The sequence below is a fragment of the Veillonellaceae bacterium genome (genome assembly GCA_025992895.1).
In the GTDB taxonomy this organism is placed as follows: domain Bacteria; phylum Bacillota; class Negativicutes; order Veillonellales; family Dialisteraceae; genus Dialister.
Map to the genome: position 1 here is coordinate 791,029 of DAJPGA010000001.1, position 57,671 is coordinate 848,699.

The window sequence follows — 57,671 nt, forward strand, 5'->3', positions numbered from 1 at the left end:
GCCATGCCAAAGCTGCGCGAGAAGTACCCGAATGCCCTTGGCGTCGAGCAGGACATGGGATACAAGGACGATGACGGCGAAAGAAGGATCCGCTTCGAATCCATGAGCGACGAAGACATTTTCCGCGCCTTTGTCAGCCATTTCCGTGAGCAGGAACTGACAGAAGAAGAAGAAAAGCTTTCTCAGGAGGTCTGGGAAGAGGTATACAGGAAGGAAAACGCAAAATGAAACCTTTGAAACTGACGATGCGTGCCTTCGGTCCCTATGCGGGCGAGACCGTCATCGACTTCGAAAAACTGCAGGGACGCCATCTCTTCCTCATCTGCGGCCCGACCGGAGCAGGAAAGACGACGATCCTGGATGCCATGTGCTATGCCCTTTACGGCAAGACGAGCGGCGACAGGACAGGCGAGAAAATGAGAAGCGACTATGCCGATTCCTCAGAAAGGACAGAAGTCATCTTCGATTTCATGCTGGGGGACAAGACATACCGCGCAACGAGAAGCCCGGCGCAGATGGTCGATAAGAAACGCGGCAGCGGACAGACACTGGCCGCCATGCAGGCGTCCCTTTCCGAACTTCAGGACGGCAAGGAAATCAATACCCTCCGTACAGGCATTGAAGAGGCCGCAGGGAAACTCATCGGGCTCAATGCTGACCAGTTCTGCCAGGTCATCCTCCTTCCGCAGGGCGATTTCAGAAAACTCCTCGTAGCAAAGGCCGATGAAAGAGAAGCCATCTTAAAGCAGCTCTTCAAGACGCAGCGCTTCTCCGAATTCAAGGACAGGCTGAAAGACAGGCTCGATGCGAAAGTCCGCGAGAAAATGGAAAAGCAGACAAGAGAAGACCAGATCCTCAGCACCGCCGGCGCCGCAGACGAAAAGCAGCTCGCCTCGATCGTGGAAGAAGCGGAGAAATCACTGCAGGAAGCTGTGGAAACGACCCGGAAGCAGGAAAAGGAAAGCAATGAATTCCGCGAAGTCTACCAGAAGGAAACCGCCCTTATGGGCCATTTCACGGAGCTTGACAAAGCATTGAAGCAGGATGCAGCCCTTAAGAATGAAGAAGGACGCATGAAGGAAATGGAAGCATCCCTTTCCCTGATCCGGAGCGCCCGGGAGCTTGCGCCTTACTTCGACCAGCTGGATGGCATCACCCGGGAAGGCAGGCAGGAGGCACAGAAACTCAAGACAGCCAAGGCGGATATGGAAACGTATGCAAGGCTGAATGAAACGCTTGAAAAACGCATCCAAGAGCTGGACGCCATGAAAGAAAAGTGCGAAGAAGAGCGTAAAACGGCCCTTAAAATGCAGGACTTGGTGCCCAAGGCAAAGTTGTACGGGGCAGCCGTCCAGGCGCTTAAAAACGCGAAAAACGCATTAGCCAGAGCAGAAGAGGAAACAAAGCGCCTCCAGGCTTCTGCCGAAGCGGCGAGGAAGGCAAGGGATGAGCAGAAGGAGAAGGCAGATGCTGTCAGGAAATCCTATATCGATGGACAGGCATTCCTTCTAGCGGAAGGACTCGCAGACGGAGTGCCATGCCCTGTCTGCGGTGCCGTCCACCATCCGGCCCCGGCCCGTGGCGGAGACAATGTAGCAAAGGCAGAAGACGTCGAACGTGCGCAGAAGGAATACGAAAGAGCATCAGCCGCTTATGACAGAGCCAATGATGCCAAGGAAAAGCACAGCACAGGCGCCTATGCGAAAGCCGTGAGCGATCACGCGAAAGCCGATGCCCAGATGAAGACTCTTGAAGAAATCCCAGAAGCATACAGGGATCCCAAATATCTTGAAATGGAAAGTACGCGCCTTCTGGCGGGTATCAGAAAATGGGAACAGGACAAGGAAACAGCGGCCGCTCAGCTGAGGAAAGCAGGAGCTGACCTCTCTGCCAGCGAGGCAGCATGCAGGAATGCCGAAGAGCGCAGAGAAGAGCTCGTGAAAAAATATAAGGAAACAGAATCCGTCCTGAAGGCAGCTTCCAACAAGGCCGGTTTCAAGAGTCTTGACGAATGCAAAGAATGGTATAAAAAGAAAGACACGGAAGAAAGTGTCCGTAAGACACTGGAACAGTACCGCGCGGACAGGAAGAGCACAGAAGAAAGAATCAAAGCAGAAGAGCAGGCAACCGCAGGGAAAGAGCGTCCTGACATGCAGGCGCTGAATGAAAAGTCCAAAGCGCTTCAGGATCAGCTCAAGAAAGCCTCCGAAAGAGCAGCTGCCCTCAAGGAACGCACAGAAACGCTCCAAAAAGCCGTCTCAGACGCCAGAGCTATCGAGAAGGAACTGGAAGACCTCCGCAAGGAAGAAGGCCTTATAAGAGGCCTTTATGACCTCACAAGCGGAAAGAAGACAAGAATCACGCTGGAAAGATACGTCCTTGGCACACTCCTTGACGACGTGGCCAATGCCGCAAACCTCCGTCTTCTCTCCATGAGCCGGAGGAGATACTCCCTCCACCGCATGACGGATGAAAGCGGACTGGGGAAGGGCGGACTCTCCTTGGAGGTCTCCGACAGCTTCACAGGACGGTCAAGACCAGCCAATACCCTTTCCGGCGGAGAAACCTTCCTGGCATCCCTGTCTCTGGCTCTTGGCCTTGCCGACGTTGTCCAGTCCAGGCAGGGCGGCGTCCGTCTTGATACCATGTTCATTGACGAAGGCTTCGGCACCCTCGACCCCGACTCCCTGAACAGCGCCATGAATACACTCATCGACCTCCAGAACACAGGCCGCATGGTAGGCATCATTTCTCACGTCCCCGAACTCGAAGAACGCATAGACGCACGCCTGCGTGTCACACCCGCAGAAAAAGGCAGCAAAGCAGAATTCGAGATCATCGACTGAGGAAGTAAGGATAAAAGAATATAATATATAGGAAAAAGGACTGTCGAAATGCCTGCACATTTTGACAGTCCTTTTTTTATTCCGATATCGACACCCATAAGTTCATAAAACTTATCTATATTCTCCCAAGGCCGGCACGCCGCTCATATATGACCGATAGTCAAAAATATAAAAATGCTGAAAATGACTTATGGTCGGTCATGCGGGAGTTAATGGGAATGATTGTGATAACTCAGTATAAAACTGATTCTACCGAATGTTTTACAAATAACCAAAAGTCTCATGCATATCATAAAGGTTTATCAATAGTTTAAACTTGATTTAACTTTGCGTCCGTGTTAAGCTAACCACAGACATGAAGGAAGCCTCAAGGTCATGTCCCTTGGGAAAGCAAAGATGAAAGACAGCAGAGGAAACACGGTCACTCGCGCAAGGTCCTAGTCGGAGCTCCTCCGAGGAAAAATAGAGGCACGCATATTTCTCTATATTTTCTATTAAAGGAGCGATGAAACATGAAAAAGGTTCTCGCAATTGCTGCAGTAGCAGCACTCACAGCTGGCGTATCTGCATACGCTGCAAATCCATTCTCTGATGTAACCCCGAACGACTGGGCTTATCAGGCAGTTGAAGACCTGTCCGAACAGGGCGTCGTTGAAGGTTATCCGGATGGCACCTTCAAGGGCGAAAGAAACATCACCCGTTATGAAATGGCTCAGATCATTGCCCGCATGCTCGCTAAGGAAGATCAGCTGAACGCTGAACAGAGAGCAACCCTCGACAAACTCGCTGGCGAATACGCTGACGAACTTGCAAACCTGGGCGTTCGCGTATCCAACCTCGAAAAGAAAGTTGGCAACCTGTACTGGTCCGGCGATGCTCGTATGCGTTATCAGGACAACGCAGTTGGTAAGGAAGATGGCTGGAACGGCCGTATGAGAATCAACGTAAAGGGTCAGGTCAATGACTCCACTTACGTACAGGGCCAGCTCGATTCTGAACTTAACTTTAAGACCAGCGATGATACAGACGTTACATTTAACCAGTTGTATGCAAACCATGACTTCGGCAACGTAGCAACTGTTCGCCTTGGTCGTCAGCCAATTGTTTTCGGTAACCAGGGTGGCTGGCTCTATGGAGATCAGAAGGGCTATGATGGCGCTCAGGTAGCATTCCATCTTGGACAGAAAGTTGACGTAACCACAGGTTATGGCCGCTTCAACAAGTCCGATATTACTAATTCAACAAGCTTTGACTCTACTACCGGAAAGACAACCATCACAGAAGCTGGCGTTACCGATGAAGATGCATTCTTCGTTCGCGGCGCTGCTGACCTGAACGTTGCTAACCTCGGTGTTGACTACATTAAATTTGATGGCGACGAAGGTAAGTTTGCAAGCAATGAATTGCTCGGTGCTAACCTGACCATTCCGGTTTCTGACTTCCGTGTATTCGGTGAATACTGGAAGAACACTACAACTGATTCTGACAATGATACCGCTTGGAACGCAGGTATCGGCTACGGCAAACTGAACCTGAAGAAACCAGGTTCCTTCAAAGTCGATGTAGCTTACAATGATGTTGATCAGGACATCTACTTCGGTGGATCCGGCCTGCAGACCAATGTTCTGTCCTACCTGACCACTGGCAAGGCTTCCAACGTAACATTCTGGAATGCAATCGCTGACGTAACTCTGCAGAAGAATGTTTACCTCCATGGTGAATATGCATTCGACGTATCTGCTGATCAGACCACAAAACCGGAACAGGACGCTTGGACCGTATCCCTCAACTACAAGTTCTAATTTCTTCTCCAAGAAACTGGAATCAAAGAAAGGAAACCTCGAAAGGGGTTTCCTTTCTTTTTGCTGCCTGGATTTCATTTTTATCATTTTACTGCCCTGGAGTTAAGGGAAATAGGAAACGAAGAGATATAAAGAAATGTGATTAGATACTAAGAAAAATAGAATAAGGCGGAGAGAAACGGAACAAAAAGGAGCACAGAGTTTATAACAGCCGTAAATAAGCGAATTTGGCTTATAGAACCTCGCTATATTGTTGCATATGCAAATTGTTCGTAGTAACCTGAATACAGATATGAGTACGCCTTTCGATCATATCGGACGGATGAAGGAAGCATCTGCGCAGAGGAAACACGGTCACTCGAGCAGCCGGAAGTTTCTGGACTCCTGAAAAGAAGAGAGGCAATCCATCTTTTTTTCTTAAAGGAGCGAAGAACATGAAAAAGATTCTCGCACTCGCTGCTGTAGCAGCACTCACCGCTGGCGTATCTGCATACGCTGCAAATCCTTTTTCCGATGTTAACCCGTCCGATTGGGCTTACCAGGCAGTGGTAGACCTCTCCGAACAGGGCGTTGTTGAAGGCTATCCGGATGGCACCTTCCGCGGCGAAAGAAACATCACTCGTTACGAAATGGCTCAGATCATCGCTCGTATGCTCGCTAAAGAAGATCAGCTGAATGCTGAACAGAGAGCAACCCTCGACAAACTCGCAGGTGAATACGCTGACGAACTCGCAAACCTGGGCGTTCGCGTTTCCAACCTCGAAAAGAAGGTCGGCAACCTGTACTGGTCCGGCGATGCTCGTATGCGTTACCAGGATAAAGCAGCTGGAAAAGCTGATAACTGGGATGGCCGTATGAGAATCAACGTAAAGGGCCAGGTCAATGACTCCACTTATGTTCAGGGCCAGCTTCAGTCCGAAGTTAAGTTCAAAGATACAACTGATGGCAATGTAACATTCAACCAGCTGTATGCTAACCATGACTTCGGCAAAGCTGCAACCGTCCGCCTCGGCCGTCAGCCGATCGCTTTCGGTGACCAGGGTGGCTGGCTGTATGGCGATTCCACTGGCTATGATGGAGCTCAGATTGCATTCCACCTCGGAGACAAGGTTGATGTAACCACAGGTTATGGCCGTTTCAACAAAGAAGGCAGCGTTTATGATAACGATAATACAGAAGATGCATTCTTCGCTCGCGGTGCAGCTAACCTGAACGCTGCTAAGCTCGGCGTTGACTACATTAAATTTGTAGGCGATAAATCTGCTACCCACACATATGCTGGCAGCGAACTGCTCGGCGCTAACCTGACCATTCCGGTTTCCGATTTCCATGTATTCGGTGAATACTGGAAGAACACCACAACCGATTCCGACAACGATACTGCTTGGAACGCTGGCATCGGCTATGGCAAACTGAACCTGAAGAAACCAGGCTCCTTCAAAGTAGATGTAGCTTACAATAATGTTGAAAAAGATGTATACTTCGGTGGTTCCGGACTCCAGACCAACCCATTTGACTACTTCGCAAAGGGTGCTGATAAGGTTAAATTCTGGAACGCAATCGCTGATGTCACCCTGCAGAAGAACGTTTACCTCCACGGTGAATATGCATTCGACGTAACTGCTGACGGCGACAACGTAACTGCTCCAGAACAGGATGCTTGGACTGTATCCCTCAACTACAAGTTCTAATTCAGAACCTGGCAGCAGCGAACTTAAGAGAGACTTCCTTCGGGAGGTCTCTTTTTTATTGGAAAATTTTTGCAGAAAGTATAAAAACAGGCTATCGTATTTATAGAAGTTCTTTATAAGCTGCAAAAGAAGAATGCGGGTGGACAATCTGACAAAATGTGCCGAAATGGGAATGAAAAATCTGCTGACTCTCGGTCATGTGGCGGTAAACGCGAATCATTTGCATAATTTAAAATTAGGAGATTTCAGGCGAAAATGAAAGCTTTAAGTGAATGAGAGGATTTGTTTAAACTTGATTTAACTTTTCTCATGTGTTACTCTCAACCTAGACATGAAACAAGTCTTCCGATTCATGTCACTTAAGATCGAAGAAGAAAAACACGCAGAGGAAACACGGTCACTCGAGCCACGTTTTTCACCCAAGCTCTTAGGGAAAAAGGGAGACATTCCACATTTTTCTTTATAAGGAGCGAAGAACATGAAAAAAATTCTCGCACTCGCTGCTGTAGCAGCACTCACCGCTGGCGTATCCGCATACGCTGCAAATCCTTTCTCTGATGTAACCCCATCCGACTGGGCTTACCAGGCAGTAGTAGACCTGTCCGAACAGGGCGTCGTTGAAGGCTATCCGGATGGCACCTTCAAAGGCGAAAGAAACATCACCCGTTATGAAATGGCTCAGATCATCGCTCGTATGCTCGCTAAAGAAGATCAGCTGAACGCTGAACAGAGAGCAACCCTCGACAAACTCGCTGGCGAATACGCTGACGAACTCGCAAACCTGGGCGTTCGCGTTTCCAACCTCGAAAAGAAAGTTGGCAACCTGTACTGGTCCGGCGATGCTCGTATGCGCTTCCAGGATAATGTTTTCAAGAGCACAAAGACAGGCGATGACCAGTCTTGGAATGGCCGTATGAGAATCAACGTAAAGGGTCAGGTCAATGACTCCACTTACGTTCAGGGCCAGCTCACTTCTGAAATGGACTTCAAGACAAGCGATGACACCACTGTTAAATTCACCCAGTTATATGCAAACCATGACTTCGGTGATGCAGTAACCGTTCGCCTCGGCCGTCAGCCGATCGCTTTCGGTGACCAGGGTGGCTGGCTGTATGGCAGCTCCACTGGCTACGATGGAGCTCAGGCTACCATCCATGCAGGCGACAAAGTAGACCTGACTGCAGGCTATGGCCGCTTCAATTCTTCCGAACTCAAAGCAACCACTACAGATGCTGCACTCGTTGATGAAGATGCATTCTTCGCTCGCGGCGGATTCGATCTCAACGTTGCTAACCTCGGCGTTGACTACATTAAATTCGACGGAGAAAAAGGCACCTTCGCTGGCAGCGAACTGATCGGCGCTAACCTGACTGTTCCGGTTTCCGACTTCCGCGTATTCGGCGAATACTGGAAGAACACCACAGCTGGTGACAACGATACCGCTTGGAACGCTGGCCTCGGCTATGGCAAACTGAACCTGAAGAAACCAGGCTCCTTCAAACTCGACGTAGCTTACAACGATGTTGACCAGAACGTTTACTTCGGCGGCACAGGCCTGAACACCGATGTTCTGTCCTACCTGACAACTGGCAAAGCTTCCAACTTAACATTCTGGAATGCAATCGGCGAAGTTGCTCTGCAGAAGAACGTTTACCTCCATGCTGAATATGCATTCGCTGTTGACGCTGAAGGTCAGAACAACGAAGACGACGCTTGGATGGCAGCCGTCAACTACAAATTCTAATTTCTTCTCAAAGAAACTGGAATCAAAGAAAGGAAACCTCGAAAGAGGTTTCCTTTTTTATTGCCTGAAAGGAAAGCACCGGACCATGGATTCTGGCAGCGGCTTCGGTACTTCTGTCCGTAAAAGCAATGACTTCATTCGATGAAAAATACAGAAAGCATGCTGATTTGCTCATTATCATTTCATCCTTTTAACAGAGTAAATTCCCGCAGATTTTGCCTTGATTTTGCACTTTATGCCCAAAACAGGGGGTGTAACTATGCCTCAAATGGCAGATCAAGGCTAAAAAGGGTCTTTAAAGTGATTCTAGGAAAATTCATCTTCATGGAGGAAGTCAGGACCCATGATTTTTCTTAAAAATGATGCTTTAAGACAGCCTTTTGAAGGATGGATTTTCATTTAAAAGGGGTTTTGCGCAGAAATAGGCCTGGAAGATGGTAACCTCCCGGGTGGCAGGGAGGTTCAGGAAGGTATGCAATTGGCAAATTGGACAGGATTGCATATGTAAAAATTTTATAGTATTCTGAATGCAGAACATACGCAAAGCGTATGGCATGGAAGAGCGAAGCGCGGTGAATACGGAGGCCATTCCCCTGCTTCATGACTCCGTTTCAAGAACATTCATTTTTTAAGGAGCAGGAATATGAAGAAAATTCTCGCAATCGCTGCTGTCGCAGCACTTTCCGCTGGCGTATCCGCATACGCAGCCAATCCGTTCTCTGATGTAACCCCAAACGACTGGGCGTATCAGGCAGTTGAATCCCTGTCCGAACAGGGCGTCGTTGAAGGCTATCCGGACGGCACCTTCAAAGGCGAAAGAAACATCACCCGTTATGAAATGGCTCAGATCATTGCCCGCATGCTCGCTAAGGAAGACCAGCTGAATGCTGAGCAGCGCGCAACCCTGGACAAACTCGCTGGCGAATATGCTGACGAACTCGCAAACCTGGGTGTTCGCGTATCCAACCTCGAAAAGAAAGTTGGCAACCTCGCATGGTCCGGCGATGCTCGTATGCAGTACCAGAGAAACATTGACACTGACAATGCAAAGAGTGATTCCTGGACAGGCCGTATGAGAATCAACGTATCCGGCCAGGTCAATGACGAAGTATCCGTCAACGGTCGTCTTGTTTCCGAAATGGACTTTAAAGACAATGGCGACAAGGATGTCACCATGGACCGCATCTTCGCTCTGTGGACACCGAATGATGCCACCCGCGTATCCATCGGCCGTCAGGGCGTAGCTCTTGACCAGACCGGCGTTTTCTGGGATGAAGACGGCATTTACGACGGCATTTCCGCAGGCTGGGACAATGGTTCCTTCGGCATCGAAGCAGGCTACGGCTACCTGACATCCGCTGCTGAAAACTATGCAGTTGATAGTGACGATATTGCCAGCATCTACGCATCCAAGAAAGATACAGAAAACTGGTATGCAAAACTGACCGACACCTCGGCGACACCGCTGATGTCTCTGCTTTCTACCTGAAACCAACCCATAAACTGAATGGTAACGGAGTGGCAAATAGTGAAGCCAAAGGTGCTAAAGTCAGCGTTTGGGGGGCAGGCACCAGCATCGACCTCGGCGGCGAACTCGCACTCGACGGCGACTATGTACAGTCCCGCTTCAATCATGACATCGGCCATGCAGCTCTTTGGACCGCAGGCCTTACCTATGGCGCAGTTGACGTAGAAAAACCAGGCACCTGGACACTCGGCGTACACTATGTAGATGCTGATTACGCTTCTTATGCACTCGGCAACTCCGCTCTTGACCTGACCGATCAGCTCGACTATGGCCTGCTTAACGGCGCAGATGTGAAGTTCTGGGTAGCACGTGCAGGCGTAGCTCTTCAGAAGAACGTAGAACTTGACGCTTACTACAACTTCGCAGGCAAAGCAGATGGAATCGACGGCTCTTCTGTCGAAGATCCGGACGACGCATGGGGCGTAGAACTCAACTACTCCTTCTAATAAAACCCAAAAGAGACTCCTTCGGGAGTCTTTTTTGTTGGGGAAATTCGATAAAGTCCGTAAGTACCGATGCTGCATGGTGTTACTCGCCTTCCCAAACGGGGAAGAATGCCCTTGACCTTGCCCTGGAAGGGAAGGTGGGAAATTTTGCTTTTTAAAATTTCTCGGATGAGTTGCATTTCCTTCAGCCGCAGGCTGGTTTTCTGGTTTAAACTCGCCTTCCCAGACGGGGAAGGGCGTATGGGATGGGGTTACATAAGGTTTCAAACAAATAAGAGCTGAGCTCTTTCCTTTATTCCTTGTGAAGCTGCCACCTTCGGGGGAAGTGGCCATTATACCAATGATTGAATATGAAATCATGGAAGTGTTTGCAGTATTTCATAATGGCCGAAAGGGGTGCAGTTTCTAAAAAGTGTGGATAGGGTTGATTTCCATCAGCCTTCAGGCTGGTTGTATGGTTTTCCTCTCCCTTAATCCATCGCATTCTTCAGCAATTAATATACTTCTCCTAATTACATAATCCATCAAAAAGGAACTGCAGCAGAACGATTGTACATTTTGCCGCAGTTCCTTTTCTTATCGAAAAATCTAACATTCTGTTCTCAAAAAATGCGTCATTTTTGCCTCTGCTGCCCTAAAGCGAAGGAACAGGAGAAACTTATTTCTTTCCGTTATATGTGAAATAGAAAATAATTGTAAAAATATAAGAAATATTGGATATATTATACAGATTGTAAGACTGACTAACGCCTTAATACGTGTTAAAGAAAATTTCTTGAACAGGCTGAATTTACCGGTATTTTCGAGTGTTACGCAGTAGTGACTTCTGGTCAGATGAACAAAGTGTTCATTTTTATTTGCATGAGTAAATATTTTGTAGTATCTTTAAAAAATACTATATGTTGTCTCACATATGGTGGGAAGGAAAAGACAGCGCAGAGGAAACTCGGCCACTCGCGGGCTTCTTTACTTCCTTATAAGAGACATACCTTATTTCTTATATTTCTTTTAAGGAGCGAAGAATATGAAAAAGATCCTAGCAATCGCTGCTGTTGCAGCACTTTCCGCTGGCGTATCCGCATACGCTGCAAATCCTTTCTCTGATGTAACACCGTCCGACTGGGCTTACCAGGCAGTCGTAGACCTCTCCGACCAGGGCGTCGTAGAAGGCTATCCGGATGGCACATTCCGCGGCGAAAGAAACATTACCCGTTACGAAATGGCTCAGATCATCGCTCGTATGCTCGCTAAAGAAGATCAGCTGAACGCTGAACAGAGAGCAACTCTCGACAAACTCGCTGGTGAATACGCTGACGAACTCGCAAACCTGGGTGTTCGCGTTTCCAACCTCGAAAAGAAAGTCGGAAATCTTTCCTTCTCCGGCAACGCTCGTATGCGTATGAATCAGAACTATGCAGCTAATGATGACGGCGTTCTGACCGGAAAAGCTAAGGACAGCTGGAATGGCCGTATGCAGCTCAACATCAAGGGCCAGGTCAATGACAGCACCTACGTTCTTGGACGTCTCCGCTACGACATGAACTTCAAGAACACCAATGAAGATCCGGCTTACCTTGATCAGCTGATTGTTCACCATGATTTCGGCGACAAAGCTTCTGTAAACATCGGCAAGATTGACCTGACTCTTGGCCAGACTGGTCTTGAATATGATGATGAATTCAAAGGCGCTATTGCTACCATCGGCAGCGAAAAACTCGCTCTCGACGTAGGCTACGGCCGTTTCACCGGCGGCGTTCTCGGAACTGCAACTGAAACCGACGGAACCAACAACAGAGAAGCAGGCATTGCTCGTCTGTACGGCGCATCCAGCATCGCTTCTTACGATGTAGAATACATCGACGGCCATGATGACGCAGATGCCCGCATCTGGGGCGCTGGTCTGACACTGAACGTCGTTGATCAGTTCCGCGTATTCGGTGACTTCTACAAGAATACTGAATATGCTGGCAATCCACAGACCTGGACTGCAGGCCTCGGCTACGGCTCCGTTGATCTGAAGAAACCGGGAACCTTCCAGATCGCTGGACAGTATGTCCGTGCTGAAAGAGGATCCTTCATGGACGATGTTACTTATGACGTTTCCCCGGCATCCGTTGTTGCTGATGACAGCGATGTCAACACAGCTAAGTACTGGCTTGCTACCGGCGATGTCGTACTCGCTAAGAACATCCGTCTCCATGGCGAATACGCATTCGACGTCAAGACCGACAAGGGCAGCGACTACGACGATCTCGCATCCGTATCCCTCAACTACTCCTTCTAATCAAGGGGATAAGAACAATGAAAAGGAAGCTCTTCGGGGCTTCTTTTTTTATTGGGATAGACACTTATTGGCTGTTTCATAAATAAATGTCATTATTTTTGCGGAAATTATAATAAAAGATGTATTGAAATAAATATCGATTGTATTGAATATTTCTATTTACGGTGATATACTATGAATACAGCCGTAGAAAAACGGAAAGTGACTATCGAACAGTATGAAAGGTTTTATTTCCGCGTATAGAAAGGCTGAAGAAATTTCCTTCTCCGGTTCACCGTCCAATCGTAAATGACCGGCGGAGCACTTATAGGAAAGGCAGGAAACACCTGCATTTTACCGAAAGGAAGGTAATTTTATGGCAAAAGCAGACATTCAGCAGCAGTATGGTCTTTTCATCAACGGTGAATTCGTTCCCGCATCTGATGGAGCTACATTTGACGCACATAACCCGGCTAACGGGGAACATCTCGCATATTTCGCAGAAGCAACCAAGGAAGACGTAGACGCAGCTGTCAAGGCAGCAAGAGCAGCTCTTCCGGAATGGTCCAAGACTTCTCCGATCGAAAGACAGAACATTCTTCTGAAGATCGCTGATATCATCGACGCAAACCTCGATCATCTCGCACTGGTGGAAACACTGGACAACGGCAAGCCGATCCGTGAAACCACAGCAGCAGACGTTCCGCTGGGTTCCGATCATTTCCGTTACTTCGCAGGATGCCTGAGAGCTTGGGAAGGTTCTGCCACCATGCTCGACAACAACACACTGTCCCTGATTCTCCATGAACCAGTCGGCGTTGTTGGCCAGGTCATTCCGTGGAACTTCCCGTTCACCATGGCTTGCTGGAAACTCGCTCCGGCACTGGCAGCAGGCAACACCATCGTTATTAAACCGTCCTCCCATACATCCCTGTCCCTGATGGAACTCGTCCGTCTGATCCAGGGTGTTCTCCCGAAGGGCGTTCTGAACGTTGTCACAGGCAAGGGTTCCAAATCCGGCCAGTGGCTGCTCGATCATCCGGATATCGACAAGCTCGCATTCACCGGCTCAACTGAAGTCGGCCGCGGCGTATACCAGGCTGCATGCGACAAGCTGATTCCAGTCACCCTGGAACTTGGCGGCAAATCCGCAAACATCGTATTCGACGACGCTGACCTGAAACAGGCTGTCGACGGCGCATGCAAAGGCATCCTCTTCAACCAGGGCCAGGTATGCTGCGCAGGCTCCCGCCTCTTCGTTCAGGAAGGCATTTTCGATGAATTCATCAAACATCTGAAAGCAACCTTCGAAGGCGTCAAAGTCGGCGACCCGACCGACCCGACCACCCAGCTGGGCGCTCAGATCTACAAAGCACAGCAGGACAAAGTCCTTAGCTACATCAAGATCGGCCTCGAAGAAGGCGCAACCCTCGTAACCGGCGGCGAACGCTACACCGAAAACGGCTGCGACAAAGGCTTCTTCATGAAACCGACCATCCTGATCGCAGGAAACAATGACTGCCGCGTATGCCAGGAAGAAATCTTCGGACCAGTTGTCGTTGTACAGAAATTCAAGACAGCTGACGAAGTCATCGCTCTGGCAAACGACAGCGTATACGGCCTCAGCGGCGCAGTATTCAGCAAGAACATCGACACCGCTCTGAAAGTAGCACGTGCTGTACGCACCGGACGTATGTGGGTCAACACCTACAACGACCTCCCGGCAGGCGCACCATTCGGCGGCTACAAACAGTCCGGCATCGGCAGAGAAACCCATAAGGTTATGCTCGAACACTACAGCCAGACAAAGAATATCCTGATCAACCTCAGAGAAGGCGTCAGCGGTATGTACGACATTAAATAATCCCTGAGCCATCAGTGGATCAAATAAAAAAGAAGGATCTTCCCAGCCGAAGGTCCTTCTTTTTTGCGTGAGCTTAGCAGAGCGAAAAGCCAAGGTACGCCTTCGCCACAATACTCGCCTTCCCAGACGGGGAAGGGGAACCGCTTGCGGTGGATAGGGTTGATTTCCCTCAGCCGAAGGCTGGTTTAAGGCGCTTATGTAGAAACCGTACAATCGCCAAGTATGGCGAATAAAAAAACTATACAACCGAGTTTCGCTCGGAAACTGCACTCCTTTTTGTCACTCCGTGACATCCTTCCTCGCTGAGGCAGGTTTTTTCGATTCTGATGGATAATATCGAACGAGCACTTTACCGTTTTCATTTATAGTGAACGCATTTAAATTGCCATTGATAATAGCCGTTCTCGTCGATGCGGAAGGTTTTGACCTGCCCCAGCGGGGAAGGCGTCCGGCTTATCTTTTAACTGTTGCCGGAGAAAGGGGTGCAGTATCCATCGCACTTTAAAATCTAAAAAGGTTCCACTCGCGACAGCGAGGTCTTACGGTTTTCCAACAAGCGCAGCTTGGTTTGCTTGTTTTCCCCCGGGTAGCAGAACCAATTTTGCAATACCAAAAATTGTATAAAACTGGTCCCATTCAGGTTGAAAAAATGTCATATATGGTATAATAGAAAAGACATCAGATGGATGGATGTCTCGCGTAATAAGGAAATCCGCATATAAAAGAACCCATATTAAAGAACCCATATTATATTTATTTCCTTTACATTCATCAGCAAGGAGGCAGATGGAGTGGAAACGAAACGTGATTTTATTTGGAAAATGGGCGGACAGCAGGGTCAGGGCGTAGAATCCTGCGGCGAAATTCTCGGACGCGTACTGGCACAGGAAGGGTATTCCCTTTTCAGCCAGCGTCTCTTCGCATCCCGCATTAAGGGCGGTCATACAACGATTGCCCTGCGTATCGCAACGAAAGAAGTCGCTACGATCGGTGAGCATGTAGACTGCCTGGTAGCCCTGGACCAGGAGACTATCGACCTTCACGGTCATGAAGTTCCGAAGGGCGGCGTTATCATTGCTGATGACGCATTCCACCCGAAATTTGACGCACATTCCGGTTGTGTCTTCCTGGCGCTTCCAATCACGGAGCTGGCTAGAAAGTACGGCAGCATGCAGATGAAGAACATCGCTGCACTGGGCATGAGCGCAGGCGTTCTGGGATTCCCGGAAGACCCGTTCTATGGTTTCATCGCTGAACGCTTCGGTAAGAAGGGCGAAGAAATCGTTTCCAAGAACAAACAGATTTTCAAGGACGGCTATGATGTAGCTATCGAGAAGCTGCAGGGCGTATCTCTGGGTGCTCTGGCAACTCCTCCGAAGAAAGATCAGCTGTACCTGCTCGGCAATGAAGCAGCAGCCCTCGGCGCTATTTCCGCAGGTGCCCGTTTCATGGCATCTTACCCGATTACCCCGGCTTCTGAAATCATGGAATACATGATCAAAGTCGTACACAAGATCAACGGCACAGTCGTACAGACGGAAGACGAATTGTCCTCCTGCATGATGGCTATGGGCGCAGGTTATGCCGGCGTTCGTGCTTTCACCGCTACTTCCGGCCCAGGGCTTTCCCTCATGGCTGAATCCATTTCCATGGCAGCTATGGCAGAAATCCCGGTCGTCATCATCGACGTTATGCGTGCAGGCCCGTCCACGGGCATGGCTACGAAGGTAGAACAGAGCGATATCCGCTATGCGATTGCTTCCGGCCATGGCGATGCTGAAAAGATCGTCCTCGCTGCATCTTCTATCGAAGACTGCTACTACATCACTCAGGAAGCTTTCAACCTGGCTGAAGAATTCCAGACTCCGGTCATTCTCCTTTCCGACCTGCAGTTTGGCATGTGCAAACAGTCCGTACCGGCTTTCGATCCGGACCGCATCGCTATCAACCGCGGCAAGCTCGTCACTGAAGGCCTGCCGGAACTTGATACGGCAAAGAAAGCATACTTCCATCGTTTCGAAGATGTCGAAGACGGCATTTCCCCGAGAACGATTCCTGGCGTAAAGAACGGCATGTTCCTCTCCACCGGCCTCGAACACAATGTATTCGGCAAACCGGCTGAAGGTCAGGCTGACCGCGTCATGGAAATGAACAAACGTCACAGGAAATTCGCTGGTGTGGCTAAAGCTATCCAGCCATTCACCGTGGCTCATGAAGATACCGACTGCGATCTGCTCCTGGTCGGCGTCACCTCCACAAACGGCGCAATCGAAGAAGCTCGTGAAGAACTGGAAGCACAGGGCAAGAAGGTCAACCACCTCCAGCTCAGACTTCTCTCTCCATTCCCGACCGAAGCGCTCGCTCCTTACATCAATGGCGCAAAGAAGGTCCTCATCGTAGAAGAAGACCTCACCGCGCAGCTGCGTGAACTTTTCGCCATCAATTTCGCCTGCCACGACAAGCTCCTGTCTCTCCTGCAGTATGACGGAACTCCGTTCCTGGCATCCACGATTGTAAAGAAAGCTGAGGAGGTATACTGATATGGCTTCACCGAGAGATTATAAAAATACAATCGTACCGAACTGGTGCCCCGGCTGCGGCGACTATGGCATTCAGAACGCCATCTCCGCTGTATGCGCCAAGAAGGGCTGGGCCAATGAGGATATCACCCTGATTTCCGGCATCGGCTGCTCCTCCCGTATCGGCGGCTATCAGTACTGCTACGGCGCCCACACGACGCACGGCAGAGCTCTTCCTTTCGCACAGGGTATCAAATGTGCTAACAAGGATCAGCACATGATCGTCTGCTCCGGCGACGGCGACTCCTACGCCATCGGCCTTGGCCATGCTATGCATGCGATCAAGAGAAATATGGACATCACATACCTCGTATTCGATAACCAGGTATACGGCCTGACAAAGGGCCAGACATCTCCGGTTTCCGAAAAGGGCTTTGTTACCAAGACAACCCCGGACGGCAACCCGCTGACTCCGCTCGATGCTCCGGCTATGGCACTGGCTGCCGGCGCTACCTTCGTAGCACAGGCTTATGCTATCGACAGCAAGACTATGATCGACGTCATCGAAAGAGCTGTCGACCATAAAGGTTTCTCCTATGTCAACATCTTCACACCATGCGTTACATTCAACCATCTGAACACCGTTCAGTGGTACAATGAACACCTGCTCAAGATGGAAGACGTAGCACCGGATCATGATCCGTCCAGCAAAGCAGCTGCATACAAACTGCTCGGCGAAACGAACAGCCTTGTGACCGGCGTCATTTACGAAGAAAAGGACTCCGTTCCTTTCGGCGACATCGTACCGTCCAAGGACGTACGCCTGATCGACCACGTAGAAAAACCATCTGCAGAACTCTTCAAAGACCTCTGCAAGGAATTCAGATAATAAAAAGACCTGCATGAGCAGGCTGCAAGCGATTTGCTTTTGACTTTTTCTGCAAAGCCAATTTCATCACGGTATAAGAATCACTGGCGATTCGGCGGCTGGGGGCAATCCCTCAGCCGCCTTGCCAATGCATTTTTTCGGGCAGGAGCGGTCAATCCGGAAAAGGCGGGAGCGATACTTTCAAGAAGAAAAGGAGCGGAACCAATGGCATCAGATAGAATGATGGAATATTACTACTCGATGGGGCAGGACTGCCTCCATACCGGCAGTATCGATGATGCTGTCACCTACTTTAGGAAAGCCGCCAATCTCGGCGCCAGAGAAGCAGCCGAGGAAATCTGTCAGATTGGTGAAAAGCTGGAAGAAGGAGAGTGTGTCTCCAAAGATGAAGCAAAGGCGGAAAATTGCTGGAAGATCGCAGCCAGTTACGATATTTCCCGCGCGAACCTTCTCCTTGGCAGAATGTATATGAAGGGCATCAATGGCGGGAAGCCGAACCCGAGGAAGGCAAGGCGTTCTCTTGAACGCGCAAGCGATGACGGAAGCGCCGAAGCTGCATCCCTTCTGGGAAAACTCTACGACGAAGGCATGCTTGGCCGTGTCAGTCCTGAAAAGGCATTCCAGTACTACCTCCTGGCAGCCGAAAGGGGAGACACCGCCGCCATGCTGATGACCGGCCTCTTCTATGCGCAGGGGACCAGTGTCCGCAAGGACCTGCTCGCTGCGGAAATGTGGATCAGAAAAGGCCGTGAAGAGGGAGATCCCGATGGTGATGCTACACTGCGCGTATTTCTTTCCGTGGCCTGTGCTGAATATGTCACCGGCCAGGCAGGCGTAGTCGACGAAGAAAAGGCGGAAGCCATGGCAAAGGAAGCCGAAGAACTCGGTGACAAGGACGTCTACTACCGTCTGGGCGATGCCTATACCAAAACAGGCAGACATCAGGAAGAAGCGTATGCAAGCTATGAGAAAGCGGCAAAAAATGGTATAATTGCTGCGTATTCCGCAATGGGGCTTTGCCTTGAAGCCGGCATTGGTGTAAAATCGGACATTGCAAAAGCTGTTTCCTGGTACAAGAAAGCCGCTGAAGAAGGCGATGCCTTCGGTATGGCTCACTACGGCTATGCACTTTCTGCTGGTGAAGGCTGCGAAAAAGATGAGAAAGAGGCCATGGCCTGGCTCATCAAAGCCGCTATGAAAGGTGACGAAGGCGCTATCCGCGTCCTCCGCGAAGACTATCAGTACGAACTGCAGTAAGCAGAACGGGAGACTGGGGATGCGGAGGGGGAATCCTTCTGTATCCTCTCTTTTCATTTCAAGGTATTCCGTGAAGAAGAAATCCGCGTTCCCAGCGCGGTTTTTTCTAACAACTTTTATTGAGTGTATGTAAAAACGCAAGAAAAAACTTGAAAAAACGGGAAAAGACCTTATAATATGAAATGTATAGCATACTATATAATTTAAAACCAAAAACATACAAATAGTTTGCTGAATTTTTGAGAAACCCTGATTAACAAGAAACAAGGAGCCGCTATGGGAAGCTTTGAAGAAATTTTAGTGAAAAAGCATTTAAAAAGGACGAAAGCACGTGTAATGATTCTGAAAGTGCTGGAAAAGAGCCTGCCCCTCACAGCAGGAGAAGTATATGAAGCCGTTCGTGGAAAGGACATGCGTCTGTCCCTGTCCACGGTGTATAGAAATTGTGAAGCTCTTGCTGAAAACGGCCTACTGCTTCGTTCCACCATGCTGGCTGATGGCCTGATCCGCTACGAATACGCACACGGAACTCCTTCCCATCATGCGGTCTGCCTGTCCTGTCACAGGATTTTCCCGGTAGACGTAGGACTGCAGTCCGACTATGCAGAAGTCCTCGACGAAGAATACGGCTTCGAAGCAGCAGAACCCAGAGTAGAAATCTACGGCTACTGCCGCGACTGCCGCGCTACAGGAAAAGACAAAGCTTTCAAAGAAAAACTCAGAAGTGCAAACGCCTGACAAACAGAGACCGGAGAAATCCGGTCTTTTTTGTTGGGGAAAATCATCATGCGGGAGCTCCGCTGAGCGCTGCCCGTATCGTTTTAATCTTCCTCTGTTCCAGCGGACTCTATTTCTTCGCTAATCAATGGTTTTTGCGAGTATTTCCTACAGTTTACGATCCATCTAAGAATATCTAATAGGAAACGCACATAATTATAATGGAAAATTATATTAAAATAAGATATTACAAATAAATTTATTGTCAAATTCTAATAATAGTGGTAAGATGAGACAGGCAGTTAAGATTGTCCCACATACTGCCAAGGGAACCGGGGAAGCGGCAGAGGAAACACGGTCACTCGAGCAAAGCTTCTTCCGGAAAATTATTTGGGACGAAGTTACTTTTAGAGGAGAGAAGCATGAAAAAGATTCTCGCAATCGCTGCTGTCGCAGCACTTTCCGCTGGCGTATCCGCATACGCAGCAAACCCATTCTCTGATGTGACCCCGAATGACTGGGCATATCAGGCAGTAGAATCCCTGTCCGAACAGGGCGTCGTTGAAGGCTATCCGGACGGCACCTTCAAAGGCGAAAGAAACATCACCCGTTATGAAATGGCTCAGATCATTGCCCGCATGCTTGCTAAAGAAGATCAGCTGAACGCTGAACAGCGTGCAACTCTTGACAGACTCGCTGGCGAATATGCTGACGAACTCGCAAACCTGGGTGTTCGCGTATCCAACCTCGAAAAGAAAGTTGGCAACCTCGCATGGTCCGGTGATGCTCGTATGCAGTACCAGAGAAACATTGACTCTGACAATGCAAAGAGCGATGCATGGACAGGCCGTATGAGAATCAACGTATCCGGCCAGGTCAATGATGAAGTATCCATCAACGGCCGTCTTGTTTCCGAAATGGACTTCAAAGACAGCGATGACAAGGACGTCACCATGGACCGCATCTTCGCACTGTGGACACCGAATGATGCCACCCACGTATCCATCGGCCGTCAGGGCGTAGCTCTTGACCAGACCGGCGTATTCTGGGATGAAGACGGCATTTATGACGGTATTTCCGCAGGCTGGGACAACGGTTCCTTCGGCATCGAAGCAGGCTATGGCTACCTGACCTCTGGTTATGAAGGCAATGCATCTAGCATTTACGATGCTAAGAAAGATACTGAAAACTGGTATGCAAAACTGACCGGACACCTCGGCGACACCGCTGACGTTTCTGCTTTCTACCTGAAACCAACCCATAAGGTGAACACAGATTTTGCAGATCTTAAAGGCTCTAAAGCTAATGTTTGGGGCGCAGGCACCAGCATTGGTCTCGGCGGCGATTTAGCTCTCGACGGCGACTATGTACAGACCCGCTTCAATCATGGCAACGGTCATGCAGCAATGTGGACCGCAGGCCTGACCTACGGCGCAGTTGACGTCGAAAAACCAGGCACCTGGACACTCGGCGTTCACTATGTAGATGCTGATTATGGTTCTTACCTGCTCGGCAACTCCGCCCTCGACCTGACCGATCAGCTCGACTACGGCATGGACAACAACGCAGACGTGAAGTTCTGGGTAGCACGTGCAGGCGTAGCAGTTCAGAAGAACGTAGAACTCGACGCTTACTACAACTTCGCAGGCAAGGCGGATGGAATCAACGGCTCTTCTGTCGAAGATCCGGACGACGCATGGGGCGTAGAACTCAACTACTCCTTCTAATTAAAACCCAAAAGAGACTCCTTCGGGAGTCTTTTTTGTTGGGAAAATTTGATAATATCCGTAAGCAGCGATGCTGCATGGTGTTACTCGTCTTCCCAGATGGGGAAGAAGGGCCGCAGGCCGGTCTTAACCTTGCTCCGAAGGAGAAGGTGGTGCGGATTTGTTAATACAGACAAATAAATATCATAAAAAATCTAATCGTACTTTAATCTTAATCATGCAGCCATTGGAGCTGCGTTGAATACTTCCATTGGAGCTAAAAGATGTAATTTGCGCTGAATGCGTTTGTTGTTGTAGAAGTAGATGTAGCCGTTGATCATGCTTACCACTGCTTTACGGCTGGTGAATTTACGTGTGTAGTAACGTTCGCGCTTCAGCATTCCCCAGAACCCTTCCATCAGACCGTTGTCTGCACAGCAGCCTACACGGGACATGCTGTGAACCAGTCCTGCTTTTTCAACAATCTTATGGAATCCGTTGCTTGTATACTGGAATCCGCGGTCGGTATGAATCATTGGATGTTCTCCAGGATTCTCTTTAAGTGCCTTTTCCATTGTCTCAAAAGCCAGTGCAGTATTGTTCCTGTCGCCGATGACATAAGAGACAATCCGGCGATCATGGCCGTCAATAATCGCGCTTAAATATAACTTGTGCAAAACTCCATCAGCAGTTGTGTACTTGAATTCAGTGACATCCGTCATCCATCTTGCATTGGACACGCCGGCATCAAAGTCACGGTTCAGCAGGTTTTCAAAAATGTACTTTGGATCCTTTGCGTTACGAGTGCAACCATCGGTCTTGTACTTGATCACGGACTTAATATTAAGTATCCGCATGATACGAAGAACCAGACTGTCGCTTACATTTATATTGATGTTGTCATCCTTCTTGATCCAATCGTTAATCCGGCGGTATCCCATATCCGGATATTCCTGATGGGTTTTCATGACCTCCTGTGCGACCTTTTCTCTCAGCAGTTCACGGCCGCTCTTAATATGATTCAGCCATCCGTAATAAGCTGCCCGGGAGACCTTTGAGAGTCGGCAGAGACTTTCTATGGAGATGTTGGTTTCTTCATGGACTTCTTTTATGGCTTTAAAATCTCTGAGAAGGTGAGTAAGGCTGAATCCTTCGAGGAACGCAACCTTTCCTCTATCTCCATCTTTTTTTTTAGCAGGGCAATCTCTGCTATAAGATCCTTCTGTTCTTCAAGAAGTCTGGCATTCTCCTGACGCAGCTGTTCTTCTTCGGTCCGGGGCGTTTGGAGCCTGATCGGCTTTCCTCTGTAATCCTCAAGACCAACTTCGCCCATTTCCTTGAACTTTTTTACCCATGTGTAGAGCGTTTGGTAGGACATGTTGTACTTCTTGGCTATCTTGTTATAATCGCATCCACTGGCGATGCACTCCTGAACGATTCTGACTCGCTCTTCCTTGACCGATTGCTGGCGTTTGCCCATAAGATCTCCTCCTTCAGAAACGAGGTCTGTCAACTTATGCTCATTATACGCCTCAATCCATGTTTTAAGGGAGAGTGTGCCGGAAATTCTGTATTTGGCACAGACGGAAAGCATGGAAACACCGCCTTTAAGATATTCCTTTACGGCCTGGATCTTCATCTGATTGGAGTAGTAAGACAAATGCTGCCTGGGCCGCAATCCCTTAAAGCCCTCCTCTTTATACCGGAGGACCCATTTCCTGAATGTTATGCGGCTCATATGAAGATTTTCAGCTGCCTGGGTAATCGTAACACCCTGATAGAGATATGAAGCAATCTGGTCTAACATTTCCTCCGGGGACGCTTTGGTTTTACATGGCATAAGAATGACCTCCTAATATATTTATGATATTATTCTGTCTTTCTTGTTGAATCATACCAAGGTGTCTCATATACCAGTTGCCAATAATGGTAATGCCATAAATGGCTCATAAGTTAGTGTATGAGACGGATGAGTTGCATTTCCCCAGCCGCTAGGCTGGTTTTATGATTTTGTTTTTCTTCAAAGCAAAGCTATATAAGTTTAAAACAAATAAGAACTGAGTTCTTTTGTTGTTTCGCAGAGCTGTCTCCGTAAGAGAAAGTGGCGCGCATGCGCCGAAAACATCATTTTCTAAAGACGCAAAGCATCATCGCTCAGGGTGTTTGACCTTGCCTCGTAGAGGAAGGTGGTCCCGAAGGGACCGGATGAAGTTCATCTCCGTCAGATGTCAGGCTGGTTGTATGGTTTTCATCTTTTAATCTTTCATCTTTTAACATTCCCATTTCTGTATTTTCCTTCACCTCATCCCAAACTCCCTCTTGCCAATTTCTAAAATATTTTTTAAAATATATAATAATACTAACTGATAATTGCATGCTGCTTGGCAGAGCGAGGCAGGGCTTGGCCCGGGTCTCAGGCGAACTCCGTATACAAAGACGGAGTTTTTTATTTGGCAGCAGGAAGGGGAGTTTGATGAATTCTTTGACGTTTCTGACAATTTTTCTGGGAGTGATGTCTGCGATGGCGCCGCTGTCTACGGATATGTACCTGCCGTCGCTTCCGGAGTTGTCCTCTTATTTTTCCATTTCCACATCGATGACGCAGATGACTTTGACGATGACGATGATTGGCATGGCGCTGGGACAGATCCTTGGCGGGCCGGTCAGTGACCGCATGGGACGCAAGGTGCCTCTTTTCATCGGTATGGGCGGTTTCACGATTGCATCGGCTGTCTGCGCTGTCTGCACGAATATTTATGTTTTCCTTGTTTTCCGTTTCATCATGGGACTTTCAGGGGCTTTCGGCATCGTCATCTCCCGCGCCATTGCAAGGGATGTGTGCGAAGGGCCGGAGCTCATGCGCTTCATGGCGATTCTCATGATGGTGAACGGTCTTGCTCCGATCGCGGCGCCTGTCCTTGGCGGGCAGATTCTTCTCTTCACGTCCTGGCATGGCATTTTCTTCGTGCTGACGGCTGTCGGCATCATCCAGATCATGGCGACGATGGCGTACAAGGAAACGCTGAAGAAGACGGATCGCGTGCGCCGTTTCTCTGACGGGTTCAAGGCATTCGGCACATTGGTGAAGAATCGTTATTTCTTCGGACACTGCCTGGTGCAGTGCTTTGTTTTCGGCGCTTTCTTCTCCTATATCGCAGGTTCTTCCTTCCTTTTCCAGAACATCTACCATGTCACCCCGCAGCAGTACAGCTATATTTTCGGCGGCATCGGCGTGGGCCTCATGCTGATCGGTGCGCTGCCGGCAAGGCTGGCAGGGACGGTGCGCGAGGTGGTCATGCTGAAGTACTCCATCCTGATTCCGCTCATCGGCTCCTTATTCCTCCTGGCAGGCATCATTATGAAGGCGCCAATCTGGTACACGATTCCCGTCCTTTTCGTGACAATCGTTCCGCTTTCTGTCATGGGCGCGGCTTCCGTATCGCTGGCTCTTTCGCGCTGCGGTGAAAATGCAGGGAGCGGATCGGCGCTGATCGGTTTTTTCTCCATGATTCTTGGCGGTGTCATGATGCCGGTCGTCGGCATTGCAGGGGATCAGACGGCGCTTCCGATGGGCATCATCATGGTCGTCTGCTATGTGCTGGCTGTCATCATGTTCTACACAAGGATTGCGCCGGCGCATGCCAAAGAGATGAAATAGGGGAAATTTCATGCATTTTGAGGGAAACTCAAAAACGGAAAGAAAAATTTAAAATCAAACGGATCCAAAATTTTCATTTAAAAAAGATACAGGCTGATAAAAATATTTTTTCAGTCCTGTATCTTTTTTTCTCTTTTCATAGTATCCTATGAGTTATCTATCATTTTGTCCGCATTTGTCGGAAAAAATGTATGAATTATAAACACGTGTATGATTTTCTTCCGTTGTTCTTAAGTTAAAAAAGTGGTAAAATATAATCGAACAAATCAATCGTATGATTATAAACACTAATCATTATTTCGTATAGGGAATTCTTTCCCAACACCCGCAATTGGGAGCGGGCCAAAAAGACTCCGGAAGAGTCCAGGAGGTTATTCCATGAAACCTGTTATCCATGTCGGTATCGACGTAGGTTCGACCACGGTCAAAGTCGTGGCCCTGTCGCCATACCTGAAACTGCTTTTCGGACGGTACCAGCGTCATATGTCCGATATCAGAAGTGCGACGATTTCCCTTTTGAAGGAACTTCAGAAGGATTATTCGGGTTACCGTATCACCGCGTCCATTTCCGGAAGCGGCGGCATGGGACTTGCAAAGATGATGGGGCTGCCTTTCTGTCAGGAAATCCTGGCGGAAACGAAGGCAATCCGCACGTTCAATCCGGATACGGATGTCATCATCGAGCTGGGCGGCGAAGACGAGAAGATCACGTACCTGAGAAATGGTGTCGATCAGCGTATGAATGGCGCATGCGCAGGCGGCACGGGCGCATTCATCGACCGTATGGCATCTCTTCTTTCTGTCGATGCAGCAGGCCTTGGCAAGATGGCGGAGAAGGCGAAGGAAATCTATCCGATCGCTTCCCGCTGCGGCGTTTTCGCCAAGACAGATATCCAGGCGCTTTTGAATGAAGGCGTCTCTCATGAAGACATTGCGCTGTCCGTTTTCCAGTCCGTCGTCAATCAGACGATTTCCGGCCTGACCTGCGGACGCCCGATCCACGGCAAGGTGGCATTCCTTGGCGGTCCTTTGACGTTCCAGCCGATTCTTCGCGAACGTTTTCAGAAGACGCTGGATATCAAGGACGAGGATATGATCGTTCCGGAACACGGCGAACTGTATGTCGCTATCGGCGCTGCTGTTTCCGCCTGCCACGACAAGCCGCTCGATCTTGACAGCTGGCTGACGAAGGTGGAAAACTCGGAAGAGTCTGATCTGGGCAATGCCAAGACGCTCCCGCCGCTCTTTGCAACGGAAGAAGATTACAAGGAATTCAAGGAACGCCATGCTCGTTTCCATGCGCCGAGAGCCGATATTTCCCAGGCAAAGGGCCCGGTATGGCTTGGTATCGACGCCGGATCCACGACGATCAAGGCTGTCCTTCTCGACAGGGAAGGCAATATCCTTTATGAATACTATGCAGGAAATAAGGGTACTCCGCTGAACGGTGCCAGAAAGATTCTGACGGACCTCTATGACAAGCTCCCGAAGGAAGCCGTCATCTGCGGCGCGGGTGTCACCGGTTACGGCGAAGAGCTGATCAAGAGAGCGCTCGAAGCGGATGTAGGCGAAGTCGAAACGATGGCGCACTACAGAGGCGCCAAGCACTTCCTGCCGGATGTTTCCACGATTCTGGATATCGGCGGCCAGGATATGAAGTGCTGCCGCATCAAGGACGGCGCTGTCGATGACATTCTTCTGAATGAAGCATGCTCCTCCGGCTGCGGTTCCTTCCTCGATACATTTGCACAGTCCCTTGGCATGGACGTCAAGGAATTCGCGCGCATCGCACTGACAGCCAGGCACCCGGTCGATCTAGGCTCCCGCTGCACGGTCTTCATGAACTCCCGTGTCCGTGAAGCGCAGAAGAACGGCGTATCGGTCGCAGACATTTCTGCCGGCCTTTCCTATTCCGTCATCAAGAATGCGCTGTACAAAGTCATCCGCCTGCGCACAGCGGCTGATCTTGGCAACAAGGTCGTCGTCCAGGGCGGTACGTTCTATAATGATGCTGTCCTCCGCGCACTGGAACTGCTCCTCGGCTGCCACGTCATCCGTCCGGATGTCGCAGGGCTGATGGGCGCTTACGGTATTGCGCTGATTACAAAAGATAAATGTCCGGAAGGCCATGTGACCTCGCTCGTCACCCCTGAAAAACTGAAGAGCCTGTCGCTGACGAATGAAATGAAACGCTGCCCGGGATGCGGCAACCACTGCATGGTTACAATCACCCGCTTCAGCGACGGACGTGCCTTCGTTTCCGGCAACCGCTGCGAAAGAGGCGCTGCCATCATGCTGACCGGCAAGAGTGCTCCTCATTCCACGCTCCCGAATATTTACCGCTGGAAGTACGACGAGATCTGGCACAGGAAGTCCCTGACACCGGGCCAGGCCAAGAGGGGCACCGTCGGCATTCCGCGTACGATGAACATGTACGAAGATTTCCCGTACTGGCATGCTTTCTTCACGAAGCTCGGCTACCGTGTCGTCACATCCAGCGAACAGCTGCGTGACATCCCGACCGAAGCGATGGAAACGATTCCTTCGTATTCCGAATGCTTCCCGGCCAAGCTCGCCCATGCGCATGTCTATGACCTTGCCAAGCACCATCCGGATTTCATCTGGTATCCGTGCATCGACAAGGGCCCGGACGAAGGCAGCACGAACAGCTACAACTGCCCGATGGTTGCTTCGTATCCGGAAAACATCCAGGCGAATATGGACGAAGTCCTCTCCAAATACAAGACCACATTCTATCATCCGTTCCTTCCGCTCCATGCGCCCAAGCAGCTCTACGGCCGCCTGAAAGAATTCTTCAAGCCGATGGGCATTTCCGGCGATGAACTCAAAGCTGCCATGAATGCAGGCGAAATGGCAGAAGATGCATACAGGAAATCGCTCCGCGATGAGACAAAACGCATCCTGCAGGAAATCCATGACAAGCACCTGATCGGCATCGTGCTGGCAGGCCGTCCGTACCATGTCGATCCGACGGTCAACCATTCGATTCCTGATCTCATCAACCAGCTGGGCATGGCTGTCCTTTCTGAAGACGGCGTATCCATGGTGGGCGGCGAATTCCCGAATCTGCGTGTCATGAACCAGTGGACCTGGCACAGCCGTCTGTACAAGGCAGCTGACTACGTCACACGCCATCCGGATCTTGAGCTCGTCGAACTGAACTCCTTCGGCTGCGGCCTTGATGCCGTCGTCACCGATCAGGTACAGGAAATCATGAGCAAGAGAGACCGTCTCTACACCTGCCTCAAGATCGACCAGAGCTTGAACCTCGGCGCTGTCCGTATCCGTCTCCGTTCGCTGAAAGCCGCTATCCAGGAAAGAATCCAGGACAGCGAGCACGTACCGGAAATCCATTATCCTAAGGCACAGTTCACCGAGGAAATGAAGAACGACAAGGATTACACGATTCTCGTTCCTGAAATGTCCCCGATCCACTTCCCGATCATCCAGGCTGCTGCAAGGGCTGCCGGCTACAATGTCAAAGTCCTTTCCCCGGTCCGTGCGGATATCGATGAAGGGCTGGCTTCGGTCAACAATGATGCCTGCTACCCGGCCATCATCACGATCGGCTCCCTCATGCGCGCACTGAAATCGGGCGAGTATGACCTGAACCGCACCGCACTCATGATGTCCCAGACGGGCGGCATGTGCCGTGCTTCGAACTATATCGGATTCATCCACAAGGCGCTCGATGAAGCAGGCCTGTCCCAGATTCCGGTCATTTCCCTGAACACGCAGGGCTTTGAACCGCAGCCTGGCTTCAAGTTCTCGCTGTCCCTGGCAACGAACCTTGTCCAGGCAGTCATTTACGGCGATGCCCTGCAGCAGTGCCTCTACCGCACGCGTCCGTATGAACTGACACCGGGCAGCGCGGAAATCCTCTGCCGCGACTGGCAGAACCGCTGCTGCGAATCCATCCTCAAGGGTGAATCCTTCCGCAAGTACAAGAAGAACCTTGCCAATATCATCAAGGACTTCGACCGCCTGCCGCTCAACGACAGTTCGCGCCGTCCGAGAATCGGCATCGTCGGTGAGATTTACGTCAAGTTCAGCCCGATCGCATCCAACGATATCGTCCATGCGATTGAAGCGAATGGCGGGGAAGCCGAAACGAGCGGCATGCTCGACTTCTTCCTCTACGGTTCTCTCGACAGCCATTTCCAGAGAAAGTTCATGGACGGCTCTATGAGGGAAGACCTGAAGGATACCTTCTCCCGCTACATCCTGGAATGGTACAGAAAGCCGCTGGAAAAGGCAGTGAAGAATTCCAAGCGCTTCCATGAAATCACGAGCATCGAGAAGATGGCCAAGAGAGCATCCCAGTACCTGTCACTCGGCAACCGCGCCGGCGAAGGCTGGTTCCTCACCGCCGACATGATCGATCTTCTGTATCATGAATGCCGCGGTGTCGTCTGCCTGCAGCCATTTGCCTGCCTGCCGAACCATATCACCGGCGAAGGCATGGTCCACAAACTGCACTCCGCGTATCCGGAAGCCGTATTCCTGGCTCTCGACTGCGATGCCAGTGCCAGTGAAGTCAACCAGGCAAACCGCTTGAAACTGATGATGAGCGCCCTGACCGAGAAGAGTGAATCCAAGGATGACCTCTCCTTCGTCAGAAAGACCGTAAGTTTGAGAAAAGGAACTGCATTATGAGTGATAGAAAACTGACTGGAAAAGGAGAAAAAGTCCGCGAGAAGATGATTGCCGCTACGGTGAAAATTCTTCAGCAGGAAGGCTTCAAGAAGGCGACCGTCCGCTCGATCGCCAAAGAGGCAGACGTCAATATCGCTTCGGTCCGTTATTACTTCGGATCGAAGGAAGAACTGATCGGCTGCGCTCTGGAATATATGATGGGCAATCTGGAAAACATCGTCGCTTACCTGGACGATACGAGGCTCTCGGCGAAGGAAAGGCTGAAGAAGTACATCATTGCCTATTTCCATCTCGCCCGCCAGCACCCGGCGCTTTTCCGCTCCATCTCCAATCCTTCCAGCGACGATGCCAAGGATACGTACTTCATTTACTTGTCACTTCTGCACAGCCAGTGCTGGAGCAAGGTCATCCGGAATATCGCTGAGATTACCGGATACACCGATCCCGCTGATCTGGATCTCAAAGCCATGCAGATTTTCTCCGCCGTTGAATTCCCGATCATTCTGGAAAGCAACAAGGCTGATTCCTTCATATCCAACTACACCGACTCCGATACGCTGAGCCGCTATGTAGACATCCTTCTGGACAATGCAGAAGAGAAGAACGAGAAGAAAGAATACTTGAAAGAAATCATGCACGGTGTAAAATAAAAACAGAAAACCATAAAAAGAGACTCCCGGTACAAAGCCGGGAGCCCTTTTATTCCCTGAAAGGAGAGCCATGGACTCTTATAATTACTACCTCTTCGACCTGGACGGAACGATTTCCGAATCCGCTCCGGGCATCGTCAAAGCCGTGAAGTACGGCCTCGGCGAGGCAGGCATTCATGAAGAAGATGCAGAAAAGCTCCACAGCTTCATCGGCCCGCCTCTCAATGTGCAGATGAAAAAACTCTACGGCATGACCGATGAGCAGATCGTCACTGCCGTCACTGCCTTCAGGAAACTCTATGAAGATGAAGGCGGACTCTATGACTGCGAAGCCTATGACGGCATCGGAGATCTTCTCTATGATCTCAAGAAGGAAGGCAAGGTTCTTGCCGTCGCATCGAGCAAGCCGGAACCTTTCGTAAGAAAAATCATCGACCGCTTCGGCTTCACCGACGCCTTCGACGTCATCTGCGGAAGCGGCATTGGCGACGAACTTACCAAGAAAGCCAGCCGCGGCCAGAAAGCAGAAATCATCCACAAAGCCATGGGCCAGCTTTCCGGCAATGGAAATGCAGAAAGTCTGGCGGGCAGGACCGTCATGATCGGAGACACCGGTTACGACATCCTGGGCGCCAAAGCCAACAACCTCCCCAGCGTAGGCGTCGCCTACGGCTACGGCAGCAGACAGGAACTCGAAGAAGCCGGCGCAGAAAAAGTAGCCGACACCGTAGAAAACCTGAGAAAAATCCTCCTTTGCGGAGAGAGATAAAGGAAACAGGAAACTGCATCGTTTCTTCAGCGGCAAAATACAGCATTTCCGACAGCTTTGCTGATTGCAAGATTTTCCTTTTTCCACGAGCGAAGCGAGGTTTAGCTGTCCCCGTTAGGGGAAAGTGGCGCGGATGCGCCGAAAGGGGTTCATTTTCTAAAAGAGGCGGATAGGGCTGATTACCACGCAGCAAAGCTGCGGTTGTTCGTTTTTCCATCTTTTATGAGCTAAGTTTCCTCATCCCATATCCCCAACACAAAAAGAGCCTGTACCGAAATGTGCAATCATCTCGGTACAGGCTTCTTTATTTCCTCGTAATTCCTTCTTCTTTCCATAGGGCATACTTGTACTTCATGCCATTAGAATAGCCGCCGTCATTGTTTTTCCCCACGACTCTGTGGCAGGGGATGATGACGCAGACGGGATTCTTGCCGCAGGCATTTCCTACGGCGCGGGATGCTTTGGGGCGGCCGATTTCCTTGGCGATTTCCCCATAAGTCATAAGATGGCCATAAGGAATTTTCTCAAGTACGCTCCACACGTCCTTTTCAAAGGCAGTGCCTTTGGGCTGTACGGGAAGGTCGAAGGTTTTCCGCTTTCCCTTGAAGTATTCCTCCAGTTCCTTTTCTGCTTTTTTAAGAAGCGCGGTCTCGGCAGGGAAGGGGGCTTCCTCTGTCCAGTCACATGCAGTGATGAATCCGTTTTCTTCAGTCAGTTTCAGATGGCCGCACGGGACGGCAAGGATACAGGATATCATAGGGATCTCCTTTCACGGTGCAAGAAGGCGTTTGGCGCCGCGCTTGATGGCGAAGCGCTTCAGCTGCTGGCCGGTCATTTTCATGAGGGCTTCCGCATCGGTGGCGCCTGTCTTTTCGATGGCGCTTCTGACGATGTATTCGCAGGCTCTTGCATCATCTAACGCCTGATGATGGTTGAATGTGAATCCCAGCTCTTCGGCGACGGTGTTCAGCTTATGGTTCGGCAGGTCCGCCCAGAGTTTTCTGGAAAGGACGACGGTGTCGCCGTAGCGGAAGTGGATGTCGGGAAGCTGGTATGTATCAATGGCAGAAGCAAGGACGCCCATATCGAAGCGCGCGTTGTGGGCAAAGACGATGCCGCCCTCAAGGCGCATGGCGATGTCCTTCCAGAAGTAGGGAAATTCGTCCTCGTCGATGACGTCTTCCGGATAGATGCCGTTGATTTTCGAGCAGCCTTCATCGAAGTTCAGGCTGAGCGGATGAATGAGATGGTACCATTCATCGATGACTTCGTGTCCGTCGCTTGTGACGATTCCAAGCGAGCAGGCATTGGCGGGGCCCCAGTACGCCGTTTCAAAGTCAAGTGCTATATATTTCATGGATGCCTCAGATAGCCGAGGTGAATTCATGCGGGCTGGCTTCGATCCAGCCTACTTCGACGGAGCGGTCAAAGGCGGATTTCAGGCGGCGTGCAAGTTCATTTCTTGCAGCAGCGACCTTTTTGCGGCTTTCCCCGAAGCCTGTGATGAGGACGAGGATATTTTCAGAGTCTTCATTGACAGCGCCTGCTTCTTCGCCGTCAGTCAGCCAGTCATTTTCAGAGACCTTGTCTCCCAGGGTGACGCGTGCGCCGTTTTCGGTGCGTTCGATCCTGAGGACATCGTCATTTCTTCCCATATCGTAGGCATGGATGTCGACGTGGAATTTCAGCATGCCGCCGCGGACCATGTCCATGATCGGATTGACGCGGGGGAGAATGTCCGAGCCTGCCAGTTCATCCATGGATGCCTGTTTCGGCGCGGAAAGGATTTCAATGTCGTCGTCCGTTTCTTCCTCCTCAGCGATGCCGAGGCCTTTCTTGTATTCGCGGATGACAGTTTCAAGGGCGGAGGATTTTCCTTCTTCGCCAAGGGTTTCAAAAGCTTTCTGGTAGGAAGCGATGTCTCCATCTGCCATGCCAGGGTTCATTTTAAGGAGCAGGTTGGCTTCCGTGCAGCATCTGCGGCGGAAGAGTTCTGCTTCGCGGTTCAGTCCGCGGTTGTCGGCTGCGCGAAGGGCAATGATGCCGATGCAAAGGCCGGGGATTTCTTCAAAAAGACGATCGTCTGCTGTGACTTTCATGTTGTACCTCCCAAATTGAGTTTGCTTTATTATTATACCATTCCCATCCGCTCTATATATAAGGAATGGATATAAGGAATGGAAATCAGATTTCGTGGTCCGAAATGACCTTCATGATTTCATCGACGCTGCTGCAGATGAAAATGTTATCGCGGTCGCCTTCTTCCATGAAGCCTTCTTCTTCCCATGCATTGATGAGGGAGAGGAGGGGATCGTAGAAGCCGTCTACGTTGGCAATGATGACGGGCGGGCGTTTCCCTTCGCCGTAAATGCGGAGGTGGCTGATGGTATCGGAGAATTCTTCCAGCGTGCCCGGGCCTCCCGGGAGAGCGATGAAGGCATGGCCGGATCCGATCATGATTTTCTTTCTTTCGACCATGTCGGGGACTTCGATGAGCTTTGTGATGCCGCGGTGCGCCTGTTCCTTCAGGATGAAGACTTCGGGAATGACGCCGATGACTTTGCCGCCTGCTGCCATGGCTGCGTCAGCGACGATGCCCATGAGGCCGACGGTGCCGCCGCCGTATGTGATGGTGCGGCCGCTCTTGGCAATGGCTTCAGCGAGTTCTCCGGCAAAGGCTGCGTAGGAGAGTTCGGCTCCAAAGTGCGAGCCGCAGTATATGACGATATTTTCCAGTTTCATAATGATTTCCTTTCTTTACACTTTTCTTATTGTATCATAGGATGGTTTTTCATTCTCCATAGGATAGTTTTTCGTTCTTTTTATGAAAAATTTTTGAAAAATAAAAATAAAATGAAGAGAAGAATCTGGGAATGTTTTGTACATTCTCATTTCCTGATGAAAAAGGGGCATGCCGCCAGTCCCGTAAAACGGGCATTTCTAAGGCTATGGTACGCGAGGATACGTGGTAAAAAAGTTCTGCATAAACACGGGAAAAATTCGCTATGGGAAATGTTGACATCGGATAGAAGGAATGTTATAATTCCAATGTTGCGTGGATTTAGTGTGCTGTAAAGCAGGTGAGAATGAATGACACTGGAAGAATTGAAATCAGCAGCTTTTGTTGTAGGAATGAAAGAAACGGAGCGGGCCGTCGAAAAGCAGGAAGCCGCATGCGTATTTATCGCATCGGACTGTGACGAGCGTATTTCCCGTCCATTGATGGAGGCCTGCCAGTCGTCAGGAATTCCTGTGGAACAGGGATTCACGAAGAAAGAAATCGGCCGCGCGTGCGGGATCAAGGTAAAAGCCGCTTCCGCAGCCGTTCTCAAATCCCGGTAATATCCATCGGGGCTATGCTCCGGAGGATCAATTATAAATTTCCCTTTATGGAAAGGAGGTGCCCATTTTGCCGACAATCAATCAGCTGGTTCGTAAAGGCCGCCAGACTCTGGCAGTCAAAGCGAAGACCCCGGCTCTGAAACAGTCCCCACAGAAACGTGGTGTCTGCACAAGAGTTTACACAGCTACACCGAAGAAGCCAAACTCTGCTCTTCGTAAAGTAGCACGTGTACGCCTGACCAACGGAATCGAAGTTTCTGCTTACATTCCGGGCGAAGGCCATAACCTGCAGGAACACAGCGTCGTCCTCATCAGAGGCGGCCGTGTTAAGGATCTTCCAGGTGTTCGTTACCACATTATCCGCGGCGCTCTCGATACCGTAGGCGTATCCGGACGTCAGCAGGCCCGTTCTAAATACGGCGCTAAACGCGACAAGAAATAATCTGAAACGAATAATAATGTGATCAATGAACTACTTTAAAGGAGGAAATTAACAATGCCGAGAAAAGGTGCTGTTCCGAAACGTGACGTTCTTCCGGATCCCGTGTATGGGAACAAGATCGTTACCCGTTTCATCAACAGAGTTATGCTTGACGGCAAGAAGGGTGTAGCAGAATCCATCGTTTATGGTGCATTCGACATCTGCCAGAGCAAACTTGATAAAGAACCAATCGAAATTTTCGAACAGGCTCTCAATAATGTAATGCCAGTCCTCGAAGTTCGTGCTCGTCGTGTAGGCGGCGCTAACTACCAGGTACCGGTTGAAGTAAGAGCAGACCGCCGTCTGACTCTGGGCATCCGCTGGATGGTCAGCTATGCTCGTCAGCGCAGCGAACGTACAATGCAGGAACGTCTTGCAGGTGAACTGATGGACGCTTACAACAATACGGGCGCAGCTGTAAAGAAGAAAGAAGACACACATAAAATGGCAGAAGCTAATAAGGCTTTCGCTCATTATCGCTGGTAATATAAGAAGGAGTAACAATCGTGGGCAGAGAATTTCCGCTTGAAAAAACAAGAAACATCGGCATCATGGCTCATATCGATGCCGGCAAGACAACAACCACGGAACGTATCCTGTTTTATACCGGTGTAAACCATAAGATCGGGGAAGTTCATGATGGCGCTGCTACCATGGACTGGATGGTACAGGAACAGGAACGCGGCATCACAATTACGTCTGCTGCTACCACCTGCCACTGGAAAGGCTACAGAGTCAACATCATCGACACCCCAGGGCACGTAGACTTCACCGTTGAAGTTGAACGTTCCCTGCGCGTACTCGATGGTTCCGTAGCTGTATTCAGCGCTAAAGACGGCGTCCAGACCCAGTCCGAAACCGTATGGAGACAGGCAGATCACTATCGTGTTCCGCGTATTGCATTCATCAACAAGATGGATACCGTAGGCGCTGACTTCCTCCATGCAGTAAAAACCATGGATACCCGCCTTCATGCTAAGGCAATTCCAATGCAGCTTCCAATCGGCAAGCAGGATACCTTCAAAGGCATCATCGACCTGCTGACAATGAAGGCTGAAATGTATGAAGACGACCTTGGACAGAACATCCATGTAGAAGAAATCCCGGAAGACCTGAGAGATCAGGCTGAAGAACTCCGCGACAAGATCTGCGAAGTTGCTGCTGAAGGCAGCGATGAACTGATGGAAAAATACCTCGACGGCCAGGAACTGACCATCGACGAAATCAAAGCTTCCATCCGTAAGCAGGTTCTTGAATGCGCACTGTTCCCGGTATTCTGCGGATCCGCATACAAGAACAAAGGCATCCAGATGCTTCTGGACGCAGTCCTCGACTACCTCCCGTCCCCGCTGGACATCCCGCCGGTAAAGGGCACAACCCTCGACGGAGAACCAGATGAACGCCCGGTAGACGACAAGGCTCCGCTTTCTGCTCTTGCATTCAAGATCATGGCTGATCCATTCGTTGGCAAACTCGCATATTTCCGCGTATACTCCGGCGAAATGCATCAGGGTACCTACGTCCTCAACTCCACAAAGGGCAAGAAGGAACGCGTAGGCCGTATCCTCCTCATGCATGCTAACCACCGTAAGGAAATCGACGTAGCTTACACCGGCGACATCGCTGCAGCTGTAGGCTTCAAGGATGTAACCACAGGCGATACACTCTGTGATGTAGATCATCCGATTATCCTTGAAAAAATGGAATTCCCGGATCCGGTTATTTCCGTTGCTGTTGAACCGAAGACCAAAGCAGACCAGGAAAAGATGGGCAATGCTCTCCAGAGACTGGCTGAAGAAGATCCGACATTCAGAGTACATACCGATCCAGAATCCAACCAGACGATCATCTCCGGCATGGGCGAACTCCATCTGGACATCATCGTTGACCGCATGAGACGTGAATTCAACGTTGAATGCACCGTAGGCAAGCCGCAGGTAGCTTACCGCGAAACCATCCGCAAGTCCGTCGAATCCGAAGGCAAATTCATTCGTCAGACCGGTGGTCATGGTCAGTACGGTCACTGCTGGCTGCGTCTCGAACCGCAGGAAGCTGGCAAAGGCTTCACCTTCGAAAACGCAGTTGTCGGCGGCGTTATTCCTAAGGAATTCATCAACCCGATTCAGACCGGCGTCGAAGCTGCTATGCAGGACGGCGTTGTAGCTGGATATCCGATGGTTGATATCAAAGTTACCGTTTATGACGGTTCCTATCATGATGTCGACTCCTCCGAAATGGCATTCAAGGTTGCAGGCTCCATGGCGTTCAAAGATGGCGCTAAGAAGGCAGATCCTGTCCTCCTCGAACCATACATGAGCGTTGAAGTTGACGTTCCGGAAGATTACATGGGCGACGTTATCGGCGGCCTCAACTCCCGTCGCGGACGTATTGAAGGCATGGAAACCGAAAACGGCGAATCCAGAATCAAAGGCTTCGTTCCGCTGTCCGAAATGTTCGGCTACGCAACAGGCCTCCGCAGCTCCACACAGGGCCGCGGTACCTTCACCATGACATTCGATCATTATGAAGAAGTTCCGAAAGCTATTTCCCAGCAGATTACTGAAGAAAGACTCGGAAACAAATAATTAAAGGAGAAATCTTACAATGGCTAAAGCACATTACGAAAGAACAAAGCCGCATGTTAACATCGGCACCATCGGCCACGTCGATCATGGTAAAACAACCCTGACCGCTGCTATCACCAAAGTTCTGGCTGAAGAAGGCAAAGCAAACTTCCTCGACTACGCTTCCATCGATAAAGCACCGGAAGAAAGAGCTCGTGGTATCACAATCAACACCTCCACCGTTGAATACGAAACCGAAACCCGCCACTACGCACACGTAGACTGCCCAGGGCACGCTGACTATGTCAAGAACATGATCACCGGCGCAGCTCAGATGGACGGCGCTATCCTCGTAGTATCCGCAGCTGACGGCCCGATGCCGCAGACCCGCGAACACATTCTGCTCGCTAAGCAGGTAGGCGTACCGGCTATCGTTGTATTCCTGAACAAAGCTGACCAGGTAGATGATCCGGAACTGATCGACCTCGTAGAAATGGAAATTAGAGACCTCCTCTCTTCCTATGACTATCCAGGCGATGAAGTGCCGATTATCGTTGGCTCCGCACTGGGCGCTCTGAACGGCAACCCGGAAGATGAACAGAAGATCCGTGACCTGATGAAGGCTGTTGACGAATACATCCCGACTCCGGAACGTGACACTGATAAACCATTCCTGATGCCAGTCGAAGACGTATTCACCATCACCGGCCGTGGCACAGTTGCTACAGGCAGAGTTGAACGTGGTACCGTCAAAGTCGGCGACCCGGCTGAAATCGTCGGCCTGCAGGAAAAACCGACCGAAACCGTCGTAACCGGCGTTGAAATGTTCAGAAAGACCCTCGACCAGGCTATGGCAGGCGACAACATCGGCGCACTGCTCCGTGGTATCGATCGTAAAGACATCGAAAGAGGCCAGGTCCTCTCCAAACCAGGCAGCGTTCATCCGCACACAGAATTCACCGCACAGGTATACGTTCTGACCAAAGATGAAGGCGGCCGTCATACACCGTTCTTCAACGGCTATCGTCCACAGTTCTTCTTCAGAACCACCGACGTAACCGGCGACATCACCCTTCCGGAAGGCACCGAAATGTGCATGCCAGGCGATAACGTAGAAATGAGCGTTAAGCTCATCACCCCGATCGCTATGGAAGAAGGCCAGCGTTTCGCTATCCGCGAAGGCGGCCGTACCGTTGGCGCAGGCGTTGTAGCTAAGATCGCAAAATAATCTCTTATTGAGACTATTTGAAATCTGAAATGAAAAAGGATCACAGGAAACTGTGGTCCTTTTTTTGCGCGCGGAAACATTGATGGTCCTCTGCATAATACTCGCCTTCCCAGACGGGGAAGGTGCCTATATAAGTTCAAAACAAAACTATTGATTTTTTTATTTCACATCGCAAGCTGCCCCCAACGGAGGGAAGTGCCCGGAGGGCGAAAGGGGTGCAGTTTCTAAAAAGGCCGGGCGGATAGGGTTGATTACCACGCAGCCTGCTGCGGTTGTATGGTGTTCCTCAAGGCGAAGCCTTAGTTTAAGGGTGTTAACCTTGCCCTGGAAGGGAAGGTGTCGCCGGAGGCGACGGATGAGTTGCATTTCCTCAGCCGTTAGGCTGGTTGTATGGTTTATTTGGCTTCAATCAAAGCAAGCTTTGTCTGCTCTCCCGAAGCACTTAAATCGTACTCGCCTTCCCAGATGGGGAAGGTGCCTATATAAGTTCAAAACAAAACTATTGATTTTTTTATTTCACATCGCAAGCTGCCCCCAACGGAGGGAAGTGCCCGGAGGGCGAAAGGGGTGCAGTTTCTAAAAAGGCCGGCGGATAGGGTTGATTACCACGCAGCTTGCTGCGGTTGTATGGTGTTCCTCAAGGCGAAGCCTTGGTTTAAGGGTGTTAACCTTGCTCCGAAAGGAGAAGGTGGTGCGGATTTGTTAATACAGACAAATAAATATCATAAAAAATCTAATCGTACTTTAATCTTAATCATGCAGCCATTGGAGCTGCGTTGAATACTTCCATTGGAGCTAAAAGATGTAATTTGCGCTGAATGCGTTTGTTGTTGTAGAAGTAGATGTAGCCGTTGATCATGCTTACCACTGCTTTACGGCTGGTGAATTTACGTGTGTAGTAACGTTCGCGCTTCAGCATTCCCCAGAACCCTTCCATCAGACCGTTGTCTGCACAGCAGCCTACACGGGACATGCTGTGAACCAGTCCTGCTTTTTCAACAATCTTATGGAATCCGTTGCTTGTATACTGGAATCCGCGGTCGGTATGAATCATTGGATGTTCTCCAGGATTCTCTTTAAGTGCCTTTTCCATTGTCTCAAAAGCCAGTGCAGTATTGTTCCTGTCGCCGATGACATAAGAGACAATCCGGCGATCATGGCCGTCAATAATCGCGCTTAAATATAACTTGTGCAAAACTCCATCAGCAGTTGTGTACTTGAATTCAGTGACATCCGTCATCCATCTTGCATTGGACACGCCGGCATCAAAGTCACGGTTCAGCAGGTTTTCAAAAATGTACTTTGGATCCTTTGCGTTACGAGTGCAACCATCGGTCTTGTACTTGATCACGGACTTAATATTAAGTATCCGCATGATACGAAGAACCAGACTGTCGCTTACATTTATATTGATGTTGTCATCCTTCTTGATCCAATCGTTAATCCGGCGGTATCCCATATCCGGATATTCCTGATGGGTTTTCATGACCTCCTGTGCGACCTTTTCTCTCAGCAGTTCACGGCCGCTCTTAATATGATTCAGCCATCCGTAATAAGCTGCCCGGGAGACCTTTGAGAGTCGGCAGAGACTTTCTATGGAGATGTTGGTTTCTTCATGGACTTCTTTTATGGCTTTAAAATCTCTGAGAAGGTGAGTAAGGCTGAATCCTTCGAGGAACGCAACCTTTCCTCTATCTCCATCTTTTTTTTTAGCAGGGCAATCTCTGCTATAAGATCCTTCTGTTCTTCAAGAAGTCTGGCATTCTCCTGACGCAGCTGTTCTTCTTCGGTCCGGGGCGTTTGGAGCCTGATCGGCTTTCCTCTGTAATCCTCAAGACCAACTTCGCCCATTTCCTTGAACTTTTTTACCCATGTGTAGAGCGTTTGGTAGGACATGTTGTACTTCTTGGCTATCTTGTTATAATCGCATCCACTGGCGATGCACTCCTGAACGATTCTGACTCGCTCTTCCTTGACCGATTGCTGGCGTTTGCCCATAAGATCTCCTCCTTCAGAAACGAGGTCTGTCAACTTATGCTCATTATACGCCTCAATCCATGTTTTAAGGGAGAGTGTGCCGGAAATTCTGTATTTGGCACAGACGGAAAGCATGGAAACACCGCCTTTAAGATATTCCTTTACGGCCTGGATCTTCATCTGATTGGAGTAGTAAGACAAATGCTGCCTGGGCCGCAATCCCTTAAAGCCCTCCTCTTTATACCGGAGGACCCATTTCCTGAATGTTATGCGGCTCATATGAAGATTTTCAGCTGCCTGGGTAATCGTAACACCCTGATAGAGATATGAAGCAATCTGGTCTAACATTTCCTCCGGGGACGCTTTGGTTTTACATGGCATAAGAATGACCTCCTAATATATTTATGATATTATTCTGTCTTTCTTGTTGAATCATACCAAAGGGGGACCACTTTTGTGGTGGATGAGATGTAGTTCCTCAGCCGCAGGCTGGTTGTGAAGGTTTTTAAAGAATGCATTTCCTAGAGCTGCTGACGAAAGGGGTGCAGTATTCATTGGTTTTTATAAAGAGGTTCCTCGAGCGGAGCGGGGTTTGCATGTTTTCCGTTTGCGAAGCAAGGAAGTGGTGTTGACCTTCCCAGACGGGGAAGGGGGACCTATATAAGTTCAAGACAAATTTGATTTGAGCTCTTTCTTTTCACATCGCAAGCTGCCCCCAACGGAGGGAAGTGCCCGAAGGGCGAAAGGGGTGCAGTTTCTAAGAAGGCTGGTGGATAGGGTTGATTATACCTTTAGGTTTTTATAAGTAAGGTTGTTTTGAACTTTAGCCATAGGCTGATTGGCATGTTTTCCCAATCGTCATACTTGGCGGTTGTATGGTTTCTATATAAGAGCTTATTGATAGGAAAGCGTACCTTTGTCTTTTATCGGCGCTGCCGGAGCGGAGAGAAAACCTCAAAACCTCGCTTCGCTCGATAACTACTGTATTCCCCGGCTGCGCCGGTACCTTCTCCTTCGGCGCAAGGTCAACACCCTTAAACCTCGCTTCGCTCGAAAAAAAGCGCAATGAACCCCTTTCGGCGCATGCGCGCCACTTTCCCCTAACGGGGACAGCTTTCCGTTTTTGCATGTTTTCCCTTTCGTGCTCTGTCGCGGTTGTTTTATGAGTTTAAAACAAATTAGACTTGAACTCTTTCTTTTATCATCATGAAGCTGCCCCCAACGGAGGGAAGTGCCCGAAGGGCGAAAGGGGTGCAGTTTCTAAAAATCCTTTAGATGATAAGGCGTACCATGGCACTTTTACGGCGCTGCTGTCGCAGCGCTCGGTTGTATAGTTTTAAATCTCCCACCACAAAACCCCCATCCGCCTGGCGGATGGGGGTTCAGCGTTCCTGTATTTTTTTATTCTTCCTCGTGTTTTTCTTCCCCGAAGAGTGTAAGGAGTTCGGGGCGGCCGGAGATGTTTAGTTTTCTGTAGATGGTGGACATGGCTTTTTTGATGGTGATTTCTGCCACTCTTTGTTCATCTGCGATTTCTTTGTTCTTGAGGCCTTTGACGGCGAGGTGGATGATTTCCATTTCCCTGCCTGTCAGTTTCTTGATCTGGTCTCTTCTCATTTCTTCGAGGGAGGGGATCTCGGGGCTGGTGGGGCGGGTGTATTGGGACATGGCTTCTACGATGGAAGCGCTGTGTCTGGGGGCTCTGACTTTTTTCCAGAGGTCCTTGAGTTCATCGGAGAAGAGGATGAAGGGAAGGATGAGGTGGTCGGGGCCGGCCAGGGTCAGGGCTTCTTCGAGGGCCTGGAGGCTGTTTTCTTCTTCGCCGAGTCTCTTGTAGGCTGCTGCCTGGTTCAGGAGGGCGAAGATGATGCCGATGACGGATTTCCTGTGGCGTGCGTTTGTTTCGTGGGTCTGGGCTTCGGAGAGAAGGTCCGCGTCTTTGCCGTCACGGAGGAGGACTCTGTCTTTCATGATTTCTATATAGGTATGGGCCGGGAAGTAGAAGCGCTGCGGGTCCAGGATCCTTTTGTATTCTTTCTTGATGTTGGCGTCGGTACCGAACATGAGGTGGAAGCCGCATTCGCTGAGGCTTGCGATGAGTGTCTGGTACTCAGCGGTGGAGGCGAGGTAGCCGTGCATTTCTGTCTCGATCTCTCTGATAGAGGAGGCTCTGCCGGTTGCAAAGGCGAGCCAGCCCCGAAGGTATGCGGAGCGGATCTTGACGGAGGGGTTCGCATAGCCCGGGCTTGCTTCGATGGCGGAGAGTTCTCCAAGGCCTTTTTCCCATTCTCCGGTGAGGAGGTAGTATTCGGCGTGGAAGAGATGGTTCCATGCGCTGCCGTATTCGTGGCGTCCGATTCTTTCGATGCCGGAGAGGAGGGTGGAGAGTTTGTCCACTTCAGCCGCTAGCTGGCCGGGCGTCGAATGGTAGAGGAGAAGGAATGTCGGGCAGCAGAAGCCGATATGGGGGATCTTGAATTCTTTCCACAGGTTGTAGCGCCGGATGATGGAGAGGATTTCTTCGGTCCCAGTGATCATGGAGTCGAGGTTATTGAAGTTCGTCATGGCGCCTAAGTACTGGATGGCGGCTCTTTCGGAAACGCCTGCGTCTATTTCACGGAGTCTTGCGTACTGGGTGCGGAATTCTTCTTTCATTCCGGAGTAGTAGAGGTCATAGACCATGAGGCAGACGGTGTGGATGTGGCGTTTCACGACGTTTCTCGGGCAGCGTTTGATGAGGGATCTTCTGTAGGTGCGGCGGCCGGAGAAGAGAATGGTATCAGAGCCTCTGGCGAGGATATTGAGTGCCATATCGTAGTCGTCGCCCCTGTCAGCGGCCTGGATGGCTTCGAGGTAGTTTCCTGCGGCATAGTGCCAGCGGGCTGCCTTGAGGTAGCAGCGGGACTGCCATTTGGGGTCGCGCGCTGCAAATTCCGAAGCGAGGAACTGACGCATGACGGGGAAGAAACGATAGTTTCCGGTAGTGCCTTTGACGAGGTAGAGGAAGAGTCCTGATTCTTCTTCTTCGCGCAGCATGGCGGTAGTGTCGCCGGAGGGGTACATGTACTTCGCCTGTGTCAGTGTGAATCCATCGAAGAGGGACAGGGCTGTCAGCATGTCCTTCTTTTCCTGCGTGAAATGGCGGAAGGCCTTTTCCTGGAGAAGGGCATAGAGGCTCCTTGTTTCGTCTAAGGAAAGATCGCCGGTCGTGAAACGGTTCAGGTAGCGCAGGTTGTCAAGGCTGCTTGAAATCTCGGGGAGCTTGCCGGGCGCTGTCTTGGGGGCAAGCGTTGCAACGGCGAGGTGGATGATTTCCCACGTGCTTTCGTCGGTGCTCTTGCATCTCAGGCGGTGGAAGATGAAGGTGAGTTTCCTTGTCTGGTGCAGGGTGAATGTCCTTCCGGGATGCACGAGGAGGGCAAGGTTTGCGATGCAGAGGGAGTATCCTTCTCCCAGGTCCTTGGCTTCGTAGGATTCTGATTCGACGTAGGAATTGGAAAATCCTTCTTTCCATGCTGTGAGGTAGCGGGCGGCTTCTTCCTTCCCGCCGCTTTCTTCTTCGCTGAACCAGAGGACGTCCGGTGCGAGGCGGTTGATGAGGGAGGCGGAGCCGTTTCTTTCGAAGTAGTCATGAAGGAGCTTCTTCGTGGTTTCCGCGATTTCCTCCGTCCGTTTTGTCGTTGTTATTGTTTGATCGGCTGGCATAATGCACCTCGTATCCATCAAATTTGTGATGTACTTCCCATACTCTCCCTATTTTAATGTAATTATATAGCGGCTGGGGGAAATTGGAAAGGGTTCAAAAATCGGTGTCATTCGATAAGGCGGGCAAGGGAAACTATGTTCTGGGTGTAACATGGTTTCCAATTGTGTTATATTGTTTAATATAACTTTCAGGAAGTCCCTGAACAAAACATTTTTGAGAGGTGAACCTACATGAATATTATTGATGAACTGAAGTGGCGCGGCGCTGTCAACCAGCAGACGGATGAAGAGGGCTTGTACAAGCTCGTAGGGGAGAAGTCGATTTCCCTCTATTGCGGCATCGATCCGACCGGAGACAGCATGCACATCGGTCATCTGATTCCTTTCATGATTATGAAGCGTTTCCAGCTCGCAGGCCATCATCCGGTCATCCTGATTGGCGGCGGCACGGGATCGATCGGTGATCCTTCCGGCAGAAAATCCGAGCGTGTGCTCCAGTCTATGGAACAGGTCCAGCATAATGCAGAATGCCTGAAAGAACAGATGAAGAATCTCTTCGGTGAAGACGGTTTCCGCATGGTCAACAACTATGACTGGCTGTCCAAGATTTCCCTTCTGGACTTCCTTCGTGATTACGGCAAGCTTTTCAATATCAATACGATGCTGGCCAAGGATGTCGTCGCATCCAGACTCGATACAGGCATTTCCTTCACGGAATTCTCTTACCAGATCCTTCAGTCCATCGACTTCAAGATGCTCTATGACAACTACGATGTACAGCTGCAGATCGGCGGCGCCGACCAGTGGGGCAACATCACAAACGGCGTAGAACTCCTGAGAAAGACCGAAGGTGTCTCCGACGCTTACGGCCTCACCATCCCGCTGATGCTCAAGGCTGACGGCACGAAATTCGGCAAGACAGCAGGCGGCGCCGTCTGGCTCGATCCGAAGAAGACAAGTCCGTACGAATTCTACCAGTTCTGGTTCAATCAGGACGACCGCGATGTCGTGAAGTACCTGAAATACTTCACCTTCCTCTCCAAGGAAGAAATCGACGACCTCGAAAAAGAAGTCGCAGAACATCCGGAACACAGAACCGCGCAGAGAAAACTCGCTGAAGAAGTCACCCGTTTCGTACACGGCGACGAAGGCCTCGCTCAGGCAGAAAAAGTCACCCAGGCCCTCTTCTCCGGCAACATCCAGGAACTCACCGGCGATGAAATCGAAGGCGCCTTCAGAAATACAAAAGGCGGCGAAGTCGCAAAAGCTCCGATCAACATCGTCGAAGCACTCGTCGAAGCCGGCGTAGAAAAATCCAAACGCCAGGCCAGAGAAGACGTCACCAACGGCGCCATCCGCGTCAACGGCGAACAGGTCAAAGACACCGAAGCCGAAATCTCCGCTCACCCCAACACCAATGGAAAGTTCATCATCATCAAAAAAGGCAAGAAGAACTACTTCTCCATTGCAGTGAAGGAATAAGAAATAGGAAATAGAAATGAAAAAAGCTGTGAAATCCAAAACGATTTCACAGCTTTTTTGGTGGGGAGGAATGCGGTAAAAAATGATAAAACCAGACAACCTCGCTTCGCTCGTGAAACTTCACCTCCTCAGTCGCCTCCGGCGCCAGCTCCCCCGTGGGGAAGCCTTTCGGTTGGCGTGGTTTCCGCTGGCGTCAGCCTAGTTTGCATGTTTTCCGTTTGCGAAGCAAGGAAATGGTGTTGACCTTCCCAGACGGGGAAGGGGGACCGGCTCATTTTTAAGCTGTTGCCGGTGGATAGGGTGGATTATTCATTGGTTTTTATAAAAAGGTTCCGCGAGCGATAGCTCGGTTTTATGGTTTTCCATCAGCCGAAGGCTCGTTTAAGGGTATTTGACCTGAAGGTGATCCCGGAGGGATCGGATGAAGTTCATTTCGTGTGTGTCGTCAGGCACAGTTGTATGGTGTTTATAATAAAGAGCTTATTGATAGGAAAGCGTACCTTTGCCTTTTATCGGCGCTGCGGAAGCAACGAATAAAAGAAGGATAAAACCAAACAGCCGCCTTGCAGGCTGGGAAATGCAACTCATCCGTCGGCTTCGCCGCCACCTTCTCCTCCCGGAGCAAGGTTAAAACCGGCCTACGGCCCTGAGACTGTATTTCCTCGAGCGCAGCGAGGTTTTGCGGTTTTGCCTTTGACCTTGCCCTGAAAGGGAAGGTGTCAGGCTGGTGCGGATTTGGTGCGGATTTGTTAATACAGACAAATAAATATCATAAAAAATCTAATCGTACTTTAATCTTAATCATGCAGCCATTGGAGCTGCGTTGAATACTTCCATTGGAGCTAAAAGATGTAATTTGCGCTGAATGCGTTTGTTGTTGTAGAAGTAGATGTAGCCGTTGATCATGCTTACCACTGCTTTACGGCTGGTGAATTTACGTGTGTAGTAACGTTCGCGCTTCAGCATTCCCCAGAACCCTTCCATCAGACCGTTGTCTGCACAGCAGCCTACACGGGACATGCTGTGAACCAGTCCTGCTTTTTCAACAATCTTATGGAATCCGTTGCTTGTATACTGGAATCCGCGGTCGGTATGAATCATTGGATGTTCTCCAGGATTCTCTTTAAGTGCCTTTTCCATTGTCTCAAAAGCCAGTGCAGTATTGTTCCTGTCGCCGATGACATAAGAGACAATCCGGCGATCATGGCCGTCAATAATCGCGCTTAAATATAACTTGTGCAAAACTCCATCAGCAGTTGTGTACTTGAATTCAGTGACATCCGTCATCCATCTTGCATTGGACACGCCGGCATCAAAGTCACGGTTCAGCAGGTTTTCAAAAATGTACTTTGGATCCTTTGCGTTACGAGTGCAACCATCGGTCTTGTACTTGATCACGGACTTAATATTAAGTATCCGCATGATACGAAGAACCAGACTGTCGCTTACATTTATATTGATGTTGTCATCCTTCTTGATCCAATCGTTAATCCGGCGGTATCCCATATCCGGATATTCCTGATGGGTTTTCATGACCTCCTGTGCGACCTTTTCTCTCAGCAGTTCACGGCCGCTCTTAATATGATTCAGCCATCCGTAATAAGCTGCCCGGGAGACCTTTGAGAGTCGGCAGAGACTTTCTATGGAGATGTTGGTTTCTTCATGGACTTCTTTTATGGCTTTAAAATCTCTGAGAAGGTGAGTAAGGCTGAATCCTTCGAGGAACGCAACCTTTCCTCTATCTCCATCTTTTTTTTAGCAGGGCAATCTCTGCTATAAGATCCTTCTGTTCTTCAAGAAGTCTGGCATTCTCCTGACGCAGCTGTTCTTCTTCGGTCCGGGGCGTTTGGAGCCTGATCGGCTTTCCTCTGTAATCCTCAAGACCAACTTCGCCCATTTCCTTGAACTTTTTTACCCATGTGTAGAGCGTTTGGTAGGACATGTTGTACTTCTTGGCTATCTTGTTATAATCGCATCCACTGGCGATGCACTCCTGAACGATTCTGACTCGCTCTTCCTTGACCGATTGCTGGCGTTTGCCCATAAGATCTCCTCCTTCAGAAACGAGGTCTGTCAACTTATGCTCATTATACGCCTCAATCCATGTTTTAAGGGAGAGTGTGCCGGAAATTCTGTATTTGGCACAGACGGAAAGCATGGAAACACCGCCTTTAAGATATTCCTTTACGGCCTGGATCTTCATCTGATTGGAGTAGTAAGACAAATGCTGCCTGGGCCGCAATCCCTTAAAGCCCTCCTCTTTATACCGGAGGACCCATTTCCTGAATGTTATGCGGCTCATATGAAGATTTTCAGCTGCCTGGGTAATCGTAACACCCTGATAGAGATATGAAGCAATCTGGTCTAACATTTCCTCCGGGGACGCTTTGGTTTTACATGGCATAAGAATGACCTCCTAATATATTTATGATATTATTCTGTCTTTCTTGTTGAATCATACCAGGCCTTAAATTCTGATGCCTGACGGATGAGTTGCATTTCATCGAGCTTAGCTCGCTTGTATGGTTTTATCTCTCCCCCCCTCAAATTTGCATGTATTAGGAAATTTCTATATATAGTATGGACACTTTGTGGTATACTGTTTAGTACAGCGGACATTGAAAAACGAGGTGTCCGGGGAGACGCCTGGCGTTTCCCTTTTGTTTTGAAGAGGAGAGAAAGAATGAAATTTAAGTTTAACCACAACAATTTCAACGTACTCGATTTGAAGAAGAGTATCGCATTTTATGAGGAAGCGCTCGGGCTGAAGGTAGTCAACGAGTTCAAAGCTCCCGACGGCTCCTTTGTTCTGGCTTACCTGGGTGATGGCGTGACGACGCATCGTCTGGAACTGACCTGGCTTCGCGACAGGAAGGAAGCGTACAATCTGGGCGACAATGAATTCCATCTGGCTTTCGATGTCGATGATATGGACGCTGCTCATGAGCTGCACAAGAAGATGGGATGCATCTGCTACGAGAACCCGGCTATGGGTATTTATTTCATTAACGATCCGGATGGTTACTGGATTGAAATTATCCCCGGAGGAGAGTAATGGATCCCATATTTGTACGCACTGCCCGCATCATGGGTGAGGAAGGGGTAGATTTCCTTTCCACGAAGACTGTTGCTGTATTTGGTATCGGCGGCGTTGGATCGTATGCTGCTGAGGCGCTTGTCAGAGTCGGGATCGGCCACCTGATTTTCATTGACAAGGATGTTGTTGACGAATCGAATCTGAACCGCCAGCTGGTCGCTGACCGGACGACGATCGGAAGGAATAAGGCAGAGGTGATGGTGGAGAGAGCGCACCGCGTGAATCCAAACTGCATCGCTGAAGCAAAGCCTGTTTTCTTCCGCCCGGGCGATGAGGATTTCATTAAGGATCTGCATGCGGATTACATTATCGACGCCATCGATGATGTACCGGCAAAGCTTGCTATTGCGGAAATCTGCTGGAAGCTGAAGATTCCGGAAATTTCCTCGATGGGCACGGGCAACCGCCTGCGTCCGGAAATGCTGCAGATCGCAGATATTAATAAGACGTCTGTCTGCCACTTGGCAAGAAAGATGAGAAAAGAACTGAAGGACCGCCGTGTAAGGCATCTGACAGTCGTATATTCTAAGGAACTGCCGCACAAGCCGATCGGCGAAGGCCATGCTCCGGGTTCGACTTCGTTCGTTCCTCCGGTGTCCGGCATGATGATGGCAGGCTATGTCGTAAGAAACCTCCTCAAGGAGGCGGGGATCCGCTGATCCGGCGCGGGCCGGGGATCTCCGTAGTTTTTGAAACGGGAAGGGATAAACATGATGATAGAAATCCGTCATCCTGAATGGATCACCGTGACCGCGGACGGACGAAAGGTACTCGGCTACAACCAGGAGTGGTATCCTGAAAAAAGGCAGAAACTGGCAGGCTGCGGCCCGACGGTAGGCGCTATGATTGCTGCCTACGTGGAAATGAAGGAATGGCAGATGCCCGTCACGACCAAGGAAGGCGCGACGTCCAAGATGCTCGACATCTGGAAATACGCAACTCCCCGCATGCACGGCCTGTACAAAACAAGATGGCTCAAAGAGGGGCTGGAAGCATACATGAAGGAAAGAGGCCTCAAGGGCACCCCTGAAGCCATGCCGATTCCGGCCATCCACATGCTTGCGCCAAGCTTCGAAAAGCTGAAGAAATTCATAGCAGAAGGCCTCGCCTCCGACTGCCCCGTAGGTTTCCTGAACCTCCACAGCGGCGGCGAACCGATTCCCTACCACTGGCACTGGATGCCCCTCGTGAAGATCGAAGAAAGAGACGGCAAGACCCTCTGCACCCTCTGGGATGAAGGCGTCCCGTACATCTTCAACCTCGAGAAATGGCTCGCCAACACCAAATTCGGCGGCGGCTTCGTCAGAGTCATGGGGACCGAGAGGGAATTGAAGTAAGAGAATAAGGTTATAGGTTACGCAAAAAAGGCCTGTCGAAGGCCTTTTTTGCGTTGTCAGACTACGCTGACGAAACCGGACTGGTGCGGATTTGTTAATACAGACAAATAAATATCATAAAAAATCTAATCGTACTTTAATCTTAATCATGCAGCCATTGGAGCTGCGTTGAATACTTCCATTGGAGCTAAAAGATGTAATTTGCGCTGAATGCGTTTGTTGTTGTAGAAGTAGATGTAGCCGTTGATCATGCTTACCACTGCTTTACGGCTGGTGAATTTACGTGTGTAGTAACGTTCGCGCTTCAGCATTCCCCAGAACCCTTCCATCAGACCGTTGTCTGCACAGCAGCCTACACGGGACATGCTGTGAACCAGTCCTGCTTTTTCAACAATCTTATGGAATCCGTTGCTTGTATACTGGAATCCGCGGTCGGTATGAATCATTGGATGTTCTCCAGGATTCTCTTTAAGTGCCTTTTCCATTGTCTCAAAAGCCAGTGCAGTATTGTTCCTGTCGCCGATGACATAAGAGACAATCCGGCGATCATGGCCGTCAATAATCGCGCTTAAATATAACTTGTGCAAAACTCCATCAGCAGTTGTGTACTTGAATTCAGTGACATCCGTCATCCATCTTGCATTGGACACGCCGGCATCAAAGTCACGGTTCAGCAGGTTTTCAAAAATGTACTTTGGATCCTTTGCGTTACGAGTGCAACCATCGGTCTTGTACTTGATCACGGACTTAATATTAAGTATCCGCATGATACGAAGAACCAGACTGTCGCTTACATTTATATTGATGTTGTCATCCTTCTTGATCCAATCGTTAATCCGGCGGTATCCCATATCCGGATATTCCTGATGGGTTTTCATGACCTCCTGTGCGACCTTTTCTCTCAGCAGTTCACGGCCGCTCTTAATATGATTCAGCCATCCGTAATAAGCTGCCCGGGAGACCTTTGAGAGTCGGCAGAGACTTTCTATGGAGATGTTGGTTTCTTCATGGACTTCTTTTATGGCTTTAAAATCTCTGAGAAGGTGAGTAAGGCTGAATCCTTCGAGGAACGCAACCTTTCCTCTATCTCCATCTTTTTTTTTAGCAGGGCAATCTCTGCTATAAGATCCTTCTGTTCTTCAAGAAGTCTGGCATTCTCCTGACGCAGCTGTTCTTCTTCGGTCCGGGGCGTTTGGAGCCTGATCGGCTTTCCTCTGTAATCCTCAAGACCAACTTCGCCCATTTCCTTGAACTTTTTTACCCATGTGTAGAGCGTTTGGTAGGACATGTTGTACTTCTTGGCTATCTTGTTATAATCGCATCCACTGGCGATGCACTCCTGAACGATTCTGACTCGCTCTTCCTTGACCGATTGCTGGCGTTTGCCCATAAGATCTCCTCCTTCAGAAACGAGGTCTGTCAACTTATGCTCATTATACGCCTCAATCCATGTTTTAAGGGAGAGTGTGCCGGAAATTCTGTATTTGGCACAGACGGAAAGCATGGAAACACCGCCTTTAAGATATTCCTTTACGGCCTGGATCTTCATCTGATTGGAGTAGTAAGACAAATGCTGCCTGGGCCGCAATCCCTTAAAGCCCTCCTCTTTATACCGGAGGACCCATTTCCTGAATGTTATGCGGCTCATATGAAGATTTTCAGCTGCCTGGGTAATCGTAACACCCTGATAGAGATATGAAGCAATCTGGTCTAACATTTCCTCCGGGGACGCTTTGGTTTTACATGGCATAAGAATGACCTCCTAATATATTTATGATATTATTCTGTCTTTCTTGTTGAATCATACCAAGCCTTTTCTTCGTCGTCTTTGCGATCGTCATCGTCGTGACAAGACCTTTTGTCGGCTACCTCTTCGATTACCACGGACCGGACTATACCGTGTATCCGGGCTTTGGCCTCTTCGCTTTGGGATTCATCCTCTTCAGCCAGGCACACAGCCCCTTCACCCTCCTTTTCTCCGGCGCTATTTTGGGAGTAGGCTTCGGCGCACTCGCCCCTGCCTTCCAGACACTGGCCGTGCAGAGCGCCCCGGCCGCCCGCGCAGGCGTTGCCACATCCACCTACTTCTGGTCCCTTGATATCAGCGTAGGACTTGCCGCAGCCATCCTAGGCGCCGTCGCAGGTTCCGAAGGTTATCCCTTCATGTATGGCGTCGTCTGCTTAGCCTCTGCTCTGGCAGGCCTTGCCTATTACTTCTTCTGGAGAAAGACCTCCGGAAAAAGAGTCATGAAACGCGCAGCCGCAGAAGCTTGAAATAATAGAATGCAATAAGAAAAAGGAATGTTACAAAATCCACTAAAACACTGCTTTTCCTTTTTTCGAACGAAGTTCGGTTTAAGGGTGTTTGAGCTTGTCCCGTAGGGGAAGCTGGCGACGGAGTCGACTGAGACATTATTTCCTTCGAGCGCAGCGAGGTTTTGAAGTTTTCAGATAAAACAAATATATAAATGTATTGGGTAATCTTCTAATTGAATATATCAACACAAAAGGAGCTGTAGCAAAATGATTGCACATTTTGTCACAGCTCCTTTTGTGTTGCATTTATTTCCCTTCAAAGCCGTCCTTCAAAAGGGTGAGGCCTTTGATGAGTGTTGCTCTCGGGTAGGTGGGATTGAAGCGGAGGAAACCGTTTCCTTATTCCCCAAGATAGATTTTGATCAGTATTGAGGAGTGTGGAATTCTTAAGTAAACTTATCAAATTATTTTCTAAGGTTTTGCATAACGTATATTGGTAATCGTCGATGAATGCGCTGTATCATGAAAAGAAAGCATGAATACTTAAATATTTGGCAATACATAGATCAACTGCGTTTTTGCCTCTAACGGGAGGGAGCCTAATGAGAAAATACTGCCGGATACTAACTGTTTTGGGAGTCTGTGCAGGGCTCTCTTTTTCTCAGGTAAACGCAGCGGATGGAATTCAGGGCGCAAAAGAGCATCAGGTGATGAAAGAACGCGCGCTTCAGATGAAGGCGAAAGAAGAGGAACCCTCAGTCCGTCTGGAAGGCGGGATGACGGACAGAAAGCGTCCCCTGCTTCCTGATGAGGAGGAAGGGTTTCTCATCCGTCATATCGTCGTGAAATCAGGAAGCCCGGTGCGGAAACGAACGCAGCCATCCTGTCTGGTAAAGATACAGTCCTCAGAGGATCTTCCATGACAGGAGACAGAGTCGTCGTAAAGAGCGGAAGAGACCTCTCCCTGTCAAGCCTGTCAGATACAGAAACATATAAGAATGACAGAAAAGGAGGAAGCCTTTCCCTTGCCTTTGATGGCAGAGGGCCCTCAGGAATTGCCGGCGAAGCAGATAAAGGAAAGACAAGAAGCGTCTATGAGTCCGTTTCTACGCAAAGCGGCATCTACGGCGGAAAAGAAGGAGTCCTCGTGAGCGCAGGAGAAACTCTATCCATGAAAGGGGCTGTCATCGGAAGCCTTGCCAGGGCAGAGAAGAATCTGGTAAGTGCCGGGGAACTGGATATAGAAGATATCAGGAACCATGCGGAATATACATCGGAAAATAAAGGGGTTGGCTACAGCGCAAACCGGGAGTATGATGAAGCTAAAGGAAGAGAAAAAGCATACGGCTGGAACGGCCTTTCCAAAGAAGATGCAAACCTTTTGAATGAGAACTACAACAAAGAAGGCATCATCCCCAAACTCTATACAGGGGCCAAAGGAAAAGCATCCAGCGTTACCAGATCCGCCATTACCGAAGGCACGCTCTCCATTGCAGATCCGAAGACAGATAGGGAGAGAATCAACCGGAATACAGAGAACTCCCTGAATAAACTGGGAAGGATCTTTGACAAGACGAAAGTCGAAGAAAGACAGGAACTGGCCCGTCTCTTTGCCAAGAACGTCAACGAAGCCATCCATAAACTCAGCGAAAAAGAAGGGTGGAAGGAAGGCGGAGCAGAGAAAATCGCCCTCCACAGCGTATTTGCAGGAATCGAAGGAGAACTGTCCGGAGGAGGATTCCTCTCAGGAGCAGCAGGAGGCGTCAATGAAGCCCTTGTCGGAAAGCTGACACGCGCGCTCGGAAGAAACAATCCTGACCTCGTCCAGGCAGCCAGCGCAGTACTGGGATACGCCACAAACAAACTGGCCGGCCAGGAAGGCATGGCCGGAGCCGCTTTAGCTCAATATGGAACGAAGTGGAATAATTATGGACCAAGGCCCTGGCAAGATGGGGCTTATATTGTAGATATGTATGGCAATCTTTGGATTGTAAATGACGGTGAGGATCAGTTTGTGGATCCGGATGAACAAATGCCCGGTGGTGCAATCTTTTGGATGCAAAATCCAGAACCTGGGGAACAATCTTTTGGTTGGGATTATAAATATCATGATGATGGTACTGCTGATTATATTCCAGGAGATGTTAGAACTTATGGTTATAATGGGCGAACTGTCGGAGAATCTGAAGTAATTGATTTTTCACAAGGAATTGTATCTGAAGGCTTCGTTTATAAAGTAAACCAAGTCTTAGGGAAAAATCTACCTTTAAGTCAGGCAGGCTCTTTTATATATTCTACCGTTAAAGATGGATACATTGGGAATTATAGTATGAAAAGAATGCAGGAAAGAGCTTTGTTTGGCGTGGCTGCTTCTTTTGGAGTTAGTGAAGCAGTAGGTATTACTCTGGGACAAGGGCCTTTGACGCCAGGAATTATTATTTTTGACACGGCTCTTGCCGGAGGCGCAGGAGCGTTATTAGATAATTTAAAAGATAGAATTCTTCCGGAGGAGAGTAAACAGCAAATTGATACTGAGGACAGAGAAAGCTTTAATAAAATCTTAGAAGGACCTGATTGAGCTTTTTGATAGTCTAGTAAAAATTAATATATATTTATATTATCTTTTTTATATTATCTTTCAAATAATTTATTAAAGAACTTGTTGGAAGAATCTTTCATCTGTAATGAAACGAGATTTCCTTATCATGGAAGGGGATTATTATGTCACAAATGACTATGTTGGATGACATTCTTTTTACCCTATACAAGGATGGCAGTGCTTGGATTAGCAGAGTTACGCATCAGTTCGCTTATGGACCGGCAGCCTGGGATTTATTTAAAGTATCTATTCTCGTCGTCGGCGCAATTTATTTATACAAAACATGGAAATATCCACCAAAGTATTTGAAACTAGGAATCAAACCTATGCCGGCTTACATTAAAGTTGGGTTCCCTCTTTGTTTTTTGGCATATGGGAGTTTAGTCTTGATTGACAGCTCCATCTATTGGCTCAGGTATATAGCTGTTTTACTGCATTCCATTAGAAGTTTCACATTTACATATTTGATAATGTCTACATTTTTGAGTTGTAGAAGTTTTCTCGTCAAAATTAAAACAGACAAATACGAAATCCATAAATATGATGCGGCTTTAGTGGTATATGCACTTCTTTGTGCTGCAATGATTTATTGTAATCCATTTTAGGTGTAAATAATAACGAATCATGTTATAGCTTCAGTCTGTTTGAATACTGACAGGAGTGTAATCTTATGGAAGCATCCATTAACACTTCAGGTACAGTTTATATTTTCTGGACAGCAAGGATTGCAGAATTTATGCTTGCTGCTTTGAGTGCCGTGCTTTTGTCAAAATTGGTTCCAATCAGGGAGAAGGCCCAAAATGGATTAATTGCGGTTATCGCTTCTCTTGCTGTGTTCAGTCTTGAAATACCAGAGATTTATTCAGGGTTATTTCATCTGCCTGTCCCTGCCAATTTTTATTCTTATTTATTGGTGTACCTGGGGATAGATTACATTTCCCTGACAATCTTATTCTGGATGCTGTACTCAATGTATAAGTCTAAGAAAATAAAAGATATAACAGAAATGCTGCTGCTCGGTGCCCTGTTTTTCAAGTAAAATAATGCATTTACTATATTAGCGTACGGCATACTGTTGGTTTTGTATTTCTTTCAAATGCTTAAAGATGTAAAAGACTGATGAATTATCCAGTTAATACGTCCTTTGTGTATGAGGAAGCCGGTGAGTGTGAAGTGCTTTTGCCGGATTAGCTCTTAAAGACAAAAAAGGCTGTGACGAAATGATTGCACATTTCATCACAGCCTTTTTCTATTGAAATTTTTATTTTCTGGATTTATTTCCCTTCAAAGCCTTCCTTCAAAAGGGTGAGGCCTTTGATGAGTGTTTCTCTCGGGCAGGCGGGATTGAAGCGGAGGAAGCCGTTTCCTTCCGGTCCGAAGATGTAGCCCATGTCGAGCCAGAGGTGGCAGTCGTGGGTGACTTTGTGCTCGAGGTCTTTGTCGGAAAGGCCGTAAGCGGAAGCGTCGATCCAGAGGAGGTAGGTGCCTTCCGGTTCGATGAGTTTCATCTTCGGGAGGTTTTCCTTGAGGTAATCCCTGAGGAAGTCGACATTCAGGCGGATGTATTCCTTGACGGTATCGAGCCATTCGCGGCCATAGCGGTAAGCAGCTTCGCAGGCGACAAGGCCCATCGTGTTCAGCTGGTCGTAGCCGAAGGAATCGAGGGCATCCTGAAAGGCTTTCCGGATTTCCGGATTCGGGATCAGGATATTGGATGTCTGTAGGCCTGCGATGTTGAATGTCTTGGAGGGGGCTGTGCAGATGATGGCATTCTGGGCAGCTTCCTTGCTGATGGTGGCAAATGTCGTGTGGGTGAACCCGGGATAGGTGAAGTCTTCGTGGATTTCATCAGCGACGATCTTGACGCCGTTTCTGATGCAGATATCAGCGTAGCGGGACAGTTCTTCTTTCGTCCACACGCGGCCGACCGGGTTGTGCGGGGAGCAGAGGAGGGCAAGTTTCACGTTTTCTGCTTTGATCTTTGCTTCGAGGTCGTCGAAGTCAAGTTCATAATGATCGTTCTTGCGGATGAGCGGGCTGTTCACCAGTTTCCTTCCGTTCTTCCTGATGGCTTCGAGGAAGGGGTAGTAGACAGGGCGGTTGATGAGGATGCCGTCGCCTTCCTTTGTCAGTGCTTTGACGGCAAGGTTGATGGCAGGAACGACGCCCGGGGTCTTAATGAGCCATTCGGGCTCGATAACCCAGCCGTAATTTTCCTTCTGCCAGTTCTTCAGCGCTTCGAAGTAGGATTCGCCGGATTCCGAGTAGCCGAAGATGCCATGGTCGACACGTTTTCTGAGAGCGTCAAGGATCGGCTCAGCCACTTTGAAGTCCATGTCAGCAATCCAGAAGGGAAGGACATCAGCGGGCTGGCCGCGCTGGACAGCGAAATCATATTTCAGGCAGCCGGTTCCGCGGCGGTCGATGACGGTATCAAGATCAGATAATTTCATGGTAAGCCTCCTTGTAAAATAATAGTGATATTAACCGATGGCCTGGGAAAGGTCAGCGATGAGATCGCCAGCGTCTTCGATGCCGACGGACAGGCGGAGCAGGCATTCTGTGATGCCGCGGGAC

47 protein-coding genes (2 of these 47 only partly in view) are annotated in these 57,671 nt (G+C 49.5%); 31 read left to right on the plus strand and 16 right to left on the minus strand.

Features of this window, described 5'->3' with window-relative positions:
• The 14 genes from OIM03_03265 to OIM03_03330 all read left to right on the plus strand — a co-directional run.
• Positions 1-228 carry the 3' portion of an exonuclease SbcCD subunit D gene (locus tag OIM03_03265; GenBank protein ID HJI73295.1) on the plus strand. It extends 939 nt beyond the left edge of the window, so 228 of the gene's 1,167 nt are visible here — the last part of the coding sequence; its start codon lies beyond the left edge, outside the window; it ends in the stop codon at positions 226-228.
• The gene (locus OIM03_03270) at positions 225-2,846 is read left to right on the plus strand and encodes an SMC family ATPase (GenBank protein HJI73296.1); all 2,622 of its coding nucleotides are present in this window, start codon (positions 225-227) and stop codon (positions 2,844-2,846) included. Before OIM03_03265 ends, OIM03_03270 begins: the two co-directional genes overlap by 4 nt.
• 512 nt (positions 2,847-3,358) lie before the next feature.
• Entirely contained in the window at positions 3,359-4,648 is a 1,290-nt protein-coding gene (locus OIM03_03275) for an S-layer homology domain-containing protein (GenBank protein HJI73297.1), read from the plus strand.
• Between the two features lie 434 nt (positions 4,649-5,082).
• A complete protein-coding gene (locus OIM03_03280; protein ID HJI73298.1) occupies positions 5,083-6,339 on the plus strand; it encodes an S-layer homology domain-containing protein in 1,257 nt (418 codons plus the stop codon).
• Between the two features lie 478 nt (positions 6,340-6,817).
• Positions 6,818-8,083 carry an S-layer homology domain-containing protein gene (locus tag OIM03_03285; protein ID HJI73299.1) on the plus strand — a complete coding sequence of 422 codons (1,266 nt, stop codon included), beginning with the start codon at positions 6,818-6,820 and terminating at the stop codon, positions 8,081-8,083.
• A gap of 643 nt (positions 8,084-8,726) precedes the next feature.
• Entirely contained in the window at positions 8,727-9,572 is an 846-nt protein-coding gene (locus OIM03_03290; protein HJI73300.1) for an S-layer homology domain-containing protein, read from the plus strand.
• Between the two features lie 29 nt (positions 9,573-9,601).
• The gene (locus OIM03_03295; GenBank protein HJI73301.1) at positions 9,602-10,057 is read left to right on the plus strand and encodes a hypothetical protein; all 456 of its coding nucleotides are present in this window, start codon (positions 9,602-9,604) and stop codon (positions 10,055-10,057) included.
• Between the two features lie 1,024 nt (positions 10,058-11,081).
• Positions 11,082-12,341 (plus strand): S-layer homology domain-containing protein, encoded by a 1,260-nt coding sequence (locus tag OIM03_03300; GenBank protein HJI73302.1) that lies wholly within the window; start codon positions 11,082-11,084, stop codon positions 12,339-12,341.
• 355 nt (positions 12,342-12,696) lie between these two features.
• Positions 12,697-14,184, plus strand: coding sequence for an aldehyde dehydrogenase family protein (locus tag OIM03_03305; GenBank protein HJI73303.1), 1,488 nt, complete (start codon positions 12,697-12,699; stop codon positions 14,182-14,184).
• Positions 14,185-14,975: 791 nt separating this feature from the next.
• The gene (locus tag OIM03_03310; GenBank protein ID HJI73304.1) at positions 14,976-16,724 is read left to right on the plus strand and encodes a 2-oxoacid:acceptor oxidoreductase subunit alpha; all 1,749 of its coding nucleotides are present in this window, start codon (positions 14,976-14,978) and stop codon (positions 16,722-16,724) included.
• Position 16,725: 1 nt separating this feature from the next.
• A complete protein-coding gene (locus tag OIM03_03315; protein HJI73305.1) occupies positions 16,726-17,592 on the plus strand; it encodes a thiamine pyrophosphate-dependent enzyme in 867 nt (288 codons plus the stop codon).
• A gap of 204 nt (positions 17,593-17,796) precedes the next feature.
• Entirely contained in the window at positions 17,797-18,849 is a 1,053-nt protein-coding gene (locus tag OIM03_03320) for a sel1 repeat family protein (GenBank protein HJI73306.1), read from the plus strand.
• 276 nt (positions 18,850-19,125) lie between these two features.
• On the plus strand, positions 19,126-19,587 hold the full coding sequence (locus OIM03_03325; protein ID HJI73307.1) for a transcriptional repressor: 462 nt from the start codon (positions 19,126-19,128) through the stop codon (positions 19,585-19,587).
• A gap of 401 nt (positions 19,588-19,988) precedes the next feature.
• Complete coding sequence (locus OIM03_03330; protein ID HJI73308.1) at positions 19,989-21,293, plus strand: S-layer homology domain-containing protein; 1,305 nt, start codon at positions 19,989-19,991, stop codon at positions 21,291-21,293.
• A gap of 215 nt (positions 21,294-21,508) precedes the next feature.
• Here the strand turns inward: OIM03_03330 and OIM03_03335 are convergent, their stop codons facing one another.
• The 3 genes from OIM03_03335 to OIM03_03345 form a co-directional block, all read right to left on the minus strand.
• Complete coding sequence (locus OIM03_03335; GenBank protein ID HJI73309.1) at positions 21,509-22,351, minus strand: IS3 family transposase; 843 nt, start codon at positions 22,349-22,351, stop codon at positions 21,509-21,511.
• Between the two features lie 29 nt (positions 22,352-22,380).
• Positions 22,381-23,079, minus strand: coding sequence for a helix-turn-helix domain-containing protein (locus OIM03_03340; protein ID HJI73310.1), 699 nt, complete (start codon positions 23,077-23,079; stop codon positions 22,381-22,383).
• Between the two features lie 347 nt (positions 23,080-23,426).
• Positions 23,427-23,648, minus strand: a complete 222-nt coding sequence (locus OIM03_03345) for a hypothetical protein (protein HJI73311.1) — start codon at positions 23,646-23,648, stop codon at positions 23,427-23,429.
• A 97-nt stretch (positions 23,649-23,745) separates the two neighbouring features.
• Between OIM03_03345 and OIM03_03350 the strand changes: the two genes are divergently transcribed.
• The 4 genes from OIM03_03350 (at position 23,746) to OIM03_03365 (ending at position 31,026) form a co-directional block, all read left to right on the plus strand.
• The gene (locus OIM03_03350) at positions 23,746-24,930 is read left to right on the plus strand and encodes a multidrug effflux MFS transporter (protein HJI73312.1); all 1,185 of its coding nucleotides are present in this window, start codon (positions 23,746-23,748) and stop codon (positions 24,928-24,930) included.
• A 378-nt stretch (positions 24,931-25,308) separates the two neighbouring features.
• Positions 25,309-29,607, plus strand: coding sequence for an acyl-CoA dehydratase activase (locus tag OIM03_03355; protein ID HJI73313.1), 4,299 nt, complete (start codon positions 25,309-25,311; stop codon positions 29,605-29,607).
• Positions 29,604-30,257, plus strand: coding sequence for a TetR/AcrR family transcriptional regulator (locus OIM03_03360; protein ID HJI73314.1), 654 nt, complete (start codon positions 29,604-29,606; stop codon positions 30,255-30,257). Before OIM03_03355 ends, OIM03_03360 begins: the two co-directional genes overlap by 4 nt.
• Before the next feature lie 70 nt (positions 30,258-30,327).
• Entirely contained in the window at positions 30,328-31,026 is a 699-nt protein-coding gene (locus OIM03_03365) for an HAD hydrolase-like protein (GenBank protein ID HJI73315.1), read from the plus strand.
• Between the two features lie 304 nt (positions 31,027-31,330).
• Here the strand turns inward: OIM03_03365 and OIM03_03370 are convergent, their stop codons facing one another.
• From OIM03_03370 to OIM03_03385, 4 genes are all read right to left on the minus strand, one after another.
• Positions 31,331-31,783, minus strand: a complete 453-nt coding sequence (locus tag OIM03_03370; protein HJI73316.1) for a methylated-DNA--[protein]-cysteine S-methyltransferase — start codon at positions 31,781-31,783, stop codon at positions 31,331-31,333.
• Positions 31,784-31,795: 12 nt separating this feature from the next.
• Complete coding sequence (locus OIM03_03375) at positions 31,796-32,383, minus strand: 3'-5' exonuclease (GenBank protein ID HJI73317.1); 588 nt, start codon at positions 32,381-32,383, stop codon at positions 31,796-31,798.
• A gap of 7 nt (positions 32,384-32,390) precedes the next feature.
• On the minus strand, positions 32,391-33,125 hold the full coding sequence (locus OIM03_03380) for a hypothetical protein (protein HJI73318.1): 735 nt from the start codon (positions 33,123-33,125) through the stop codon (positions 32,391-32,393).
• A gap of 85 nt (positions 33,126-33,210) precedes the next feature.
• Complete coding sequence (locus OIM03_03385) at positions 33,211-33,768, minus strand: TIGR00730 family Rossman fold protein (protein HJI73319.1); 558 nt, start codon at positions 33,766-33,768, stop codon at positions 33,211-33,213.
• Between the two features lie 348 nt (positions 33,769-34,116).
• On the opposite strand from OIM03_03385, the gene OIM03_03390 reads away from it, so the two are divergent.
• From OIM03_03390 to tuf, 5 genes are all read left to right on the plus strand, one after another.
• The gene (locus OIM03_03390) at positions 34,117-34,368 is read left to right on the plus strand and encodes a ribosomal L7Ae/L30e/S12e/Gadd45 family protein (GenBank protein HJI73320.1); all 252 of its coding nucleotides are present in this window, start codon (positions 34,117-34,119) and stop codon (positions 34,366-34,368) included.
• Positions 34,369-34,435: 67 nt separating this feature from the next.
• Positions 34,436-34,810: a 30S ribosomal protein S12 gene (gene rpsL / locus OIM03_03395; protein ID HJI73321.1), complete on the plus strand. Its 375-nt coding sequence runs from the start codon at positions 34,436-34,438 to the stop codon at positions 34,808-34,810.
• A gap of 54 nt (positions 34,811-34,864) precedes the next feature.
• Positions 34,865-35,335, plus strand: a complete 471-nt coding sequence (gene rpsG, locus OIM03_03400) for a 30S ribosomal protein S7 (protein HJI73322.1) — start codon at positions 34,865-34,867, stop codon at positions 35,333-35,335.
• 20 nt (positions 35,336-35,355) lie between these two features.
• Positions 35,356-37,434: an elongation factor G gene (fusA, locus tag OIM03_03405; protein HJI73323.1), complete on the plus strand. Its 2,079-nt coding sequence runs from the start codon at positions 35,356-35,358 to the stop codon at positions 37,432-37,434.
• Between the two features lie 19 nt (positions 37,435-37,453).
• The gene (tuf, locus tag OIM03_03410; protein HJI73324.1) at positions 37,454-38,641 is read left to right on the plus strand and encodes an elongation factor Tu; all 1,188 of its coding nucleotides are present in this window, start codon (positions 37,454-37,456) and stop codon (positions 38,639-38,641) included.
• Between the two features lie 754 nt (positions 38,642-39,395).
• Here tuf and OIM03_03415 read toward each other — a convergent pair.
• The 3 genes from OIM03_03415 to OIM03_03425 form a co-directional block, all read right to left on the minus strand.
• Entirely contained in the window at positions 39,396-40,238 is an 843-nt protein-coding gene (locus tag OIM03_03415) for an IS3 family transposase (protein HJI73325.1), read from the minus strand.
• A 29-nt stretch (positions 40,239-40,267) separates the two neighbouring features.
• Complete coding sequence (locus tag OIM03_03420) at positions 40,268-40,966, minus strand: helix-turn-helix domain-containing protein (GenBank protein ID HJI73326.1); 699 nt, start codon at positions 40,964-40,966, stop codon at positions 40,268-40,270.
• Positions 40,967-42,019: 1,053 nt separating this feature from the next.
• The gene (locus OIM03_03425) at positions 42,020-44,323 is read right to left on the minus strand and encodes a LuxR C-terminal-related transcriptional regulator (protein ID HJI73327.1); all 2,304 of its coding nucleotides are present in this window, start codon (positions 44,321-44,323) and stop codon (positions 42,020-42,022) included.
• Positions 44,324-44,554: 231 nt separating this feature from the next.
• Between OIM03_03425 and tyrS the strand changes: the two genes are divergently transcribed.
• The gene (gene tyrS / locus OIM03_03430) at positions 44,555-45,805 is read left to right on the plus strand and encodes a tyrosine--tRNA ligase (GenBank protein HJI73328.1); all 1,251 of its coding nucleotides are present in this window, start codon (positions 44,555-44,557) and stop codon (positions 45,803-45,805) included.
• An 801-nt stretch (positions 45,806-46,606) separates the two neighbouring features.
• Here tyrS and OIM03_03435 read toward each other — a convergent pair.
• Positions 46,607-47,482 (minus strand): IS3 family transposase, encoded by an 876-nt coding sequence (locus OIM03_03435; GenBank protein ID HJI73329.1) that lies wholly within the window; start codon positions 47,480-47,482, stop codon positions 46,607-46,609.
• A gap of 61 nt (positions 47,483-47,543) precedes the next feature.
• Entirely contained in the window at positions 47,544-48,176 is a 633-nt protein-coding gene (locus OIM03_03440) for a helix-turn-helix domain-containing protein (GenBank protein HJI73330.1), read from the minus strand.
• 312 nt (positions 48,177-48,488) lie between these two features.
• Between OIM03_03440 and OIM03_03445 the strand changes: the two genes are divergently transcribed.
• From OIM03_03445 to OIM03_03455, 3 genes are read left to right on the plus strand one after another with little or no spacing between them, the layout of a single operon-like run.
• On the plus strand, positions 48,489-48,860 hold the full coding sequence (locus OIM03_03445) for a VOC family protein (protein HJI73331.1): 372 nt from the start codon (positions 48,489-48,491) through the stop codon (positions 48,858-48,860).
• Positions 48,860-49,561: a tRNA threonylcarbamoyladenosine dehydratase gene (locus OIM03_03450; protein HJI73332.1), complete on the plus strand. Its 702-nt coding sequence runs from the start codon at positions 48,860-48,862 to the stop codon at positions 49,559-49,561. Before OIM03_03445 ends, OIM03_03450 begins: the two co-directional genes overlap by 1 nt.
• 51 nt (positions 49,562-49,612) lie before the next feature.
• The gene (locus OIM03_03455) at positions 49,613-50,239 is read left to right on the plus strand and encodes a hypothetical protein (protein ID HJI73333.1); all 627 of its coding nucleotides are present in this window, start codon (positions 49,613-49,615) and stop codon (positions 50,237-50,239) included.
• Positions 50,240-50,385: 146 nt separating this feature from the next.
• Here OIM03_03455 and OIM03_03460 read toward each other — a convergent pair whose 3' ends face one another.
• Together OIM03_03460 and OIM03_03465 are read right to left on the minus strand one after the other, a co-directional pair.
• Positions 50,386-51,228: an IS3 family transposase gene (locus tag OIM03_03460; protein ID HJI73334.1), complete on the minus strand. Its 843-nt coding sequence runs from the start codon at positions 51,226-51,228 to the stop codon at positions 50,386-50,388.
• Between the two features lie 29 nt (positions 51,229-51,257).
• The gene (locus OIM03_03465) at positions 51,258-51,956 is read right to left on the minus strand and encodes a helix-turn-helix domain-containing protein (protein ID HJI73335.1); all 699 of its coding nucleotides are present in this window, start codon (positions 51,954-51,956) and stop codon (positions 51,258-51,260) included.
• Between the two features lie 86 nt (positions 51,957-52,042).
• Between OIM03_03465 and OIM03_03470 the strand changes: the two genes are divergently transcribed.
• The 4 genes from OIM03_03470 (at position 52,043) to OIM03_03485 (ending at position 56,133) form a co-directional block, all read left to right on the plus strand.
• Positions 52,043-52,513, plus strand: coding sequence for an MFS transporter (locus tag OIM03_03470; protein HJI73336.1), 471 nt, complete (start codon positions 52,043-52,045; stop codon positions 52,511-52,513).
• A 584-nt stretch (positions 52,514-53,097) separates the two neighbouring features.
• Complete coding sequence (locus OIM03_03475) at positions 53,098-53,418, plus strand: hypothetical protein (protein ID HJI73337.1); 321 nt, start codon at positions 53,098-53,100, stop codon at positions 53,416-53,418.
• Positions 53,415-55,073 (plus strand): hemagglutinin repeat-containing protein, encoded by a 1,659-nt coding sequence (locus tag OIM03_03480; protein HJI73338.1) that lies wholly within the window; start codon positions 53,415-53,417, stop codon positions 55,071-55,073. Before OIM03_03475 ends, OIM03_03480 begins: the two co-directional genes overlap by 4 nt.
• A 691-nt stretch (positions 55,074-55,764) precedes the next feature.
• Positions 55,765-56,133: a hypothetical protein gene (locus OIM03_03485; protein HJI73339.1), complete on the plus strand. Its 369-nt coding sequence runs from the start codon at positions 55,765-55,767 to the stop codon at positions 56,131-56,133.
• 235 nt (positions 56,134-56,368) lie between these two features.
• Here OIM03_03485 and OIM03_03490 read toward each other — a convergent pair whose 3' ends face one another.
• Together OIM03_03490 and OIM03_03495 are read right to left on the minus strand one after the other, a co-directional pair.
• On the minus strand, positions 56,369-57,547 hold the full coding sequence (locus OIM03_03490; protein ID HJI73340.1) for a pyridoxal phosphate-dependent aminotransferase: 1,179 nt from the start codon (positions 57,545-57,547) through the stop codon (positions 56,369-56,371).
• A gap of 30 nt (positions 57,548-57,577) precedes the next feature.
• Positions 57,578-57,671 carry the end of a PLP-dependent aspartate aminotransferase family protein gene (locus OIM03_03495; protein HJI73341.1) on the minus strand. Its footprint extends 1,037 nt past the window's final position, so 94 of the gene's 1,131 nt are visible here — the last part of the coding sequence; its start codon lies off the right edge, out of view; its stop codon occupies positions 57,578-57,580.

Coding starts and splice junctions, on each gene's coding strand:
- OIM03_03270 (HJI73296.1), top strand. CDS start 225: ATGAAACCTTTGAAACTGACGATGCGTGCCTTCGGTCCCTATGCGGGC.
- OIM03_03275 (HJI73297.1), top strand. CDS start 3,359: ATGAAAAAGGTTCTCGCAATTGCTGCAGTAGCAGCACTCACAGCTGGC.
- OIM03_03280 (HJI73298.1), top strand. CDS start 5,083: ATGAAAAAGATTCTCGCACTCGCTGCTGTAGCAGCACTCACCGCTGGC.
- OIM03_03285 (HJI73299.1), top strand. CDS start 6,818: ATGAAAAAAATTCTCGCACTCGCTGCTGTAGCAGCACTCACCGCTGGC.
- OIM03_03290 (HJI73300.1), top strand. CDS start 8,727: ATGAAGAAAATTCTCGCAATCGCTGCTGTCGCAGCACTTTCCGCTGGC.
- OIM03_03300 (HJI73302.1), top strand. CDS start 11,082: ATGAAAAAGATCCTAGCAATCGCTGCTGTTGCAGCACTTTCCGCTGGC.
- OIM03_03305 (HJI73303.1), top strand. CDS start 12,697: ATGGCAAAAGCAGACATTCAGCAGCAGTATGGTCTTTTCATCAACGGT.
- OIM03_03315 (HJI73305.1), top strand. CDS start 16,726: ATGGCTTCACCGAGAGATTATAAAAATACAATCGTACCGAACTGGTGC.
- OIM03_03320 (HJI73306.1), top strand. CDS start 17,797: ATGGCATCAGATAGAATGATGGAATATTACTACTCGATGGGGCAGGAC.
- OIM03_03325 (HJI73307.1), top strand. CDS start 19,126: ATGGGAAGCTTTGAAGAAATTTTAGTGAAAAAGCATTTAAAAAGGACG.
- OIM03_03330 (HJI73308.1), top strand. CDS start 19,989: ATGAAAAAGATTCTCGCAATCGCTGCTGTCGCAGCACTTTCCGCTGGC.
- OIM03_03340 (HJI73310.1), bottom strand. CDS start 23,079: ATGTTAGACCAGATTGCTTCATATCTCTATCAGGGTGTTACGATTACC.
- OIM03_03345 (HJI73311.1), bottom strand. CDS start 23,648: ATGCAATTATCAGTTAGTATTATTATATATTTTAAAAAATATTTTAGA.
- OIM03_03350 (HJI73312.1), top strand. CDS start 23,746: ATGAATTCTTTGACGTTTCTGACAATTTTTCTGGGAGTGATGTCTGCG.
- OIM03_03355 (HJI73313.1), top strand. CDS start 25,309: ATGAAACCTGTTATCCATGTCGGTATCGACGTAGGTTCGACCACGGTC.
- OIM03_03360 (HJI73314.1), top strand. CDS start 29,604: ATGAGTGATAGAAAACTGACTGGAAAAGGAGAAAAAGTCCGCGAGAAG.
- OIM03_03365 (HJI73315.1), top strand. CDS start 30,328: ATGGACTCTTATAATTACTACCTCTTCGACCTGGACGGAACGATTTCC.
- OIM03_03370 (HJI73316.1), bottom strand. CDS start 31,783: ATGATATCCTGTATCCTTGCCGTCCCGTGCGGCCATCTGAAACTGACT.
- OIM03_03375 (HJI73317.1), bottom strand. CDS start 32,383: ATGAAATATATAGCACTTGACTTTGAAACGGCGTACTGGGGCCCCGCC.
- OIM03_03380 (HJI73318.1), bottom strand. CDS start 33,125: ATGAAAGTCACAGCAGACGATCGTCTTTTTGAAGAAATCCCCGGCCTT.
- OIM03_03385 (HJI73319.1), bottom strand. CDS start 33,768: ATGAAACTGGAAAATATCGTCATATACTGCGGCTCGCACTTTGGAGCC.
- OIM03_03390 (HJI73320.1), top strand. CDS start 34,117: ATGACACTGGAAGAATTGAAATCAGCAGCTTTTGTTGTAGGAATGAAA.
- rpsG (HJI73322.1), top strand. CDS start 34,865: ATGCCGAGAAAAGGTGCTGTTCCGAAACGTGACGTTCTTCCGGATCCC.
- tuf (HJI73324.1), top strand. CDS start 37,454: ATGGCTAAAGCACATTACGAAAGAACAAAGCCGCATGTTAACATCGGC.
- OIM03_03420 (HJI73326.1), bottom strand. CDS start 40,966: ATGTTAGACCAGATTGCTTCATATCTCTATCAGGGTGTTACGATTACC.
- OIM03_03425 (HJI73327.1), bottom strand. CDS start 44,323: ATGCCAGCCGATCAAACAATAACAACGACAAAACGGACGGAGGAAATC.
- tyrS (HJI73328.1), top strand. CDS start 44,555: ATGAATATTATTGATGAACTGAAGTGGCGCGGCGCTGTCAACCAGCAG.
- OIM03_03440 (HJI73330.1), bottom strand. CDS start 48,176: ATGTTAGACCAGATTGCTTCATATCTCTATCAGGGTGTTACGATTACC.
- OIM03_03445 (HJI73331.1), top strand. CDS start 48,489: ATGAAATTTAAGTTTAACCACAACAATTTCAACGTACTCGATTTGAAG.
- OIM03_03450 (HJI73332.1), top strand. CDS start 48,860: ATGGATCCCATATTTGTACGCACTGCCCGCATCATGGGTGAGGAAGGG.
- OIM03_03455 (HJI73333.1), top strand. CDS start 49,613: ATGATGATAGAAATCCGTCATCCTGAATGGATCACCGTGACCGCGGAC.
- OIM03_03465 (HJI73335.1), bottom strand. CDS start 51,956: ATGTTAGACCAGATTGCTTCATATCTCTATCAGGGTGTTACGATTACC.
- OIM03_03475 (HJI73337.1), top strand. CDS start 53,098: ATGAGAAAATACTGCCGGATACTAACTGTTTTGGGAGTCTGTGCAGGG.
- OIM03_03480 (HJI73338.1), top strand. CDS start 53,415: ATGACAGGAGACAGAGTCGTCGTAAAGAGCGGAAGAGACCTCTCCCTG.
- OIM03_03485 (HJI73339.1), top strand. CDS start 55,765: ATGGAAGCATCCATTAACACTTCAGGTACAGTTTATATTTTCTGGACA.
- OIM03_03490 (HJI73340.1), bottom strand. CDS start 57,547: ATGAAATTATCTGATCTTGATACCGTCATCGACCGCCGCGGAACCGGC.